The 55,418-nt window shown below is 56.7% G+C and carries 58 protein-coding genes (1 of these 58 cut by a window edge); 35 read left to right on the top strand and 23 right to left on the bottom strand.

Going from position 1 to position 55,418, the window contains the following annotated elements:
• Window positions 1-15: 15 nt before the first annotated feature.
• Window positions 16-1,905, bottom strand: coding sequence for a sigma-54-dependent Fis family transcriptional regulator (locus tag FHW04_RS04265; protein WP_089562228.1), 1,890 nt, complete (start codon window positions 1,903-1,905; stop codon window positions 16-18).
• Between the two features lie 274 nt (window positions 1,906-2,179).
• Here FHW04_RS04265 and ssuD point away from each other — a divergent pair, with 274 nt between their 5' ends.
• The 8 genes from ssuD (at window position 2,180) to FHW04_RS04225 (ending at window position 11,704) form a co-directional block, all read left to right on the top strand.
• The gene (gene ssuD / locus FHW04_RS04260; RefSeq protein ID WP_089562229.1) at window positions 2,180-3,352 is read left to right on the top strand and encodes an FMNH2-dependent alkanesulfonate monooxygenase; all 1,173 of its coding nucleotides are present in this window, start codon (window positions 2,180-2,182) and stop codon (window positions 3,350-3,352) included.
• An 18-nt stretch (window positions 3,353-3,370) separates the two neighbouring features.
• Window positions 3,371-4,783 carry an FAD/NAD(P)-binding protein gene (locus tag FHW04_RS04255; protein WP_031375189.1) on the top strand — a complete coding sequence of 471 codons (1,413 nt, stop codon included), beginning with the start codon at window positions 3,371-3,373 and terminating at the stop codon, window positions 4,781-4,783.
• Window positions 4,784-4,855: 72 nt separating this feature from the next.
• The gene (locus tag FHW04_RS04250; protein ID WP_031375188.1) at window positions 4,856-6,265 is read left to right on the top strand and encodes an LLM class flavin-dependent oxidoreductase; all 1,410 of its coding nucleotides are present in this window, start codon (window positions 4,856-4,858) and stop codon (window positions 6,263-6,265) included.
• Complete coding sequence (locus FHW04_RS04245; protein WP_046289533.1) at window positions 6,262-7,278, top strand: methionine ABC transporter ATP-binding protein; 1,017 nt, start codon at window positions 6,262-6,264, stop codon at window positions 7,276-7,278. The genes FHW04_RS04250 and FHW04_RS04245 overlap by 4 nt, the downstream gene beginning before the upstream one ends.
• Window positions 7,275-7,979: a methionine ABC transporter permease gene (locus FHW04_RS04240; RefSeq protein ID WP_089562230.1), complete on the top strand. Its 705-nt coding sequence runs from the start codon at window positions 7,275-7,277 to the stop codon at window positions 7,977-7,979. Before FHW04_RS04245 ends, FHW04_RS04240 begins: the two co-directional genes overlap by 4 nt.
• Window positions 7,976-8,851, top strand: coding sequence for a MetQ/NlpA family ABC transporter substrate-binding protein (locus FHW04_RS04235; RefSeq protein WP_089562231.1), 876 nt, complete (start codon window positions 7,976-7,978; stop codon window positions 8,849-8,851). The genes FHW04_RS04240 and FHW04_RS04235 overlap by 4 nt, the downstream gene beginning before the upstream one ends.
• 182 nt (window positions 8,852-9,033) lie before the next feature.
• Window positions 9,034-10,497 carry an MFS transporter gene (locus FHW04_RS04230; protein ID WP_089562232.1) on the top strand — a complete coding sequence of 488 codons (1,464 nt, stop codon included), beginning with the start codon at window positions 9,034-9,036 and terminating at the stop codon, window positions 10,495-10,497.
• Window positions 10,490-11,704 carry a monooxygenase gene (locus tag FHW04_RS04225; protein WP_089562233.1) on the top strand — a complete coding sequence of 405 codons (1,215 nt, stop codon included), beginning with the start codon at window positions 10,490-10,492 and terminating at the stop codon, window positions 11,702-11,704. Before FHW04_RS04230 ends, FHW04_RS04225 begins: the two co-directional genes overlap by 8 nt.
• 70 nt (window positions 11,705-11,774) lie before the next feature.
• Here FHW04_RS04225 and FHW04_RS04220 read toward each other — a convergent pair whose 3' ends face one another.
• Window positions 11,775-12,125 carry a DUF3147 family protein gene (locus FHW04_RS04220; RefSeq protein WP_089562234.1) on the bottom strand — a complete coding sequence of 117 codons (351 nt, stop codon included), beginning with the start codon at window positions 12,123-12,125 and terminating at the stop codon, window positions 11,775-11,777.
• 676 nt (window positions 12,126-12,801) lie between these two features.
• Between FHW04_RS04220 and FHW04_RS04215 the strand changes: the two genes are divergently transcribed.
• Window positions 12,802-14,091 carry an MFS transporter gene (locus FHW04_RS04215; protein WP_094106267.1) on the top strand — a complete coding sequence of 430 codons (1,290 nt, stop codon included), beginning with the start codon at window positions 12,802-12,804 and terminating at the stop codon, window positions 14,089-14,091.
• A 10-nt stretch (window positions 14,092-14,101) separates the two neighbouring features.
• The gene (locus FHW04_RS04210; protein ID WP_046289535.1) at window positions 14,102-15,100 is read left to right on the top strand and encodes a 4-hydroxythreonine-4-phosphate dehydrogenase PdxA; all 999 of its coding nucleotides are present in this window, start codon (window positions 14,102-14,104) and stop codon (window positions 15,098-15,100) included.
• 203 nt (window positions 15,101-15,303) lie between these two features.
• Here FHW04_RS04210 and arsC read toward each other — a convergent pair whose 3' ends face one another.
• The 4 genes from arsC to FHW04_RS04190 all read right to left on the bottom strand — a co-directional run bounded on the left by arsC (window position 15,304) and on the right by FHW04_RS04190 (window position 18,405).
• A complete protein-coding gene (gene arsC, locus FHW04_RS04205) occupies window positions 15,304-15,732 on the bottom strand; it encodes an arsenate reductase (glutaredoxin) (protein WP_089562235.1) in 429 nt (142 codons plus the stop codon).
• Between the two features lie 48 nt (window positions 15,733-15,780).
• Entirely contained in the window at window positions 15,781-17,064 is a 1,284-nt protein-coding gene (locus tag FHW04_RS04200) for an arsenic transporter (RefSeq protein ID WP_089562236.1), read from the bottom strand.
• 94 nt (window positions 17,065-17,158) lie between these two features.
• Window positions 17,159-17,512 carry a metalloregulator ArsR/SmtB family transcription factor gene (locus FHW04_RS04195; RefSeq protein ID WP_089562237.1) on the bottom strand — a complete coding sequence of 118 codons (354 nt, stop codon included), beginning with the start codon at window positions 17,510-17,512 and terminating at the stop codon, window positions 17,159-17,161.
• 269 nt (window positions 17,513-17,781) lie between these two features.
• Window positions 17,782-18,405, bottom strand: a complete 624-nt coding sequence (locus FHW04_RS04190) for a pyridoxamine 5'-phosphate oxidase family protein (protein WP_089562238.1) — start codon at window positions 18,403-18,405, stop codon at window positions 17,782-17,784.
• Window positions 18,406-18,628: 223 nt separating this feature from the next.
• On the opposite strand from FHW04_RS04190, the gene FHW04_RS04185 reads away from it, so the two are divergent.
• The 3 genes from FHW04_RS04185 (at window position 18,629) to FHW04_RS04175 (ending at window position 21,872) form a co-directional block, all read left to right on the top strand.
• Window positions 18,629-19,438 (top strand): helix-turn-helix transcriptional regulator, encoded by an 810-nt coding sequence (locus tag FHW04_RS04185; protein ID WP_089562239.1) that lies wholly within the window; start codon window positions 18,629-18,631, stop codon window positions 19,436-19,438.
• Window positions 19,439-19,537: 99 nt separating this feature from the next.
• Complete coding sequence (locus tag FHW04_RS04180) at window positions 19,538-20,953, top strand: NAD-dependent succinate-semialdehyde dehydrogenase (protein WP_031377717.1); 1,416 nt, start codon at window positions 19,538-19,540, stop codon at window positions 20,951-20,953.
• A gap of 166 nt (window positions 20,954-21,119) precedes the next feature.
• Window positions 21,120-21,872 (top strand): alpha/beta hydrolase, encoded by a 753-nt coding sequence (locus FHW04_RS04175; protein ID WP_031377716.1) that lies wholly within the window; start codon window positions 21,120-21,122, stop codon window positions 21,870-21,872.
• Window positions 21,873-21,993: 121 nt separating this feature from the next.
• Here the strand turns inward: FHW04_RS04175 and FHW04_RS04170 are convergent, their stop codons facing one another.
• On the bottom strand, window positions 21,994-23,436 hold the full coding sequence (locus FHW04_RS04170) for an amidase (RefSeq protein WP_089562240.1): 1,443 nt from the start codon (window positions 23,434-23,436) through the stop codon (window positions 21,994-21,996).
• 118 nt (window positions 23,437-23,554) lie between these two features.
• Here FHW04_RS04170 and FHW04_RS04165 point away from each other — a divergent pair, with 118 nt between their 5' ends.
• The 4 genes from FHW04_RS04165 (at window position 23,555) to FHW04_RS04150 (ending at window position 26,112) form a co-directional block, all read left to right on the top strand.
• Complete coding sequence (locus FHW04_RS04165) at window positions 23,555-24,130, top strand: TetR/AcrR family transcriptional regulator (protein ID WP_031377661.1); 576 nt, start codon at window positions 23,555-23,557, stop codon at window positions 24,128-24,130.
• A gap of 17 nt (window positions 24,131-24,147) precedes the next feature.
• Window positions 24,148-24,696, top strand: coding sequence for an NUDIX domain-containing protein (locus FHW04_RS04160; RefSeq protein ID WP_089562241.1), 549 nt, complete (start codon window positions 24,148-24,150; stop codon window positions 24,694-24,696).
• Window positions 24,697-25,535: 839 nt separating this feature from the next.
• A complete protein-coding gene (locus tag FHW04_RS04155; protein ID WP_072051044.1) occupies window positions 25,536-25,727 on the top strand; it encodes a general stress protein in 192 nt (63 codons plus the stop codon).
• 145 nt (window positions 25,728-25,872) lie between these two features.
• Window positions 25,873-26,112: a hypothetical protein gene (locus tag FHW04_RS04150; protein WP_084227913.1), complete on the top strand. Its 240-nt coding sequence runs from the start codon at window positions 25,873-25,875 to the stop codon at window positions 26,110-26,112.
• A 327-nt stretch (window positions 26,113-26,439) separates the two neighbouring features.
• Here FHW04_RS04150 and FHW04_RS04145 read toward each other — a convergent pair whose 3' ends face one another.
• The 4 genes from FHW04_RS04145 to FHW04_RS04130 form a co-directional block, all read right to left on the bottom strand.
• On the bottom strand, window positions 26,440-26,844 hold the full coding sequence (locus tag FHW04_RS04145) for a (R)-mandelonitrile lyase (RefSeq protein ID WP_031377662.1): 405 nt from the start codon (window positions 26,842-26,844) through the stop codon (window positions 26,440-26,442).
• Window positions 26,845-26,915: 71 nt separating this feature from the next.
• Window positions 26,916-27,680, bottom strand: coding sequence for an SDR family oxidoreductase (locus FHW04_RS04140; RefSeq protein ID WP_084227915.1), 765 nt, complete (start codon window positions 27,678-27,680; stop codon window positions 26,916-26,918).
• Window positions 27,681-27,704: 24 nt separating this feature from the next.
• Complete coding sequence (locus FHW04_RS04135) at window positions 27,705-27,935, bottom strand: Tautomerase PptA (protein WP_089562242.1); 231 nt, start codon at window positions 27,933-27,935, stop codon at window positions 27,705-27,707.
• Between the two features lie 296 nt (window positions 27,936-28,231).
• Complete coding sequence (locus FHW04_RS04130) at window positions 28,232-29,116, bottom strand: LysR family transcriptional regulator (protein ID WP_069729610.1); 885 nt, start codon at window positions 29,114-29,116, stop codon at window positions 28,232-28,234.
• Between the two features lie 372 nt (window positions 29,117-29,488).
• Here FHW04_RS04130 and FHW04_RS04125 point away from each other — a divergent pair, with 372 nt between their 5' ends.
• The 7 genes from FHW04_RS04125 to FHW04_RS04095 all read left to right on the top strand — a co-directional run bounded on the left by FHW04_RS04125 (window position 29,489) and on the right by FHW04_RS04095 (window position 37,248).
• Window positions 29,489-29,947, top strand: coding sequence for a (2Fe-2S)-binding protein (locus tag FHW04_RS04125; protein ID WP_031377666.1), 459 nt, complete (start codon window positions 29,489-29,491; stop codon window positions 29,945-29,947).
• On the top strand, window positions 29,944-32,181 hold the full coding sequence (locus FHW04_RS04120; RefSeq protein WP_089562243.1) for a xanthine dehydrogenase family protein molybdopterin-binding subunit: 2,238 nt from the start codon (window positions 29,944-29,946) through the stop codon (window positions 32,179-32,181). The genes FHW04_RS04125 and FHW04_RS04120 overlap by 4 nt, the downstream gene beginning before the upstream one ends.
• A gap of 24 nt (window positions 32,182-32,205) precedes the next feature.
• A complete protein-coding gene (locus FHW04_RS04115) occupies window positions 32,206-33,546 on the top strand; it encodes a c-type cytochrome (protein ID WP_069729613.1) in 1,341 nt (446 codons plus the stop codon).
• A 184-nt stretch (window positions 33,547-33,730) separates the two neighbouring features.
• Window positions 33,731-34,942: an MFS transporter gene (locus FHW04_RS04110; protein ID WP_094106266.1), complete on the top strand. Its 1,212-nt coding sequence runs from the start codon at window positions 33,731-33,733 to the stop codon at window positions 34,940-34,942.
• Complete coding sequence (locus tag FHW04_RS04105; protein ID WP_089562244.1) at window positions 34,935-35,957, top strand: XdhC family protein; 1,023 nt, start codon at window positions 34,935-34,937, stop codon at window positions 35,955-35,957. Before FHW04_RS04110 ends, FHW04_RS04105 begins: the two co-directional genes overlap by 8 nt.
• Before the next feature lie 48 nt (window positions 35,958-36,005).
• On the top strand, window positions 36,006-36,491 hold the full coding sequence (locus FHW04_RS04100) for a (R)-mandelonitrile lyase (protein WP_089562245.1): 486 nt from the start codon (window positions 36,006-36,008) through the stop codon (window positions 36,489-36,491).
• 7 nt (window positions 36,492-36,498) lie between these two features.
• Window positions 36,499-37,248: a carboxymuconolactone decarboxylase family protein gene (locus tag FHW04_RS04095; protein ID WP_094106306.1), complete on the top strand. Its 750-nt coding sequence runs from the start codon at window positions 36,499-36,501 to the stop codon at window positions 37,246-37,248.
• A 51-nt stretch (window positions 37,249-37,299) separates the two neighbouring features.
• On the opposite strand, the gene FHW04_RS04090 is transcribed toward FHW04_RS04095, so the two are convergent.
• The 4 genes from FHW04_RS04090 to FHW04_RS04075 form a co-directional block, all read right to left on the bottom strand.
• Window positions 37,300-37,815, bottom strand: a complete 516-nt coding sequence (locus FHW04_RS04090) for a cyclophilin-like fold protein (RefSeq protein WP_128088264.1) — start codon at window positions 37,813-37,815, stop codon at window positions 37,300-37,302.
• A 519-nt stretch (window positions 37,816-38,334) separates the two neighbouring features.
• Window positions 38,335-39,204 carry an ATP-grasp fold amidoligase family protein gene (locus FHW04_RS04085; RefSeq protein ID WP_089562247.1) on the bottom strand — a complete coding sequence of 290 codons (870 nt, stop codon included), beginning with the start codon at window positions 39,202-39,204 and terminating at the stop codon, window positions 38,335-38,337.
• A gap of 5 nt (window positions 39,205-39,209) precedes the next feature.
• A complete protein-coding gene (locus FHW04_RS04080; protein ID WP_089562248.1) occupies window positions 39,210-40,445 on the bottom strand; it encodes an oligosaccharide flippase family protein in 1,236 nt (411 codons plus the stop codon).
• A 691-nt stretch (window positions 40,446-41,136) separates the two neighbouring features.
• Window positions 41,137-41,571, bottom strand: a complete 435-nt coding sequence (locus tag FHW04_RS04075) for a hypothetical protein (RefSeq protein ID WP_069729618.1) — start codon at window positions 41,569-41,571, stop codon at window positions 41,137-41,139.
• A 430-nt stretch (window positions 41,572-42,001) separates the two neighbouring features.
• Here FHW04_RS04075 and FHW04_RS04070 point away from each other — a divergent pair, with 430 nt between their 5' ends.
• Window positions 42,002-43,123 (top strand): serine hydrolase domain-containing protein, encoded by a 1,122-nt coding sequence (locus FHW04_RS04070; protein ID WP_089562249.1) that lies wholly within the window; start codon window positions 42,002-42,004, stop codon window positions 43,121-43,123.
• Between the two features lie 120 nt (window positions 43,124-43,243).
• The gene (locus tag FHW04_RS04065; RefSeq protein WP_031375936.1) at window positions 43,244-43,822 is read left to right on the top strand and encodes a TetR/AcrR family transcriptional regulator; all 579 of its coding nucleotides are present in this window, start codon (window positions 43,244-43,246) and stop codon (window positions 43,820-43,822) included.
• On the opposite strand, the gene FHW04_RS04060 is transcribed toward FHW04_RS04065, so the two are convergent.
• Complete coding sequence (locus tag FHW04_RS04060) at window positions 43,809-44,690, bottom strand: LysR substrate-binding domain-containing protein (RefSeq protein WP_089562250.1); 882 nt, start codon at window positions 44,688-44,690, stop codon at window positions 43,809-43,811. The two genes, FHW04_RS04065 and FHW04_RS04060, sit on opposite strands and share 14 nt — an antisense overlap.
• A 97-nt stretch (window positions 44,691-44,787) precedes the next feature.
• On the opposite strand from FHW04_RS04060, the gene FHW04_RS04055 reads away from it, so the two are divergent.
• Genes FHW04_RS04055 through FHW04_RS04045 form a run of 3 tightly spaced genes read left to right on the top strand, consistent with a single transcriptional unit; the run spans window position 44,788 to window position 46,015 of the window.
• On the top strand, window positions 44,788-45,093 hold the full coding sequence (locus FHW04_RS04055; RefSeq protein WP_031375938.1) for a carboxymuconolactone decarboxylase family protein: 306 nt from the start codon (window positions 44,788-44,790) through the stop codon (window positions 45,091-45,093).
• Window positions 45,093-45,482: a tautomerase family protein gene (locus FHW04_RS04050; protein ID WP_031375939.1), complete on the top strand. Its 390-nt coding sequence runs from the start codon at window positions 45,093-45,095 to the stop codon at window positions 45,480-45,482. The genes FHW04_RS04055 and FHW04_RS04050 overlap by 1 nt, the downstream gene beginning before the upstream one ends.
• Window positions 45,479-46,015, top strand: coding sequence for a DUF4865 family protein (locus FHW04_RS04045; RefSeq protein ID WP_089562251.1), 537 nt, complete (start codon window positions 45,479-45,481; stop codon window positions 46,013-46,015). The genes FHW04_RS04050 and FHW04_RS04045 overlap by 4 nt, the downstream gene beginning before the upstream one ends.
• On the opposite strand, the gene FHW04_RS04040 is transcribed toward FHW04_RS04045, so the two are convergent.
• From FHW04_RS04040 to FHW04_RS04025, 4 genes are all read right to left on the bottom strand, one after another.
• Window positions 45,995-46,597 carry a LysE family translocator gene (locus FHW04_RS04040; protein WP_046289541.1) on the bottom strand — a complete coding sequence of 201 codons (603 nt, stop codon included), beginning with the start codon at window positions 46,595-46,597 and terminating at the stop codon, window positions 45,995-45,997. The two genes, FHW04_RS04045 and FHW04_RS04040, sit on opposite strands and share 21 nt — an antisense overlap.
• Before the next feature lie 32 nt (window positions 46,598-46,629).
• Window positions 46,630-47,007, bottom strand: a complete 378-nt coding sequence (locus FHW04_RS04035) for a RidA family protein (protein WP_089562252.1) — start codon at window positions 47,005-47,007, stop codon at window positions 46,630-46,632.
• A gap of 52 nt (window positions 47,008-47,059) precedes the next feature.
• Window positions 47,060-47,386, bottom strand: coding sequence for a hypothetical protein (locus FHW04_RS04030; RefSeq protein WP_031375941.1), 327 nt, complete (start codon window positions 47,384-47,386; stop codon window positions 47,060-47,062).
• Between the two features lie 117 nt (window positions 47,387-47,503).
• Window positions 47,504-48,199 carry a B3/B4 domain-containing protein gene (locus FHW04_RS04025; RefSeq protein ID WP_031375942.1) on the bottom strand — a complete coding sequence of 232 codons (696 nt, stop codon included), beginning with the start codon at window positions 48,197-48,199 and terminating at the stop codon, window positions 47,504-47,506.
• A 43-nt stretch (window positions 48,200-48,242) separates the two neighbouring features.
• Between FHW04_RS04025 and FHW04_RS04020 the strand changes: the two genes are divergently transcribed.
• Window positions 48,243-48,845 carry an XRE family transcriptional regulator gene (locus FHW04_RS04020; protein WP_069729622.1) on the top strand — a complete coding sequence of 201 codons (603 nt, stop codon included), beginning with the start codon at window positions 48,243-48,245 and terminating at the stop codon, window positions 48,843-48,845.
• On the opposite strand, the gene FHW04_RS04015 is transcribed toward FHW04_RS04020, so the two are convergent.
• Window positions 48,842-49,360 (bottom strand): MarR family winged helix-turn-helix transcriptional regulator, encoded by a 519-nt coding sequence (locus FHW04_RS04015; RefSeq protein ID WP_089562253.1) that lies wholly within the window; start codon window positions 49,358-49,360, stop codon window positions 48,842-48,844. The genes FHW04_RS04020 and FHW04_RS04015 overlap by 4 nt on opposite strands.
• Before the next feature lie 136 nt (window positions 49,361-49,496).
• On the opposite strand from FHW04_RS04015, the gene FHW04_RS04010 reads away from it, so the two are divergent.
• The 4 genes from FHW04_RS04010 (at window position 49,497) to FHW04_RS03995 (ending at window position 52,740) form a co-directional block, all read left to right on the top strand.
• A complete protein-coding gene (locus FHW04_RS04010) occupies window positions 49,497-50,651 on the top strand; it encodes an MFS transporter (protein ID WP_089562254.1) in 1,155 nt (384 codons plus the stop codon).
• Window positions 50,652-50,729: 78 nt separating this feature from the next.
• Complete coding sequence (locus FHW04_RS04005) at window positions 50,730-51,422, top strand: aspartate/glutamate racemase family protein (RefSeq protein WP_089562255.1); 693 nt, start codon at window positions 50,730-50,732, stop codon at window positions 51,420-51,422.
• Window positions 51,423-51,471: 49 nt separating this feature from the next.
• Entirely contained in the window at window positions 51,472-51,801 is a 330-nt protein-coding gene (locus FHW04_RS04000) for a DHCW motif cupin fold protein (RefSeq protein WP_031375945.1), read from the top strand.
• 207 nt (window positions 51,802-52,008) lie between these two features.
• Entirely contained in the window at window positions 52,009-52,740 is a 732-nt protein-coding gene (locus FHW04_RS03995) for a YoaK family protein (RefSeq protein ID WP_089562256.1), read from the top strand.
• 45 nt (window positions 52,741-52,785) lie between these two features.
• Here FHW04_RS03995 and FHW04_RS03990 read toward each other — a convergent pair whose 3' ends face one another.
• The gene (locus tag FHW04_RS03990; protein ID WP_089562257.1) at window positions 52,786-53,511 is read right to left on the bottom strand and encodes an SDR family oxidoreductase; all 726 of its coding nucleotides are present in this window, start codon (window positions 53,509-53,511) and stop codon (window positions 52,786-52,788) included.
• 99 nt (window positions 53,512-53,610) lie between these two features.
• On the opposite strand from FHW04_RS03990, the gene FHW04_RS03985 reads away from it, so the two are divergent.
• A complete protein-coding gene (locus tag FHW04_RS03985; protein ID WP_089562258.1) occupies window positions 53,611-54,495 on the top strand; it encodes a LysR family transcriptional regulator in 885 nt (294 codons plus the stop codon).
• Window positions 54,496-54,519: 24 nt separating this feature from the next.
• Here FHW04_RS03985 and FHW04_RS03980 read toward each other — a convergent pair whose 3' ends face one another.
• On the bottom strand, window positions 54,520-55,418 hold the 3' portion of the coding sequence (locus tag FHW04_RS03980) for a substrate-binding domain-containing protein (RefSeq protein WP_031375948.1). 118 nt of this gene lie beyond the right edge of the window; the window shows 899 of its 1,017 coding nt (coding positions 119-1,017); its start codon lies beyond the right edge, outside the window — the gene reads right to left on this strand; its stop codon occupies window positions 54,520-54,522.

The following is a 55,418-nucleotide window of genomic DNA, read 5'->3' as shown; positions in this document are numbered from 1 at the left end:
CTTAGCTAAAAAACGTTATTGCTGCCAGACGGTGTCGCGCACTTTTATCGCCCGATTAAACAGGCCGAGCGCATAGAAGCGGTCAGCAATGATCTGCTGCTCACGAATAATCGCCAGGTTCATCCGCTGGGTTTGATGACTGCGCCGCGCCAGCGCATGCTGCAGTGAGGCGGTCGGGATGCCCAGCTCGCCGGATAACAGTTCAGCCGCTTCGTGACGGTTTGCATCGATGTAACGCCCGGTCTGCTCCAGCGCGTCAAGCAGCCGTTGCAGCAGATCGGCCGAATGGGCAGCAAACCCGCGTTCAGCCAGGTAGAACTGATGATTGTTGACCCGCCCGACGCCATCGGCGATCACCCGTAATTGGCCCGATTTCTCCGCATCGCTGAGTAGCGGATCCCACATCATCCAGGCATCAACCGCGTTCAGATCGCTGGGCGTCAGTGGATATTTTGGCGGAGCATAAACGATGCGTACCTCATCCAGCGCCAGACCGGCTTCATCCAGAATCTGTAACAGCAGATAGTGAACGTTAGATCCCCGGTTGACTGCGATACGTTTTCCCCGCAGGTCCGCGATCTGCCGCACCGGGCTGTCATGGGTGACCAGCAACGCCACGCTCTGCGGCGCAGCGGGCTCCCAGGCGACATACACCATCGGACTGTTGCCGGCCTGCGCGAACAGCGGCGGTACCTCACCGGTGGTGCCGAAATCGATCTCATGGTTACTCAGCGCATGTAACAGCTGCGGTCCGGCCGGGAACTCGCTCCACAATACGCTCACGCCCTGGCCCGCCAGCTGTTTCTCCAGCGTCTGTCGCGCTTTCAGAATGCCAAGATTGCCAAATTTCTGATAACCAATACGCAGTTCCCGCTCCGGTCGGACCGGTTGCAGCAGCGACGGATCGCGCTGACGCATCAGGTTGCGGCGCGGCTTTATCACCCCAAGGTGCCCGAGCTGGGTGCGCAGGGTATGACGACTGATGCCGAGTAGCGACGCCGCCTGTACCTGATTGCCGTGGCTCAGCTCCAGTGCATTTTTCACCAGCGCGGCGATCACGCGCGGGTAGATCGGGCTGTCGCTCTCCTGCATCTGCTGGCGCAGAAAACGACTCAGTGCCTCTTCACCCTGCGGCACCTCGCTGCTGGCAACCGGCCCTAACCGCAACTGCTGCGGCGTGATCAGGGCGCCAGTACTCAGCAGCACGGCGTTATGCAGCGTATTTTCCAGTTCGCGGATATTGCCCGGCCACGGGTAGTCACGCAGCGTGTCGATGGCGTCCTCGCTAAGCCGCAACTGCGGACGTCCCAGACGCCGGGCATAAAGTTGCAGAAAGTGACCGGCCAGTAGCGGAATATCCTCACAGCGCTGGCGCAACGGCGGCAACGTCACACTGGCGACATTCAGCCGGTAGAACAGATCCTCGCGAAAACGCCGTTCGCGGATCGCCACCGCTAAATCGACATGGGTCGCGGCAATCACCCGGACGTTGACCTTGACCGCTTTTGACGATCCTACCCGGATGATTTCGCGCTCCTGCAACACCCGCAGCAGTTTGACCTGTAACGGCAGACTCAGTTCGCCTATCTCATCCAGCAGCAGCGTGCCGCCTTCTGCGGCTTCGAACCAGCCCAGATGCCGATCCTGGGCACCGGTAAAGGCCCCTTTTTCATGACCGAATAGCTCTGACTCGGCCAGACTTTCGGTCAGCGCGCCACAGTTGACCGCCAGGAAAGGATGCTGGCTGCGCGGGCTGTGATGATGCAGATAACGCGCCATCACCTCTTTGCCGGTGCCCGTTTCACCAATAATCAGAACCGTCGCATCGGTAGGTGCGAGCTGATCAAGCACGTTTTTAAACGCACGTGAGGCGGGATCAATTAGCTCCGGACCGGAAATCTGCATCTCATTCCCCTGCAAGAAAAGCCAGCCATGACGATAGCGTGACAGCAGGCCGGAAACGAGAGGCTGCCAACGGCAAAAAGTTGCCAATGCAGCAGCCTGTCACCGCAGTTGTTGCATTGGCAACAGAGGCTATTGATTATCGAAAAATATAAGCCGTTGAATTAAAAGTAATAATATAAACTGCGCGGTTGGCACGTTCTCTGCTAAACCACATATAACCAAATGAATGGCTGCTATGTATTAAATTCAAATATCGTTATAAAGGAATCTGCTAATGCGCGACGCAACACACGCAAACCTTAACCTGTTCTGGTTTTTGCCTACCCATGGTGACGGACGTTATCTTGGCACCACCGAGGGTGGAAGAGCGGTAGATCTACCCTATTTACAACAAGTTGCGTTAGCTGCGGATAACCTTGGCTACTACGGCGTATTAATCCCGACCGGCAAAAGCTGCGAGGATTCATGGCTGGTGGCCGCTGCGCTGGCACCAATGACGAAAAAATTGCGTTATCTGGTGGCGGTTCGTCCCGGCCTGCAGCCGCCCAGCCTGGCGGCGCGGATGGCGGCCACGCTCGATCGCCTGTCAGAGGGGCGCTTGCTGATCAATGTGGTGACCGGCGGTGATCCAGTGGAAAACAAAGGTGACGGCATTTTCCTCAGTCATGCTGAGCGTTATCAGGTTACCCGGGAATTTCTGACCGTCTATTCGCGACTCCTGAAGGGCGAAAAGGTCGATTTCAGCGGCGAGCACATTCGGGTTGAAGGGGCTGAAATTTTGTTTCCGCCGGTGCAGCAGGATGGTCCTCCGCTCTATTTTGGTGGATCGTCGGACGAGGCTATCGACGTTGCGGCTGAGCAGATCGATACTTATCTCACCTGGGGCGAGCCGGTCGGGCAGGTGGCTGAGAAGCTGGCCGTGGTGCGCCAGCGCGCCGCAGAAAAGGGGCGCACACTCTCTTACGGTATTCGTTTGCATGTCATTGTTCGTGAGACTGAAGAGGAAGCCTGGGCCGCCGCCGACCGCCTGATCGCTCACCTGGATGAAGAGACCATCGCAGCAGCGCAGAAAATTTTTGCCCGGATGGATTCAGCCGGCCAGGCGCGAATGAGTGCGCTGCATCAGGGCTCACGCGACAGCCTGCGCATCGGGCCGAACCTGTGGGCTGGGGTCGGGCTGGTGCGTGGCGGTGCCGGTACCGCGCTGGTGGGCAATCCACAACAGGTAGCCGATCGCATTCGTGAATATCAGGCGCTGGGCATCGGGAACTTTATCTTCTCCGGCTATCCGCACCTTGAGGAGGCCCATCGCTTCGCCGAACTGGTGATGCCGCTGCTGCCGCTGGCGGCGAACACCGATAAACAGCAGCGTCGGGTGAATACCGGGCCGTTTGGTGAAACCATCGGTGGCGACCGTCGTCCGGATAAACCAGCCAGCGCGCGTTAACAGAGGAAAAGGCCACGTATGTCACAACAGCACATCGTTATTATTGGTGGCGGATTTACCGGGACCGCGCTGGCGATTCATCTGGCGCGGCTGGGTCCGGCGGGATTACGGGTCACGCTGATTGAACCGCGCGAGCAGCCTGGTCAGGGTGTGGCGTACGGTACGGTCGATCCGGCCCACCGCATCAACGTACCCGCCGCCCGGATGCAGCTAGCCGGTGACCCGGACGGCGCTTTCGATCGCTGGTTCCGGGCCTCGACTGGCGTACAGGCCGATCCCGATGCGCTGTGGCCGGATGGCAATGTTTACCCGCAGCGCGGTCAGTTTGGCCGCTGGGTCAACCAGCAGTTTAACCAGGCGCGGGCGGACTCTGCGGTGCAGCTCAGCCACCTGTGTGATCGGGCCGTTACCCTGCGTGATGGCGTGGTGACGACCGCCTCCGGCCAGCAGCTAAAGGCCGACCACGTAGTGCTGGCGATCAGTCATCCGCCGCCCGCGTTGCCGGCATTGCTGCAACCTTTGCTGCATCATCCGGCCGTGATCGCGAATCCGTGGCAACGCGATGCGCTGGCACAGGTTGCGCCGGGCGATCGCGTGGCCATTATCGGCTCGGGTTTAACCATGTCCGATGTGGTGGCCTCACTGCATCGTCAGGGGCACCACGGCACCCTCACCGTTTTCTCACGGCGCGGACAACTGCCACGCCCGAACCTCAGCGGCAGTTATGACAACCTGACGCTGGACTACGCGCAGCCACAGCCGGCGACGGCGCGTGGCTGGCTGCACCGGATCCGTCAGGAGATCAGGCTAGCCGCCGTGCAGAACCTGCCGTGGCAGCTGGTGCTGGATGATATCCGCCGCAACGGACAGCGCATCTGGCAAAGCCTCTCGCTGGCGGAACAGCGGCGCTTTTTGCAGCATCTGCGGCCGTGGTGGGACGTACACCGCTACCGGATTGCGCCGCAGGTCAGCGCGGTACTCAGTCAGCAGCAGGCCAGCGGCCAGCTGACGGTACTGGCTGCCCGCCTGTTAGCCGCCGACGTCATCGAACAGCAGCTCAGCCTGACGCTGGGGCTGCGGGGCGGGGATGCCACTACGATTCGGGTCGATAAAGTGATTGTCACTACCGGACCGGCTCATGGCGCGCTGCTGAGCAGCAGCCCGTTACTGCATCAGTTGCAGGCTGACGGGGTGATCCAGCCCGATCCGCTGGCGTTGGGTATCCACGTAAACGCACTTTCGCAGACCCTGAACGCGCAGGGCGCGGCCAACCCGCAGCTCTATGTGGCCGGACCGGCGGCGCGCGGGCATTTTGGCGAGCTGATGGGACTGCCGCAGGTGGCCGAACACGCGGAATCCGTGGCGCAGCACCTGCTAGCGGGCACCCATTCTCCTCACCATGAGCGATGTCCCGGCTCACTCACGCACTAAAACTAACCTGTAAACCCAATCGATAATTAAACGTGGGCGGCAAGCAATTGCCGCATCCGCTCAGGAGTCGCTATGCCATCGCAACGTGAAATTCGCCTTAATGCTTTCGATATGAACTGTGTCGGTCACCAGTCACCCGGCTTGTGGGCCCATCCGCGCGACCGATCCTGGCAGTACAAAGATCTGGAATACTGGACCGATCTGGCGCGGCTGCTGGAGCGTGGCAAATTTGATGGGCTGTTTATTGCCGACGTGCTGGGCGTGTATGACGTGCTGAACGGCAACAATCAGGCGGCGATTCGTCAGGCCACGCAGGTGCCGGTAAATGATCCGCTGGCGTTAATCACTCCGATGGCGCTGGTCACCGAACATCTTGGTTTTGGCCTGACGGCGTCGCTGTCGTTTGAGCATCCTTATCCGTTTGCCCGTCGCCTCTCAACCCTTGATCATCTCACCAAAGGCCGGGTCGGCTGGAATATCGTCACCTCGTATCTGGAAAGTGGGGCGCGCAATATCGGTCACCAGACGCAAACCGATCATGATGCCCGCTACGACTATGCCGACGAATATCTGCAGGTGATCTACAAGCTGCTGGAGGGCAGCTGGGAGGAGGACGCGATTCTGCGCGATCGTGAACGCCGTATCTTCAGCGATCCGCATAAGATCCATCCGATTAATCATCAGGGCAAATTCTTCCAGGTGCCGGGTATTCATCTGTGCGAACCGTCGCCGCAGCGCACGCCGGTGCTGTATCAGGCCGGGGCCTCCAGCCGTGGTAAAGCCTTCGCAGCCGGCCATGCCGAGTGCGTTTTCGTCGCCGCGCCGTCGAAAGTGCTGCTGAAAAAGACCGTGGCGGATATCCGGCGACGGGCGGCCGAAGCGGGACGCGATCCGCGATCGATTCTGATCTTTAATCTGCAAACGGTGATTGTCGGCGAGACCGATCGGGCGGCGCAGGACAAATGGACCGAATACAAACGCTATGTCAGCTACGAAGGCGCACTGGCGCTGATTTCCGGCTGGACCGGTATCGATTTCGGCCAGTATCAGCCGGATCAGGTATTAAAACATCTGCACACCAACGCCATTCAGTCGGCGGTGGAGACCTTTTCAACCGCCGATCCCGATCGTCAGTGGACGGTGCAGGGACTGGCAGACTGGGTCGGGATTGGCGGTTTTGGTCCGCTGCTGGTGGGCAGTGCCGCCACGGTTGCCGATGAGTTGCAGAGCTGGGTAGAGGAGACGGACGTTGACGGCTTCAATCTCGCCTATGCCGTGACGCATGAAACTTTTACCGACGTGGTCGGGCTGCTGGTGCCGGAGTTGCAGCGGCGTGGCGTCTACAAACAGGATTATCAGCCGGGTACGCTGCGTGAAAAGCTGTTTGGTCAGGGGCCGCGGCTGGCGTTACCACATCCGGCTGCCGGTTATCGCTGGCCTGCTGCGGCAGAAGCACGGATTAAAAGCGCGGAGGCCTCATGATTGAGATCGAGGGTTTGTGCAAAAGCTACGCCGCGCCGAACAATCGCACCATTGAGGTGCTCAACGCGATTACCCTGAGCGTGCCCGCCGGTTCGATCACTGCTGTGGTCGGGCCGAGTGGTGCGGGCAAATCGACGCTGGCGAAATGCATCAGTCTGCTGGAGAAGCCAACCTCGGGCAGCATCCGGGTCAATGGTGAGGATCTGTCGCACTACAGCGGGGAAATGCTGCGCCGCAAACGCCGGGCGATTGGCACCGTCTTTCAGTCATCGGCTCTGCTGCAACGTAAAACCGCCTGGCAGAATGTTGCCCTGCCGCTGGAATGGCTCGGCGTGGTGCCGGGTGAGATCAAACGTCACGTCGGGACGCTGCTGGAGAGCGTCGGCCTGAGTGCGAAGGCGGACTTTTATCCGGCGCAGCTGTCAGGCGGCCAGCGTCAGCGTGTGGGGATCGCCCGTGCACTGGCGCTTAAACCGTCGGTGCTGCTGGCTGATGAAGCGACCTCCGGCCTCGATCCCGACGCCACCAGCGCGATTCTGACGTTACTCAAAACCCTGCGTGACCAGTTCGGCTTATCGATCATCTTTATTACGCATGAGATGGATGTGGTACGGCGCGCGGCTGACGCGGTGGCGCAGATCGCCGAGGGCCGGCTGGTGCATCAGGGTGCGTTACGCACCTTGCTCGCCAGCCCGGACTCCTCACTCGGACAACAGCTGTTCCCGCTACGGCCGCTCGCCGGCCATGGCGACCTGCTGCTGCAGCTCACCTACGGCGATCGTCCGATCGCTCCCGACTGGATCAGCCAGCTGACGCAGCGGTTTGGCGTGCAGGTCGATCTGCTGGCGGCGCACGTCGAGCAGGTGGGTGGCGCGCTGGCCGGGCGAATGCAGGTGGCGATCCGCTTTTCGCACAGCGCCGTCACGCCGACTCAGCTGATTGAACAGCTTGGGCTATTTGGCATTCATGCCGGGCTGCTCGATCAGCGTCCGCTCCTGCGGGAGGCCGTATGAAGCCCGCCGACGTCATCAGCCAGGATACGCCGTGGAGCCAGCTCCCTGCGCTGATGCTGCCCGCCTATGGTGAAACCTGGCTGATGGTCATCATCGTCATGCTGTTTGTGGTGACGTTCGGCGGCGTGCTGGGTGTGGTGTTGTTTAATAGCTCACGGCAGGGGCTGTTTCCGCAGCCGATGCTTCATCGCAGCCTGAGTGGCCTCGTTAACATCGGCCGGTCGCTGCCTTTTCTGGTGCTGATGGCAGCGATCATTCCTTTTACCTTCTGGCTGACCGGCACCACCATCGGTATTCCGGCCGCGGTAGTGCCGATGATCATTGCCGGCACGCCGTTTTTCGCCCGGCTGGTCGAAAACGCGTTACGGGAATTGCCCGCCGAGGTGACGGCTGTTGGGCTGGTGTCGGGCGGTTCAGTCTGGCAAATCATTACCCGCGCCCAGCTCAGTGAAGCATTGCCGGCTATCGTCGCTGCGGTGGTGCTGAATCTGATCTCAATGATCGAATATTCCGCTATCGCCGGCACCATCGGCGCGGGCGGTATTGGCTATCTGGCGGTGGTTTACGGTTATCAGCGCTTTGATCAACACATCATGATTGCCACCATCATCGTGCTGATTGTCACTATCCAGCTGGTTCAGTTTTTGGGTGACCGTGTTATTGCGGCACTGCAACCTCATCAGGGAAAACATCGGTTATGACACATCACGACTTTGAAATCAGACAAAAGAAAAAATGGCCGTGGGCAGTTGCCGCGATGGTGCTGGTGGTGATCGCCGGCATTGCCTGGTTTACCTTTGCTCACCAGAGCCGGGCGGTGACCTTTGGCAGCACGCTGAAGGTCCATTTTGAGCCGGCAATGGCCGGTGAGGCACGGCTAATCGAGTATGTGGCGCAACATATTGCGCCTGACTATGGCATTAAGCTGGAAGCAGCCGGTTTGCAGGATCCGGTGCAGGCCGATCGCGCCGTAGCCGAAGGGCAATACGCTGCCACGGTTTATCAGCATCAGTGGTGGCTTAAACAGGTTGTCGAGGCAAATAAGTTTGAGCTGACGGCAACCCAACCGCTGTTCCAGTGGGCTTTCGGCATTTACTCCGATCGTTACCGTTCCATCAGCGATCTGCCGCCAGGCGCGGTGATTGTAGTGCCAAACGATGGGGCTAATCAGGGGCAGGCGTTGTGGCTGTTGCAGCGCATCGGGTTACTGACACTCGATCCGTCGATAGAGCCACGGACCGCCAGACTGCGGGATATTAAAGATAATCCGCATCAGTGGGTATTTAAGGAACTGGATTTATTAACCATGCCTCGCGCGCTGAATTCAGTGGATGCCGCCATTGGTTATGTTTCGCAGTTTGATGCCGGAAAAGTACCGCGCGATAAAGGGATCTTATTTCCGCCCGCGCCACGAACCTTCGCCTCACAGTTGGTGATTGGCACCCGCTGGCTGTCGGACGACAATATTATCAGGCTGAAAAAAGCTTTTGCCGATCCGCGTTTGCAGCAGTGGTTAAAACAGACCCAGGATCCGCTGGTAAAAGGTGTGCTGGTGCCGGTTTCGGCTGAATAAAAAGATTCATGTTTTAAAAATACCGGGTGAATCGGACGATTCATCCGGGTTTTTTGCTGCCTGAAATTCATGTTTAAGTTATTGATATAAATGAAATAGTTATCTGTATTTGTTGTTTGTTTACCGTCCGGTTAATTCATATAAACACCGGGTCACCTGCTGAATACAATAACGAGGATATCATGAGTACACTGAATATTGACGACACCCTGAACGTCCCTCCACCACATTCGGCACCGGTGCGCTCGGTGAGTGATGTGGCGAAACTGATCAATAGCCGTGCCGAAAAAAACAGCTACGCGCGCTGGATTGTTTTTCTGGCGCTGGGCGGCGTGTTTCTCGATGCCTACGATCTGACCACGCTCTCTTACGGTATCGATGATGTGGTGAAGGAGTTTGGTCTGACGCCGACCCTCACCGGCCTGGTAACTTCATCGATTATGATCGGCACCATTGTGGGTAATCTGGTGGGGGGATGGCTGACCGATAAATATGGCCGCTATTCGGTGTTTATGGCGGACATGCTGTTCTTTGTGGTATCGGCTATTGCGGCGGGGCTGGCACCCAACGTGTGGGTGTTGATTGGTGCGCGATTTCTGATGGGCATTGGGGTGGGGATTGATCTGCCGGTGGCCATGGCCTATCTGGCGGAGTTTTCAAAATTCTCGGGCAAGGGAAATAAAGCCTCCCGTCTCGCGGCCTGGTGCCCGATGTGGTACGCGGCATCGTCAGCCTGTTTCTTTATTATTTTCGCCCTCTATTTCCTGCTGCCGGCTGAGCATATCGACTGGCTGTGGCGCGCCTCGCTGCTGTTCGGTGCGGTGCCGGCGCTATTGATTATCGCGGTGCGCAGCAAGTTTATGAACGAGTCGCCGCTGTGGGCGGCTAATCAGGGCGACTTAAGCGGCGCGGTGCGCATTCTGCGTGACTCGTACGGCATTATCGCCCATGAAGAAAAAGCCGCTGAACCGGTGATGAAACACGCGGCGGTGCCTGAGGTGAGTTTTCGGGTGCTGTTTCAGAAGCCCTACCTTGAGCGCACCCTGGTCACCGCAGTGATGAACATCTGTATTTCATTCGAATACACCGCCATCGCCTTTTTCCTGCCGTCGATCCTGGCGCAGTTCCTCGGTGCCGGCGTATTTGAAACCATTTCCGCCTCGCTGGGACTGAATGCGCTGTTTGCCTTTACCGGTGGGCTGCTGGGGATGCGGCTGGCGTGGAAATTTCCCTCACGGCATGTCGCGATTGCCGGTTTTGCACTGCAGTTTATCGCACTGGTCTCGCTGGCGTTAATTGGCCATCCGCAGGCAACGCTCGGGGTGGTGATTGCGGTACTGATGCTGGGCCTGTGGCTGTTTGCCGAAGGTTTTGGTCCCGGCGCGCAGATGATGATTTATCCGGCGCTCTCTTATCCCACCCATATCCGGGCCACCGGTGTTGGCTTTGGCCGTTCCCTGTCGGGGATTGGCAGTGCGTTGGCGCTGTTTATCCTGCCAATTTTGCAGGCGCGTTACGGCACCAATCTGTTCTGGATCGTCTCTCTCGCCGCCATTATTCCGATCGTTTTCCTGTTAGTTATCCGTTTTGAACCCACCCGACAGGACATTGATGCGCAACCTGAATCAGGAGAAAAGCATGTCTGAATTAAACCACAACGACTTCGTCGCACTGCAACACCGTTTCAGACCGGTTTTCGACCGCATTGCGGCAGGTGCCGCTGCGCGCGAAGCCGATCGGGTGCTGCTGGATGAGCCGATCCGCTGGCTGAAACAGGCGCGATTTGGCACGTTGCGCATTCCGGTGGCGGAGGGGGGATTCGGCGTCTCGCTGCCGCAGCTGTTCGAATTACTGACTGAGCTGGCCGCAGCGGATTCCAACCTGCCGCAGGCGCTGCGGGCGCACTTTGCCTTTGTGGAGGATCGGCTGAATCAGCCGGACAGTGACGACCGGCGTCGCTGGTTTAGTCGCTTTATTGATGGCGAACTGGTCGGCAGTGGCTGGAGTGAAATCGGTGCGGTTAAGCTGGGTGAGGTCAATACCAGGGTGACGCCAGCGGAGCAGGGCTGGCGGCTCAGCGGCGAGAAATTTTACAGCACCGGCACGCTGTATGCTGACTGGATTGATGTCTATGCGCGGCGCAGCGACAACGGCCGCGATGTTATCGCGCTGGTCAGCACCCATCAGACAGGCGTCGATCGCGACGATGACTGGGATGGTTTTGGCCAGCGCCTGACCGGCAGCGGGACGACGCGCTTTAATCAGGCGCGGGTAGAACAGCCACACGTCTATGACTTCAGCGAGCGTTTTCGCTATCAGACCGCCTTCTATCAGCATGTGTTGCTGGCCGCGCTGGCAGGCATTGGACGGGCGGTGGTACATGATGTGGCGCAGGGCGTGGCACAGCGTAAGCGAATCTACAGTCACGGTAATGCCGGCCAGGTTAAGCAGGATGTTCAGGTGCTGCAGGTGGTGGGTCAGATCAGCAGCTGGGCGTGGGCGACAGAGGCGGCGGTGGCGCGCGCAACCCACTCATTGCAGCAGGCGTTTGTGTTGCAGCAAGGTGATGCCGATGAGGTACAACGCCACGCGGCTAATGTGCTGGCGGAAGTCGAATCAGCCCAGGCGCAGGTCATTGCGGTTGATCTGATCACCCGCGCCGCCAGTGAGTTATTTAATGCGCTGGGTGCCTCTGACACCCGCGTCAGTCAGGCGCTGGACCGTCACTGGCGCAATGCCCGCACGCTGTCGTCACATAATCCGGTGATCTACAAAATGCGAAATGTCGGTGACTGGCAGGTTAACGGCAGCGATCCGACCTTTATCTGGCAGATCGGCAACGGAACCGCTTAGATCAGCCTGGCGATTGCGGGTCGCTAAACGGCAGCCCGCAATCGCCTTTCAGCCGCTACCTGGCGGAGCGTTACCAGAGCGCAATGCCGCAACGTTTTAACAGCATCGCCCAGAGCGCAAACAGCAGCAGCGTCAGGCCACAGCAGAGGGTCAGCGTCAGCCAGAAGCCATAACGCTGATGGAGAAACGGAAACAGGATAAACATCGGCAGGGTTGGCACCACATACCAGAAAGTGTACCAGGCGTGGGCAGAAATTTTCTCCGCCGTCTGGCCTTCCAGCTTCATCCACACCAGCACCAGCACGGTGACCAACGGCAGGGCGGCCAGCAGCCCGCCGAGCCGATCGCTGCGTTTGGCCGTTTCGGAAATCAGCACCACCATAAATGCGGTTATCGCATATTTTGACACCAGCCAGAGCATAGTTTTCCTCGTTAATCAGTGAGCTGCCAGCCGGATGCGGCAAACCCGCTCACCCGGTGCGTATCAGCAGGCGAAACACGCGGCGGCTATCCCGGACCTGTGCTGCGGTGGTGGTCAGCGCAGGCTGGTCAGGCAGGCAGTGCCATTAATCAAATATATCCTTTCCGCGAATAAAACAAACCGCTTACGGCCCGGAACACCTTTTACCGGGCCGCATCAGTTTGCCTGCGGCAGCCGCCGGTTGCCAGCCGCCAGCCGCCAAAAATACGACGTGCATCTGCACACATCGCGAACATAGAAACTAAAAAAGCCGCTGAGCTTTTGTTAGTGGCTTACCCTTTGATTGTTCATATGTTCATCCCTGGGCGGCTTTGCTGCGACAGACTTCACAACCCCAGCGATGAATTTTATAAAGCCGGATAATTGTGATTGTACTCACAATGAGCAGGCAAAAAATAGGCGATAAAATATAACAAATGAACAACATCCGTTCATATGAACGTAAGCAGTAACCTCTGCTGTTAACGCTAATAGAAAAAGGGACGACTATGCCAGCTCACACACTGCGCTTCGATGGTTGTAGCAGACCGCTTCCCCCTACGGGATAGATTGCCCGTTACGTTGCGCCGCCTGATAGCGACATTCAACCTCTGACCTGAACACACAAGGTTCCTCTATGAAAAACCGATACAGTACGAAAATACTGGCGCTTTTCTGCGCCCTGTCATTTCTGATGTATGTCGATCGCGTCAACCTGTCGACAGCTGCCGGGCTGATTAAGCAGGATTTAGGCCTTAACAACACCGATCTTGGACTTATTTTTTCCGCTTTTGCTTACACCTATTTAGTTTTCCAGATTGTTGGCGGCTGGTTTGTCGATCGCTACGGCGCCCGCAAAACCATCATTATCTGCGGCAGCATCTGGGTGGTGGCTACCGTTTGTACCGGCTTTGCTGGTGGCTTCGCCTCTCTGTTTCTGTCACGGATGTTGTTAGGCATTGGTGAAGGCGCCGCGCTGCCTTCCCAGGCACGGGCCATGACGTTCTGGTTCTCCAGTGAAAAACGTGGTTTCGTCCAGGGCATCACCCACTCCTTCTCCCGCTTCGGTAATGCGGTGACACCGTCACTGGTGGCGCTGCTGGTGATGCTGCACTCCTGGCGTTTCTCCTTTATTGCCTTAGGGGTCATCACTGCGGTGTGGCTGGCATTCTGGATTGCCGGCTTCCGCGACAACCCACATCTGATTGCCGACATGAGTGAGGAGGAGCGCAAAATCCTGCCAAAACCGGATGCCAGCCTGACGGTTAAAGCGCCAACGCCGTGGAAGGCACTGCTGAAACGCATTGGCCCGACCATGGGCGTCTATTTCTGCTACGGCTGGACCGGCTGGCTGTTTTTTACCTGGCTGCCCACTTTCTTTATGAACGGTCGTGGCATGGATCTCAAATCGTCAGCGCTGTTTACCTCGGCAGTCTTTCTCTCCGGCGTGGTCGGCAACACGGTCGGCGGGGTGGTTAGCGACCGGATCCTGAAACGCACCGGCAACGTGGTCGCTGCGCGTCGTAACGTGATTATCTTCAGCTTTCTTTCCGCCGGGTTACTGCTGATACCGGTGATCGGTTCCACCGATATGACCGTGATTACGGTCTGCCTCGGTCTGGCCTTTTTCTGCCTCGAACTGACGATTGGTCCGATCTGGGCGGTACCGATGGAGATCACCCCTAAATATGTCGGTGTCGCCAGTGGGCTGGTGAACGCCGGTTCGGCGGTGGCAGGCATCATCTCGCCCATTCTGTTTGGCATCATCATCGACAAAACCGGTAACTGGAGCCTGCCGTTTTACGGCTCGGTGGTTCTGCTGATGGTGGGCATCGTACTGACCTTCTTTATGCGTCCAGATATTCCCTTGTCTGAAGATGCTCCTTCTCGCGGCGCGGTTGAGCCGGTTAAAAATGCGTATCACTGAGGAACCCCTGATGAAAAAACCTTCTGTTGCACTGGTGCTGGGCGATCCAGCAGGTATTGGTCCGGAGCTGGTGGCGAAAGTGCTGTCACAGCCGGCGCTGCGCGCGCTGGCTAACGTGATTATCATCGCGGACCGCCATGAGCTGGAAAAAGGCATGGCCATTGCCGGTCAGCGTTTCGACTATGACGAAATCACCGATACCACAGCAATTGCGTTCACCGCCGACCGGCCGCTGCTGCTCAATCACGACTGGTCCCGACGTACGCCGTTCCACTATGGCAGCGCCAGCGAACAAAGCGGCGTCTATATCCTGGAGACGCTGGCCCGTGCCGTCGAATTAACCCAGCAGGGTATTACCCAGGGGATCTGCTTCGCGCCGCTGAATAAGCAGGCGATGCACATGGGCGGACTGAAGCATCGCGATGAGCTGCACTGGTTTGCTGAGCTGCTGAAGTTTGACGACTTCTGCTGTGAGGTTAACGTGGTAGATGATCTCTGGGCGGGACGCGCGACGTCGCACATTCCGTTCCGCGATATCGTGAAAAATCTCAGCGTTAACGGTGTGGTGGAGACGATTTCACTGATGGATCGTACGCTGCGTCAGGCTGGCATCGCCGCGCCCAAAATTGCCGTGCAGGCGCTTAACCCGCACGGCGGCGAGAATGGCCTGTTTGGCGATGAGGAGCAGACGATTATCCAGCCGGCGATGTCGCAGGCCAGAGCACTGGGGATTGACGTTTACGGGCCTTACCCGGCGGATACCACCTATAAAGCGGTGGAGACCGGTAAGCTGGATGCGGTGGTATCGATGTACCACGACCAGTTCGCCACGGCGCTAAAAATGCTGGGCTTTGAGCGCGGCGTAACGGTTCAGGGTGGGTTGCCGGTCCCGATTGCCACCGCCAACCACGGCACCGCCTACAACCTGTATGGGCAAAATCTTGCCACGCCCTCGGCGTTTGAGAATGCCTTCCGCCTGCTGGTAAAAATGGCGGGCAGCGCTGGTTAAGATGGCACAGTGATCCCGGCTGACTGCCGGGATCAGCCGGTTTAACGGGGCGGATCGTCGCGCACCCCACCAGCCCCCCTTCGCCTGAACGCGCCGCGCCGGTAAACCTCTGCAACAGCTAACGCGATGACGGTGGTGCGGCAGATTCCCGGTTATTCTCTGCCGCGCCGTTGCCTGAACATCGTTAACTTCGCAGAATGTGGTTAATCACCGATGCGGTTACCCTGCTGATCAATGACGGCTTCTCCGTCCTCTTTGCTGAACGCACCTTGCTGCCGATCCGGCAGAATATCCAGCACCTGCTCAGAAGGACGGCAGAGCCGGGTGCCGAGCGGCGTCACCACGATTGGGCGGTTAATCAGCAGCGGATAAGCCAGCATCGCGTCCAGCAACGTATCATCACTCAGCTGCTGATCCGCCAGCCCCAGCTGCTGGTAGGGCTCGGTATTCTGCCGCAGCAGGGCGCGCACGCTGATGCCCATCTCTGCGATCAGTTTTTTAAGTGTTTCGCGGGTTGGCGGCGTCTCCAGATAGAGCACGATTGCCGGCTCGACCCCACTGTTGCGGATCAGGGCCAGGGTATTACGCGAAGTGCCGCATTCCGGGTTGTGATAAATAGTGATGTCTCGCATAAAGCATTCTCCGTTACGGAACGGCACTGGCACGTTCCGCTTGTCAGGTCAGAAAGAGAGTCGCAGCGCCAGCGCCGTCAGCGTAACCAGCAGCACCGGCAGCGTCATAACTATCCCCACGCGGCAGTAATATCCCCAGCTGATGGTGATGTTTCTCTGCGCCAGAACGTGCAGCCACAGCAGAGTCGCCAGGCTACCGATCGGGGTGATCTTCGGCCCCAGATCGCAGCCGATAATATTGGCGTAGACCATCGCCTCTCTGACTACGCCCTGCGCGCTGCTGCCGTCGATGGAGAGCGCGCCCACCAGCACCGTCGGCATATTGTTCATCACTGAAGAGAGCAGGGCGGTGAGCAAACCGGTTCCCAGCGTGGTACCCCAGAGGCCATGTTCAGCGAAGCGGTTCAGCACGGCAGAAAGGTAGTCGGTCAGGCCGGCATTTTGCAGGCCATACACCACCAGATACATGCCAAGCGAGAAGATAACGATCTGCCAGGGCGCGCCTTTCAGCACCTTGCCGGTATCAATCACCCGACCACGACGGGCCACGGCCAGCAGGATAGCTGCCGCCACCGCCGCCACCAGGCTGACCGGCACTCCCAGCGGTTCCAGGCCGAAGAAACCGACCAGCAGCAGAATCAAAACCAGCCAGCCAGCGTTAAAGGTGCGGCGATCCCGAATCGCCTCGCCGGGTGACTTCAGCTTGCTCAGGTCATAGCTGTGCGGGATATCCCGACGGAAAAACAGCAGCAGCATAACCAGGGTGGCAGCAACCGAGGCGAGGTTAACCGGCACCATCACCGCAGCATAGTCACTGAATCCGAGCCGGAAGTAGTCCGCCGTGACGATATTCACCAGGTTTGAGACGATCAGCGGCAGGCTGGCGGTATCGGCAATAAAGCCTGCCGCCATCACAAAGGCCAGCGTTGCGGCGGGGCTGAAACCCAGCGCCAGCAGCATGGCAATCACAATCGGAGTCAGGATCAATGCCGCCCCGTCATTGGCAAACAGCGCAGCGACTGCCGCCCCCAGCAGCACAATCGCTGCGAACAGCCGACGGCCTCTGCCGCCGCCCCAGCGTGAAACGTGCAGCGCGGCCCATTCAAAAAAGCCGGACTCATCCAGCAGCAAACTGATGATGATCACCGCGATGAAGGTGGCGGTGGCGTTCCAGACGATGTGCCAGACCACAGGGATATCGGCTATCTGCACCACACCACTCAGCAACGCCAGGCCGGCACCGAGCGTGGCACTCCAGCCAATGCTTAATCCTTTAGGTTGCCAGATAACCAGCACCAGGGTGAGGACGAAAATCGCGCTCGCCAGAAACATAGCTTCTCCTGTTGAATAACGTCACCCGGCCAGCCGGGCTGTAGATACTGAATCGAAACATATCCGCTATTTCGAATATGTAAGGACAAAATTTTTAGATGCAGACCGGCTTGCCGTTGGTGGTGGCATTGTCGCGCTCGGCCTGCTGGTGAATCAGTCGGATCTCATCCTGCTGGCTGAGATAAGCCTGCTCGATAATCATGGCGGCCCAGGCAGGCATATGGGGAGACAAACGATAGTGGATCCATTTGCCGTCGCGCCGGTCGATAAGCAGCCCGTGTTGCCGTAATAAAGCCAGGTGACGGGATATTTTCGGCTGGGGCTGTTGCAGCGTCGACGCCAGCTCACAGACGCACAGCTCGCCTTTTTCACGCAGTAATAACACCAGATAAAGTCGGGTTTCGTCAGAAAGGTTTTTGAACAGTTGAAGCGGGGTGATTTGCGACATGATAGCATCCTGTGACCGTAGCGATGCAGTGTCAGGCTTTCGCCACGCCGGGTCAATAACATATTCACTTTTTCGAATTTGTTTTTTTGATGGCTGGCAGCATGCAGCGGCGGAGGTAATCAGCAGCGCCGTGCTGAAACAGCATATCGACAGTGCTGCTGGCGTGACAACGCCGGTTACCGCACTCTCCACAACATTAACCGGGCAGCAAGGCGTGGCGCGTCGGCCATCGCTGGCCAGCGGTTGACTGTGTCAGCATGCTGAAACACTCAGTACAGCGTGTTTTTCAACCGCTCCGGCAGGGCTTTATCATACGCCTCGCCATCAATCGCGTTACCGGCGATCTGGTTCAGGATACTGCCGGTGCTGGGCAGTTGCTGACGCTCAATCTGGACCGCCGGGTCCCATAATCTGGCGCGGATAATGGCGCGACTGCACTGGAAAAAGACGCTCTCTACCGCAATGCGCAAGACGGTTTTAGGGAATTGATGATTGACGGCGAAGTGGGCCAACAGCGCAGCATCGGTGCTGATTGTCGCCTTGCCGTTGACCCGCAAGGTCTCGCCAATCCCCGGGATGAGAAACAGCAGCGCCACCCGGTTGTCGTGCAGAATATTGCGCAGGCTATCGATGCGGTTATTGCCTCGCCGGTCGGGCAACAGCAGCGTGCGGTCATCCTGGATTTCAATGAAGCCCGCCGGATCGCCGCGCGGTGATACGTCCAGTCCGTCCGGACCGGAGGTCGCCAGCGCCACAAACGAGGAGGCTTCGATAAAGGGACGATAAGCCGGATGAATATGGTCAGTCACCTTGGCCAGTGAAGGTGTAGCCACCGCGCCGTAAATCCGCTCCAGTTCTGCCAGCTCAGTAATCGAGGTTTTCTCTTCAGTCATCTTATCCACTTCCGTTTTAATCGGGGATGTCCGCTACAGATTATGGCTAACGTCGCCTTGTTGCCATATCTCACGCCGGCGCACTGCCGTCACCCGGCGGGGGGCGAAAGAGTGTAAGTAAGCGTGAGCGAAGGCTTTAATAAAAACACCGTATTGATATAAAAACAGCGGGACGTGTCAGTTGTTCGCAGAACCACAATAAAAATGTTAAAGGGGATGCCAGATGGTAAAAAAAACCACACCAGAGCAACGGCGTGAATTAGGGGCTTTTTTGATTAGCCGGCGGGCGAGGTTAAATCCGCAGGAATATGGGCTGCCGAAAGGCGCGCGCCGGACGCCCGGCCTACGCCGCGAAGAGGTGGCGATTCTGGCTGGCGTCAGCGTCAGCTGGTATACCTGGCTGGAGCAGGGCCGCGAAATTAAGCCCTCTGCCGACGCGCTGCAGCGAATCGCCAGCGTGCTTAAACTCAACCGGGTCGAATCATCTCACCTTTTTGCGCTCTCTCCCAGGGAACAACCGGTGCCGCGTCAGGCCGATTCGGGGGTGACGGAAGGTCTCGATATGCTGGTCAGGGCCATCGATCCTATTCCGGCTTACGTGCGCAATGCCCGGCTGGATATCCTCGCCTGGAATGACGCCATTGCCGACCTGTTCATCGACTACGGCTCGCTCAAGCCGCACGAACGCAATACGCTGCGGCTGCTTTTTCTCTATCAGCCCTATCGCACCCTGATCCTCGACTGGGAACAGATGGCGCGCGGCATGATCTCGGTTTTTCGCGCCTCCCGGGCGCATGCTCAGAACAAAGCCCCGTTTGATGCGCTGATCAAAGAGCTGTCAGACAACGCACCGGAGTTCCACGAATGGTGGCAGGACACCGACGTGCAGGGCATGAGCGAAGGAAGTAAGCGCCTGATGCACCCGGTTTCCGGACACATCGAATTCACCTACGTGGCGTTAACTCCTGAGGGCAGACCCGACCTGTCTCTGGTCACCTATATCCCCCGACACGTAGCCAGTGACTGCCAGTAATAGGATAACAACACGCCTTCCTGGGCTGAAATGAGATGCCTAAGATGGATTTAACGCAGCACAACCGCGCTGCATTTCATCTTTCAGGAGGCAGTCAATATGTCATCTCAATCAGCCCGACCCGATTCAGTTTCCGCTCCGCTGGCGGTATCACGTAATCCCGCAACCGATGAGCTGATCGCGACCTATGCCGGCCAGACGGCGCAACAGATAGAGCAGTTGCTGGAGCAGAATGCAGCAGCATTTCGCATCTGGCGGGCCACTCCGCTGCGTGAGCGGGTGGCGGCTTACCGTCGCCTCGCAGTGGTGCTACGTCAGCGTTCTGACAACCTGTCGGCCTTGATCAGCGCAGAAATGGGCAAAACCCTGAAGGCTGCCCGGGCAGAAGTAGAGAAGTGCGCCGTCACCCTTGAATGGCTGGCGGAAAATGGTCCGGCGGTGCTGGCCGACGAACCGGTGGCTGTTGATAACGACGATCGGGTGTATGTCTCCTGGTTGCCGATTGGCACCGTACTGGCGGTGATGCCGTGGAACTTCCCGTTATGGCAGGTTATTCGCGCTTCAGGTCCGATTATGCTCTCCGGCAATGGCTTCATCCTGAAGCACGCCCCGAACGTTATCGGCTCTGCTTATGCCCTGCAGGACGCTTATGAAGCCGCCGGTTTCCCGGTGGGGTTGTTCACTAATCTGATTGCTGACAATGACACCGTTGCGCGGGTCATCGAAGACGATCGTGTGGCGGCGGTCACCTTAACCGGCAGCCTGCGCGCCGGTTCAGCGGTGGCGGCCATCGCCGGTAAGGCACTGAAAAAAAGTCTGCTTGAGCTGGGCGGTTCGGATGCCTTTATTGTGCTGGCCGATGCCAATATCGACCTGGCGGTGAAGGCAGCCGTTGAGGCCCGTTTCCAGAACGCCGGGCAGGTCTGTCTGGCCGCTAAGCGGTTCATTCTGGAAGCCCCGATTGCCAGCGAATTTACCCAAAAGTTTGTTAAAGCGGTCAGCGCGTTGAAAGTGGGCGATCCGCTCGACCCGCAGACCGATATCGGGCCGATGGCCAGAAAAGATCTGCGCGATGAACTGCATCATCAGGTTGAACGCACCCTGTCAGCCGGTGCCACGCTGCTGCTGGGCGGAACAAAGCTGGCGGGAAGCGGCAATTTTTATGCTCCGACGGTGCTGGGGAATGTGGTGCCGGGTATGGCGGCCTTTGATGAAGAGACCTTTGGTCCGGTCGCCGCCATCAGCGTGGCGGAAAATGCTGAGCACGCCATTGAACTGGCGAACCAGAGTGATTACGGGCTGGGCGGCAATCTCTGGACCGGTGACGTGACGCGTGGACAGCGGCTGGCGCGCCGGATGGAAACCGGCGGCGTATTCATCAATGGTTTCTCCGCCACCAATGCCCGCATTCCGGTCGGTGGGGTGAAAAAGAGTGGCTACGGTCGCGAACTCTCCCATTTCGGCCTGCGGGAATTTACCAATGCGCAGGCAGTCTGGGCTAAACAGCCGGTGTGATCCGGGACGCGTCGGTTACGGCAGCTAACGGTCTGCTAGCCGTTAATGCCGTCCGATCCGACGCGCGGTACAGATTATTCAGCTTAAACAATACGCTGGCGATGACCCGCTCCGGCAGGACGCGTTACGCCGCAGAATCGCATTCAAAACTGATAAGGTGAATCACATGTTTAAAAAATCAATGGTTTCAATCGCGTTAGGTCTGGTTATGTCGGTGTATGCAGCGTCCTCACTGGCGGAGCCGGTAAAAAATATTGTGCTGGTCCACGGGGCTTTCGTTGATGGTTCTGGCTGGAATCCGATCGCTAAAATACTGGGCAAAGCGGGATACAAGGTTTCGATTGTGCAGGAACCGCAAACCTCACTGGCGGATGACGTCGCTGCGACCCAGCGCGTGCTGAAAATGCAGAGCGGAAAAACCCTGCTGGTGGGCCACAGCTACGGCGGGATGATTATCAGCGAGGCGGGTAACGATCCTTCGGTGGCGGGGCTGGTGTATATCGCGGCGATGGAACCGGATGAAGGTGACTCGTTACTGAGCCTGGCGAAAAAATATCCGCCTGCTGCGCACTCTATCGCGGAAACCGACGATCACTTTCTCTATCTGAAACCTGAATCGTTCCACGCTGACTTTGCCGCGGATTTACCGGTAAAAGAAACCGATCTGCTGGCGCGTTCCCAGGTTATGCCAGCCGTCGCGGCGTTTAATGCACCTGCAGGCAAACCGGCATGGAAAACCAAACCAAGCTGGGCGGTGGTCGCCAGCACCGATCGGGCGATCAATCCTGAACTGGAGCGCTTCATGGCTAAGCGGGCTAACAGCAAGGTGACCGAACTGAAAGGAAACCACGCGATTTACGCGTCACAGCCGCAAAAAATCGCCGCCATCATCGAAGGCGCAGCAAAATCATTAAACTAACCTGCCATTACCAGCAGAAGCAGCGATCAGGCTGCTTCTGCTGTGCAGTTATCCGCGTCGTTCTCTGACCTTACCCGCTGTTGCCTGACACCGCCGCTGTTGCCAGCAGAGAGCTAACGGCTTATCCCGCGCAGTCGTTCCCGGCCCAGATAGCGGGTTTTCGGTGATGCCAGGGAAACGCGCGCTCCAGCTGACCTGCCAGTTTCAGTAACACCGCCTCCTGATTAAAACCGGCTATAAATTGCATGCCAACAGGCAGCTGATTTGCCGGACTGAATCCCAGCGGGACCGACATGGCCGGCGTGCCACACACGTTAGCCAGCGCGGTAAACGGCGAGTGATCAAACACGTGATGCATCCAGCCGCGCCCATCCAGCTGATGCTGATGCTGATTGTACTCACCCAGTCGCGTCGGTAACGTTGGCAGTACCGGCGTCAGCAGCAGGTCGTACTGCTGATAAAACTGCGCCATCTTCTGCGTGACGCTGTTACGCATCTGCATCGCCTCGATGAAATCCGTTGCCGTCAGGCTATGGCCCAGTTGCCACAGCGCCAGATTGGCTGGCTCCAGCGTTTCGTGGTTGACCGGTCTGTTCATCGCGGCCGCCAGTGTATCTATCCAGGCGGCGGTATTTGCCGCCCAGAAGCGGCTGTTCATTTCAACAAACGCCCCCCAGCTGCCGATTTCCAGCGAAACCTCTTCAACCTGATGGCCCAGCGAAACAAGCTGTGCGACGGTCTTTTCCAGTGCGCCAGCGACTTCCGGCGCAGTGCGGGCGCCATTCAGCGGATGCATCATGACACCGATTTTTAGCCGGCCGGGATCCTGAGTGACGCAGGCGCGCAGGCTTTGCGCGGAGGCGGGAATGGTGAAGGGATCGCCGGCCTGGTTGCCCTGAAGCGCATCCAGTAACGCCGCGTTATCTCTCACCGTGCGGCTGAGAAAGCCATGCACTGCAAGCCCGGACCAGACTTCATCAACATCCGGTCCCATGCTGATGCGGCCACGGCTCGGTTTTAAGCCAAACAATCCGTTTGCTGAAGCCGGAACCCGAATCGATCCTCCGCCGTCGGTTGCATGCGCTGCCGGCACCATACCGGCCGCCACTGCCGCCGCCGAGCCGCCGCTTGAGCCGCCCGCACTGTAGGCCGGATTCCAGGGCGTCGCGGTTTTACCCTGAAAACGCGATTCGGTGGTGGTGCTGGTGGCAAGTTCAGGGGTGGTGGTACGTCCCAGTAACAGCAGACCGGCCTGGCGCATGCGGTGCGCGAGGTTGGAATCGTGAGACGAAACGTGACCGGCCGCCAGACGGCTGCCCAGTTCGTTACGGCGACCTTTAACGGAAATACCCAGATCCTTGACCAGCATCGGCACTCCCTGAAACAGACCGTGCGGCTGGCTCTCTTCCTGCTGCCAGATTTCAATCACGGCATTGACCTCAGCGTTAACCTTATTGATGACGTTAATCGCGGCGGCTTTGACTTCTGCGGGCGTGACGTCGCCCTGGTTAATCAGCTCAGCGAGGCCGGTAGCATCGCAGGCGGTGTATTCTGAAAGTTTCATAAGGGTCCGGTTAGTGGCTGACAAGACGAACAGCGACTGTGCGTGTATACTGTTTAGTATCGAGTGATACCGATCGGTATCGTAGTATACTAATTAGTATCGTTGCAAGGAGTGAATAGTGACGAGAGAGATCCAACCGCGATTGCCGCCGCGAGAACGCATTCTTCAGGCTGCTGAAAAGCTTTTCTATCAGGAAGGCATTAACCGTGTGACGGTAGATGCGATAGCAGAAGAGGCAGAATCGACCAAGATGACGCTCTATCGCCACTTTGCCTCTAAAGAAGTGCTGGTTCTGACGTGGATAGGGCGATTGATTGAAGATTACAGTCAGATCTTTGATCGGCTTGCTGAGCAGTTTCCTGACAATCCGGCCGCCCGGATTAGGGGATTTGGCGAGTTTATCGCCGCCAACCTCAGCGGGACGCTGAAGCGTGGCTGTCCGTTTACTAACACCCTGGCGGAAACAACCGGGCATTATGCTGAGGTCAGGGCGCTGATATTTGCCCATAAGCAGCGGCAATTTCACCGGCTGGTGGCGCTTTGTCGCGAAGCCGGTGCCAGTCAACCGGAAACAGCGGCCAAAGAGATCACCCTGATGCTTGAGGGACTGCAGGTGGTGGCTCAGAATGCAGGATTCGACGGCGCGGCTGAGTTTGTGCTTGAGAAGTTAAACGCGATGGTAAAAGCATTCTGATAATCAAGGAGACAGTGATGCGTGCAGCAATAACCACAGTCAAATCGACAGAAATTTATCGAAACCGCTGGATGACGCTCAGAGAAGATCAAATTCTGCGGGCTGACGGCAGCCAGGGCATCTATTCGGTGATTGAGAAAGACGATTTTGTCGTCATCGTTGCGGTGCAGGATGATGAAATCTATCTGGTCGAACAGTACCGTTATCCGCTGGGGAAGCGCACGCTGGAGTTGCCCCAGGGAAGCTGGGAGCACGCGCCAGATGCCGCCCCGGCGTCAATTGCTGCTGGCGAATTGCGTGAAGAGACCGGTCTGGTGGCGGGAAAGCTGGACTATGTCGGCTACCAGAAACTGGCACAGGGGTACTCTTCTCAGGGTTACCATATTTTTCTGGCGACAGAACTCAAGTTTGAGGGGCAACAGCTCGAACAGGAAGAGCAGGATCTGCAGGTAAAAAGCATCAAAATAGCCGCATTCAGGCAAATGATACTCGAGGGAGAGATTTCTGACGCTACCTCGGTGACCGCCTTTCTGTTGACCTCGGCAAAAAACCTGCTCAGCGATTAGCCAGACCGCAGGCAGGCGGGCAGAACAGACCCTTTCGCCGCCTGCTGAAGACAATGCTAAGGCCTCTTCACCTGAGTCAGATTAGGGGTTGTCAGCGACAAAATATTCCCGGTAGCCTCTGGTGATTAATGGCGCATTAACGGTTGTTGCGGTGGGTTAATACCACGCAGCGGCAGCCCGGTAGTCTGACATCTCTGCTGAGCGAAGAAAGCAGCAACTGTAAGGTGTCAGCACCTCCTTAACCGAATGCCGGCTTCACGGGCTGGCGTAGTTTCCCGACCGGCAGGCCCCAGTGAGTTACCCTTCAGGTCATTAAGCGTAGTACCATATTAAAGTGCATGACGCCTTGCTATCCTATTGAATAGTCAGGCTAGCGGTTTTTTATTCATATTTAATGCTGGGCTTACCAGCGAATCCTCTAACGGTTGGCTTATAATTAATCATCTTACATGCGGCCACATTTATTTTTTTATATCGCTTCGCTTAATTTCTGAATAATATTCAGGCGATGGCTTTTTATTCGCCAGAATTCGTTGTTAAACGAAAGTTAAATAAAATTATTCCTGATTATTCAATTTGGTTAAAATGTGATTCTGATCACATATTTCACATTTCAGAAGTTTATACCTTTTGTGAAATTACTGTACAGTTTTATAAATTAAATAATTGAAATGTAATTAAATTTAATTTTGCTATGACAGTTTTAGTCAAAAAGCCAAACGGCAAAATGACTTTATTTGATTAAGTATTTTTCTTGAAAATAATCACTTCAGTTTTAATATTTAAATTGTTCTGGTGGGGTATTTGTTTATTTGTGTACATTCAGTTGAGGTGAAATTATGCAACAACAAAAACGGCGTGGTGGATCGGGTAATTTTGCCGAAAATCCGGAGCGGGCGCGCGAGGCGGGACGCAAAGGCGGACAGATAAGTAGCGGAAACTTCAAGAATAATCCGGAGCGTGCGGTTGAGGCGGGTCGACTAGGGGGTAAAGTGAGCCGCAGGCCGCCTGCGGAAAAAGCCGCCGGATAAAGTCTCAGATCGAAAATCCTGATGCTGTAAGTTTAAGCGTTAATTTAACGAGATTAAGATAAACCATGCCCGGAAATTCTGGGTCAGGCTTTCCTTATACCTGGCAAGAGAGCAGTGGCAATTATTTTATCGTGCTGGGGCCGGTATGCGAGATAATAATAGCGAACTGCTGGAACACTTTCTGAATAGAATGAACCTTAACGACGAGGATGCCGCGCACGCGCTGGTGGTGGGGGTGCTTGTTTGTGAGTTGATGCGCTCGGGTGAAGCCATTAACCGGAAGACCCTGTGTTGTAAATTAGTCAGACAGCTTGAGCTCTGTCAGTCAATGGAGGAAGAACGCACCTATTACCGGACACTTCGCCTGCTTTTTGGCCGGCAGTAACGTTAGCGGCCCAGGAGAACTGTTTTCAGATAATGATCTTATTTCCTGAAAAGGGAGTCAGGAAAGATCCACGCTTCTTTTGGTGGAAGAAATCGTGATGTGATTTTTACGCAATTGTTAGCGTTCAGCCCGTATTTACGGGCTTTTTTTATTCCACCTGCTGCCAGATCGACCGTCCGGCGATTATTTACCGTTTCGGATGATGAAGGCTGGCGATTCTCAGGTGATGTTCAGCTTACTGTTCAGCGTGAAGTCTGAAAGCGGGTCAGATAACGGCTACGCAGGCATCCGGATGATCCGAATGCCTGCCCGCAGGGTGAGAGGGCGTTAACGGATTTTGCCGTATTGTTCGTCAGTGACATGTTCCAGCCACTCGACGACTTTTCCTTCTTCATTTTCCTGGATAGCGATATGCGTCATGGCCGTGGTTGCACTCGCGCCATGCCAGTGTTTTTCAAACGGGGGGATCCAGACCACATCACCGGGCTTAATTTCCCGTGCGGTTTCGCCCCAGGTCTGAACATAGCCGGAACCTGCCGTGACGATCAGTGTCTGACCGCGCGGATGGGTGTGCCAGGCCGTCCGTGCACCGGGCTCAAAGGTTACGGCACCGCCACTGGCGCGGGCAAATTCGTTGGCCGGAAACAGCGGATCGATACGCACGGTACCGGTAAACCACTCTTCCGGACCGACCATTGAAGGCTGAGAGCCACATTTGAAAATATCAGTCATTTTATTGTTCCTTACTGATTCAGGGTGAGTAATGTTTGTTGTACCGGCTGCTGCATCAGGGGGCAGCGGATTTACTGCACGGTATAGCCACCGTCAACGGCCAGTGCATGGCCGACCACAAAGCTGGCACCCGGACTGCACAGCCACAGCACGGCTGCTGCCACTTCCTCCGGCAGGCCGAGACGACCAATCGGTTGTAGCTTCAGCAATTCATCCATCGCTTCGGGCTCTTTTTCCAGCATCGTCCCGACCATTGGCGTGCTGATGATGCCCGGACAGACCGCGTTAATCGTAATGCCGCGCGCGGCGTATTCCAGTGCCGCACTTTTGGTCAGACCCAGCACACCATGTTTGGAAGCGTGATACACACCGCGGCCGGCAATACCGACCAGTCCGCCGAGAGAGGAACAGTTAACGATGGCACCCGATTCCTGAATGCGCATCTGCTGAAGTTCATATTTCATACAGTTCCAGATACCACGCAGATTCACCGCATTAACCCGATCGAACTCCTCTCCACTGGCATCGGCTGTTTCAGCCACCGGGCTTTGAATTCCGGCATTGTTATAAGCCGCATCGAGTCGGCCAAAAGCCGTCACCGCCTGGTCGACCACATTTTTAACCTGTGCCTCATCGGTCACGTCGCACACTACTTCAAGCAGGGTATAACCTTTATCGCGTAGCGACTCTGCCGCCTGTGATAAGGCCTGCGGATTAAAATCAGCCATCACCACTGCCGCACCCGCTTCACAGAAAGCGCGGGCGGTGGCAAAACCCATTCCGGAGGCTGCGCCGGTTACCAGCGCAACTTTTCCGCGATAGTCATAATTAATCATCTTAGTCCCGGATAGTGATCAGAATCAGAGTGAGTAGCCTGGTTTTTTATAGAGCCTCGCCAGGCTGGGCAAAATAATCGGATCGTAAACTTCTGCTTTCCAGTTAGCCGCACTGACGCGGGTGAGCGCCAGGGAGATCGCGGCCTCATCGATATTCAAATGACGTATCAGTACCGCACACAGATCTTCAGCCATGGCGTCAATTTCTGTGTCCGTCATTTCCTGCGAATTAAACGTCAGGCTTAAATGCGGCATCGCTGATCCTTAATGGTTTTGTTAAACAGGGGAACAGTGACGCCTGTTCCGGTAAAAGAGTCTGGGCTGAGAACGCTGCGCTGTGAAGCGCGCTGTCGGAAATAAGCTTATGAGTGCCATTCATGAATAACGGCAAAGGCATGGGCGGCAGGTGTATTATCGGCGTGGCGGGGTGGCGTAATCACCCCGGTCAGCTGAGGCAGTCCGTCCGGCCGGCGCTGGATAGCGCTATTGAGAATGACAACCGGCGGCCAGGGCGGCGACTAATCTGCGGAAACAACTCTGCGGAAACAACCTCAGGCTTTGCCGCGGTATCTGACCGCATCGACAAAGGCCACGAAGGCAGAGGAGGTATGGCGGCGGTTGGGATAGTAGAGATGAAAACCTTCAAAGGTCGGGCTCCAGTCAGCCAGCACTTCAATCAGCGTGCCGTTTTCGATGTGCGGTTTGGCCATCGCTTCCGGCACATAGGCCAGACCAATGCCATCCAGCGCGCCATTCAGCACGTGTATGATGCTATTAGAAAGCAACGGTCCGTTTACCCGGATATTCAGTTTGCGTCCCGCTTTTTCAAACTCCCAGGCATAAACACTGCCAGCAGGAGAATGGCGAATATTAATGCAACGATGCTGGGCCAGATCCTGTGGAATAACCGGTAATGGATGAGTGTTAAAATAGCCGGGCGTCCCCACGACCGAAAGGCGCCAGTCTGGCCCCATGCGAACTGCGATCATATCTTTACTGATCGATTCGCCCAGCCTGATACCGGCATCAAACCGTTCTGACACGATATTAGTGAAGCCATAATCAATCGAGATTTCTACGCTGATATCGGGATATTTCTCCAGAAACGCCGGCAGCATCGGACGTAATAACCCTTCGGCGGCATCGTCTGAACAGGTAATACGAATATTGCCGGCTGGCGTATTACGTAATTCACCGATGCGCTCAATTTCATGATTGATCTGCTCAAATAGCGGGGCGACAGATTTCAGTAAGCGTTCTCCGGCCTCGGTAGGCGCGACGTTACGCGTGGTGCGTGCCAGCAGGCGAACCCCGACCCGCTCTTCCAGATTACGGATGGTGTGGCTTAAAGCCGACGGGCTGACGCCCAGACCCGCCGCCGCTTTGGTAAAACTCTTTTCGCGCGCAACAGCAATAAATGCCTGTATATCATTCATCGGTTCAGTCCTTTATTTGTGAGTTATATTCACAAGCAGATGCAGATTATCCGATCTAATCAGCCACCACCATCGCCTTTATGATTAACCCGACGGTAGCGATGGCGAATTAACAGCGGGCTATCCATACCTATGTCGGCAGAGCGCGGGAATAAGCGCCACCAGGCCGCGCTATTTGTGAATTGAATTCATCAGGGCATTCAGACCAGCGCTATTAATCATGCGCTTAATTTTTGTCAGGATAATCTGCCCGTTTAATCATGTTATTCATCCACTTTCTCTGCTGCCGTCTTTTGTTGCGCGTTGAGCAAAATGCGCCTAAGCGATTAATTGACTTCCGGGCAATGTCACCCCCTCTGGAGCGGAAAACCTATGGAACTGCACATTAATAATCAAACCTATCAAACCGATGCCGAGGCGGATACGCCGCTGTTGTGGGTGATTCGTGACGATTTGGGGATGACCGGCACCAAATATGGCTGCGGCCTGGCGCAATGCGGCGCCTGTTCGGTATTGGTTGATGGCCAGATCGTCCGATCCTGCGTGACGCCGGTAGAGAAGGTCGCCGGTAAACAGATCACCACCATTGAAGCCATTGAAGACGATGAAGTGGGCCGGCGGGTGGTGGACGCCTGGGTCAATCTTCAGGTCCCCCAGTGCGGCTACTGCCAGTCGGGGCAGGTGATGGCGGCAACGGCACTGTTAAAACAGACCCGCCAGCCAACGGATGAGCAGATTGCTGCAGCGATGATCAACCTGTGCCGCTGCGGCACTTATAACGCGATCAATGCTGCCGTCCATCGACTGGCCGGTGAAGGAGAGAAAGCATGAGCCGCCGCACGCCTGATACCAGGACGTTTGGCGAACAGCCGGTCAATCTCTCCCGGCGTCGTTTTCTGATTTCGGGCAGCGGTCTGGCGGGCGCGCTGGTGCTGGGCGTCGGGTTGCCGGTCGGACAGAGCCGCGCACAGTCCACCGCGGCCGCAATGCCAGCCGGTACCCGGGTGCCAGCCTTTCTGGAAATACGCGCGGACAGCTCAGTGAAATTTCTGTCGCCCTTTATTGAAGGCGGGCAGGGGATTTTCACCGCCATGGCGCAGATTGTCGGTGAAGAACTGGACGCCGATCCGGCATCCTTCATGGTGGAGAACGCGCCGCCTGGTTCGCAATATCAGGTAATGGATAACGGGATGCGCATCACCGGCGGAAGCCAGTCGGTGCGGACCAGCTATACCACCATGCGACGGCTCGGCGCGCTGGCACGACAGATGCTGATCGAGGCCGCTGCCGCTGAACTGGCGGTGCCGGTTACCAGCCTGCACACTGAGCCGGGACGGGTGATCCATGGCGAATCAGGGCGCTCATTACGCTATGGCGAACTGGCTGCGCGGGCGCGTGAGCTGCCGGTACCCTCAGTCTATTCGGTCAGCCTGAAAGATCCCGCTCACTTTCGCTGGATTGGTAAGCCGGTTCAGCGACTGGATATGCATGAAAAATCGACCGGCAAGGCGATTTACACCATCGACTGCCGGGTGGATAACATGCTGCACGCGGCCGTACAGCACGCGCCGCGACTCGGTCTGACGGTGGGTACGCTGCGCAATGCCGCACAGGTCAGCGCGATGAAAGGCGTGCATTCGGTTCATCAACTGCCTGGCGCCGTCGCGGTGGTGGCCGAACGCTGGTGGCAGGCGAAACGTGCGGTTGAAACGCTGCAGGTTGAGTGGCTGGAGCCAGAGAAGCCAGACGGCAGCTATATGCCCGCTGACTTCTCCTCTGATGCGTTCGCCGCCGTGCTGGCGCAGCAGCCTGGCGACGGGGAAAACGCTGAGGTTCGTGGCGACCTTCAGCACGGACTGGCTGAGGCGAAGAGCACCTTTAGCGTCCACTACCAGAGCCAGTATCTTAACCACGCCCAGCTTGAGCCGCCGTCCGCGCTGGCACGTTTTAATTCCGACGGCTCGCTGGAGTTGTGGATCCCCAATCAGGCACCGGAAATGTTCCAGGCCGACGTGGCTAAGCGTACCGGCCTCAGCCCGGATAAGATCATTATCCATTCCCCGCTGCTGGGCGGATTTTTTGGCCGTCACTTCCTCTATGAGTCCGCGATGGTCTGGCCACAAGCCGTCCAGCTGGCCAGGGCGGTTGGGCGGCCAGTCAAACTGATCTGGAGTCGTGAAGAGGAGTTCCTGCGCGATACCCATCGCCCGATGGCCGCCGTGCGGTTTCGTGCCGGACTGGATGCCGACGGCTACCCGCTGGCGCTGGAGGCGGTCAGCATCTGTGAAGGGCCGACCGAGGGGCTGGCCGGTCAGCACGGCGACACGCTGGATCCTACCGCGGTGGAAGGGTTATCGGGCAAAGCCTACGCCATTCCGCACGTTCGTATAGCGCAGATTTATCATAAAGGCCCGGTGCGGCTGGGTTACTGGCGATCGGTCGGCAATTCGATGAATGACTTTTTCTATGAATGCTTCCTCGATGAAATTGCCGAGCGGGGCAGGCTCGATCCGATGGCGCTCAGGCTGCATCTGCTGCAGGGCAATCCGCGTCTGACCACGCTGTTGCAGACGGTGGCCGATCTTTCCGGCGGCTGGCAACCCGGCCCGTATACCGCCGCGGACGGCAGCCGTCGGGCGCGAGGCGTGGCGATGGCGTCACCGTTCGGAACCGAGGCCGCCGCAATCGCCGAGGTCTCTATCGAAAACGGTGAAGTCAGAGTGCACCAGATTTGGCAAGCAATCGATCCGGGTAGCATCGTGAATCCGGCGATCGTCGAGGCGCAGGTCAACGGGGCCGTGGCGCTCGGGCTCTCTCAGGTGCTGATCGAAGAGAGCGTTTATCAGCACGGGCAACCGGTGGCGCGTAACTTTGATATGTACCCGATTTTGCCTCCGTCGCGTATGGCGAAGGTGCAGGTCCGCATTGTCGAGAGCGGGGCAAAAATGGGCGGAATCGGTGAGCCGCCGCTGCCGGCGGTTCCGCCTGCCGTCGCCAATGCGGTCTCACGTCTGACCGGTGAGCGGGTGCGTAGCATGCCGCTGTCCCGGATTACCTTCAGCTGAGCTACATCGTAAAGGGAATGCATTATGAAACATAAAAAGCTCAGCCTGACACTGCTGGCGGCCGTGGTGGTCGCCGGCGCGGCTGCCCTCTGGCTGTTTAACACTCCGGATTCGCCGTTTGACCGCGTCAGTTCAGCGGCATCAGCATCATCGGCCGACCTGATCCAGCGCGGTGAATATGTCGCCCGGCTCAGCGACTGTGTTGCCTGTCACAGTACGGCAGGCAGCGCCCCGTTCAGCGGCGGTCTGGCGATGGCCACGCCGGTCGGCAAAATCTATACCACCAACATTACGCCAGACGATGACAGCGGCATCGGACGCTATTCGCTGGCCGATTTTGATCGTGCGGTGCGTCACGGCGTGGCGCGCGACGGCCATCGTCTCTATCCGGCCATGCCGTTTCCCTCCTATCAGAAACTCTCCGATCAGGATATTGCTGCGCTCTATGCCTTCATGATGCACGGAGTAAAGCCCGCGTCCCGATCCAATACGCCGTCCGAGATTCCCTGGCCACTCAATATGCGCTGGCCGCTGGCGTTATGGCGCGCGGCTTTCGCGGCGGGTGAGCCATGGCGGGAGAACGATGAGCAGAATGCGGCCTGGAATCGCGGCGCTTATCTGGTAGAGGGGCCGGGCCACTGCGGCAGTTGCCACACCCCGCGCGGGCTGGCGTTTAATGAAAAAGCGCTGGATGCCAGCAGCCCGGACTATCTTGCCGGTGCCTTACTGGATGGCTGGTATGCGCCCAGCCTGCGCAATGATGCCAACAGCGGATTCAGTCGCTGGAGCGAAGAAGATGTGGTGACCTTCCTGAAGACCGGCCGCAATCAGCATGGCGTGGTCTTCGGTTCGATGACCGACGCATTCAACAACTCAACCCAGTTTATGCACGATAGCGACCTGCGGGCGATTGCGCACTATCTCAAGTCTCTGCCGCCAGGCAGTAACAACGCCGGCCCGCGCTGGCAATACCCGACACAGACCAGCCAGCCACAGCTCAGCGATCATCCCGGCAGCCAGATCTACACCGCGCGTTGCAGCAGTTGCCACGGAGCGGATGGTCGCGGCCAGGCACCGTGGATCCCGCCACTGGCGGGCGCGACCTCACTGCAGGTCGATCCCGCTTCGGCGATTAACGTGGTGCTCAACGGTTCGGCGCGGGTAGTGTCGCAGGGGATACCGGATGCCTACCGGATGCCGCCTTATCGTAAACAGCTCAGCGATCGGCAGACTGCGGATGTGCTGAATTTCATTCGCAGTGCGTGGGGCAATCAGGGTGAAAAAACGGACGCCGGGGCGGTGAAGGCGATGCGTGAGAAAACCGATCCCGCCAGCAGCGAGGTGATTATTTTACAGATGCGCTAAGCCGGCAGGTTGCGGTTGCGGTTGCGGTTGCGGTTGCCGGGTTGCTGTTACCGATCGGGCAACCGCGATCGCCTGGTCGGCGTATTGATGAATTTAACTCACAATTTCATCCCGTTTACCGCTATTAATTAAACTATTCCTTCCGGGATAAGATCGCGGCATTGTCTGATTAGCAGGAATGAAAATGTCTTCAGTAAACCTTAATGCGCCGGGTGCGCAGTCACATCATGCTGCCTGGGGCGCGGTGTTCTCAATGGCGCTGGGCGTGGTGGTTTTGATCGCCTCAGAATTTATGCCGGTCAGCCTGCTGACCCCGATCGCCAGCGATCTCAGCATCAGTCAGGGGCAGGCGGGACAGGCGATCTCGATCAGCGGTTTCTTTGCGGTGCTCACCAGCCTGCTCAACACGCCACTCACCGGGCAGCTGGATCGTAAAAAGGTGCTGGTGACCTTTACGCTGCTGCTGACCCTCTCCGGTCTGGTGGTGACGTTTGTGGTTAACGGCATCATGTTTATGCTGGGACGCGCGCTGCTGGGCATTGCCATCGGCGGATTCTGGTCAATGTCTACCGCCACGGTGATGCGGCTGGTGCCACGTCACGCGGTGGCAAAAGGGCTGGCGCTGATCAACGGCGGTAATGCGCTGGCGGCCACGGTTGCGGCACCGCTCGGCAGTTTTCTCGGCCAGTATATTGGCTGGCGCGGGGTCTTCTTTATGGTGGTTCCGCTCGCTATCCTGGCGTTCATCTGGCAATGGCGCAGCATTCCTTCACTCTCCGGCTCCGCGACTAAAAATAGCGCCTCGCCGCTGCGGTTACTGAAACATCCGCATGTGGCACTGGGGATGACCGGGATTATGTTCCTGTTTATGGGCCAGTTCAGCATCTTTACCTATCTTCGTCCCTTCATGGAATCGGTAACCGGTGCCAGCGTCGACGCCCTCTCTTTTATCCTGCTGCTGCTGGGTGCTGCCGGTCTGGTCGGGACCTGGCTGATTGGCCGGTTACTGGCACATCGGTTGTTTATCTGGCTGGTGCTGATCCCGCTAGCGATGGCGCTGATCGGCGGGCTGCTGATTGTTGAAGGCGGCTCACTATGGGGCACCGGTCTGCTGCTGGCGCTGTGGGGACTGATTGCCACGCCTGCGCCTGTCGCCTGGGGATTGTGGCTCAGCCGGGCGCTGCCGGAAGAGGCTGAAGCGGGCGGCGGCTTAATGGTGGCTGTGATTCAGATGGCCATTACGCTGGGCGCCAGCGTCGGAGGCGAGCTGTTCGACGCTGCCGGCTGGTGGAGTCCGTTTGCCTTTGGCGTGGTGGTTCTGCTCTGTTCGGCACTGTTTGCGCTACTGGCCGCCCGCTATGGCCTGGTGAGTCAGGCGCAGGAGCAACATGCGTAGCCCTGATCTTCAGATACTGCAGACGGCCCGGCGCTGGGCCGAAACCTCACCGATCTGGCTGTGCACCGTGTTGCGCACCTACGGTTCATCGCCTCGTCCGCCGGGCGCAATGATGGTGATTGCCACAGATGGCCGTTATTGCGGATCGCTGTCGGGCGGCTGCATTGAAGAAAACTTCATTGCCCGCATCCGTGACGGGGATTTTTCTGCGGCGAGCCAGCGGGTGCGGTATGGCGAAGGCGGCTATGCCCCCGACAGGGCGCTGCCCTGCGGAGGCGTGCTGGATATTCTGGTTGAAAAATGCCAGCCGGGAAGCGAGACCCTCGCTTATCTGTCGAAGATGATCGAAGCACTGAACAGCGCCAGTGCGCTGACCAAAAAAGTGACGCTGCCTGCCGCGTGCCATTCACTTGAACCCGCCCCGTATACCCGGCGCACCCGGGTGACGCTTGACCTCCAGCAGATCGAACTGACCCTGTGCGCGCCTGCGCGGGTGATCATTGCCGGTCTTTCCAGCGTGGCGGTTTACTGCGCTAATTTTGCTGTGGCGCTGGGCTTTGAAACCTTTGTTTGTGAGCATCGGGATGAGGTGATGAACAGCCTGGCGGCGGAGGTGAATGACGGGGTGGAATGGATTAATCAGTTTCCGGCGGCCTGGCTGGAACGCGAAGGCTGTCATCCCGGCACCGCCATTCTGTCATTAACTCACGATCCGCGCATCGACGATCTCACCATGATGGAAGCCGTTAACCTGCCAGCCTTCTACATCGGCGTGATGGGATCTCAGCGCAACAGCGTTAATCGTAAAGCGCGGCTGGCACGGCTGGCAGAGATGAGTTCCGAACAGCTTGACCGTATCCACGCGCCGGTGGGGCTGGAAATTGGCAGTAAAACGACAGCCGAAATTGCCCTGTCGATCATGGCCGATGTGGTTCGTTACAAAAATGGCGCAGCAGCCGGGCAGGCGTTCTGCCCGGCATCGCTTAACGCCGACGACCCGCGGCAGATCATTTAGTCATTGTCATTATCATCAACCTCTGTCCCTCAACTCGTAAGGAGCCCTATGAAGAAACTTACCCTTGTTGCGCTGGCACTGGCACTGACCGCCTCCGCCGTCTCTGCTCAGGAAACGGCTGCAAAGATCGCCTTATCTCACAGTGGTGATCAACCTTCCGTTAAGGGGCCAGCAGACTATTTCACCGGTGCAGTGCGTATTGATGCGCCTTTTCAGGCTACAGCACCGGCACGGACCGGTGGCGCGACGGTGACGTTTGAGCCGTCTGCCCGCACCGCATGGCATACCCATCCGCTCGGTCAGACATTAATTGTCACGGCAGGCGTGGGTCGGGTGCAGGAATGGGGAGGACCGGTGCGTGAGATCCGACCGGGCGATATTATCTGGATCCCGGCCGGCGTTAAACACTGGCACGGTGCCGCTGCGCAAAACAGCCTGTCGCATATCGCTATCGCAGAAGCGCTGGACGGCAAGGTAGTTGACTGGATGGAAAAGGTCAGCGATCGGCAATATGCCGCGGCTGAAAAATCGTAAGGACCGAATGATGAAAACGTTAAATGCCGCATTGATGCTCTGCATGGCACTGGCCCCGTCCGTGGCGCTGGCAGATGCCATGCCCGATACAGAACGCAAAAAAATAGAGGCTCAAATGCAGAAACAAACTCAGCCACTGTCGTTACAGCAGAAAAACATTGCCAGTATTGCCGCCTATGCGGCCGTCGGTGATTTAACCGGACTGAACGCGGCGCTCAATCGCGGTCTGGACGCCGGCCTGACCCTGAGCGACTGTCGCGAAATTCTGGTCCAGCTCTATGCCTATGCCGGCTTTCCACGCAGTCTGAATGCGCTGGGCGAGTTGATGAAAGTGACCGAAAGCCGACGGCTGGCGGGAAAACAGGATCAGCCGGGGCAGCAGCCTGGCCCGCTTCCTGCGCCAGAAACGATGATGGCCGCCGGTAAACGCAACCAGACCGCACTGGTCGGCAGCCCGGTGAAAGGACCGCTGTTCGATTTCGCGCCGGTGATGAATGATTATCTGCAGTCTCATCTGTTCGGTGACATTTTTGAACGGGACAATTTCAGCTGGAAAAATCGTGAGCTGGCGACGGTCGGCGCACTGGCCGCGATGGAAGGGGTAGAACCGCAGTTGAAATCTCACCTTGGCATCAGCATCAATATCGGCCTGACTGCCGATCAGCTGAGCGAACTGGTGCCGTTTTTCAGTGAACAGCAACAGCCGGGCTGGGCCGATCGGCTGAAGGCCGCGCTCAATTCAGTAGCGCAACAGTAGCGAAAAAGCGCCATGCCGTGTCTGGCGCTTATCACGTGGTAAAGGCCATCCTCACTGTGGTGACAACGTCACGCTGATCGTTTCTGCTTTCATGCTGTCATGATTCTCTAACGCTTCCGGCGCGTCTATCCGGCCAATCCGGGTATAGCGGTAGGCGGTATGAAAGCTTTTATAAAACAGCACCAGCGTGTTGTTGCCATACAGCATCACATCGCCGGCATGAATGGTGCCGGTGACTACCGGCCCGACCGGCAGTGAAAAAGCCAGATCGACATATTTTTCATTGCCGTTCAGTTCATGCATTTCCACGCTGAGCGGCAATTTGTTTATCAGGGCACGGGAGGCGGCGTTTTCGGCCGGAATAAGGGTGAACGACTGGTGATCGATTTGCATGTTGATCATTCTGGTCTCACTGGTGGCTGGTGCATCCGGGCTGGCAGCTGATGTTACAGCGGCGGATGCAGCGCCAGGGCTGCTGGTGGCCGTAATCAGTACCGCTACTGTAATGCTGAAGATGTACTGACGCCTGGCGGTGCCGGGGGTCAGAATGGGTAACCTGTCTTTCATGATAAAGACCTTAATACAAAATAGTAGCCTTAAAAGGATATAGGTCAGTCTGACGTTCAGGCAATATTTTAGTTTTACGCGTTGCTGTGGCATCGCACCGGACAACGGTTCAGACCTTGCGTGCAAGCTGACCGGCGAATGCGTCCTCATAGATGACTGCTCTCAGATGAAAGCCAGGTCAGCGGATCACCGCCCGGGCAGATTGCGGCAGCGTGACCTGAAACCGGCAGAACGGCTGACTAACCTGCGTTGATAAAACGCGCTACCCATGTCTGGCCGGGATATCGGCTAAGCAGTATGCGCAGGCAGGAATCCAGGGTGGAGCAGGGGGAAGAACCTGTCCTGACCAATCCAGCCGTGAGTCAGTGGCGACCAGACATCCACAGCGCGCTTTTCAGCGCCGGGTAACCGCTGCTATTGGCAAATAAGGACAGGATAAATAGTTATCTGTAAGGGCGGAGCAGGCGGGATAAACGGAGTAACCTGCTCCGGGAGACAGTAAATCTATTGCTGTTAAGACTAAAGTCTTAACTGGCTGCCTAAAATAACATCGGCCTCCTGCAATGTGACATCAAGTCCCGCAGAGGGGGTGAAGGTCAATTCGCCAAAAATAACGCTTCCATTGAGCAGGTAGAAATCGGCGCGGACAAACTTAAAGTCTGAGGCGAGTTTAACCGCATAATCTCTCATTTTTTTGAAACCCTCAGGCATTGCTGGGTAATCATTTTTATTTATTAGTTCAACCGTGTCTTCAAAGGGAAGTGGGGTCCAGTCCATATCAAAATAGTAGAATTTAGGCGTTCCCTTCTCACGCCCCGTACAAACCATAACCGCGTAGGGTTTGCCATTAAAACAGTAGAATTTGTAGTCATCAGGAAATCCGCCGCGATCATTTTCAATGTATTTTTCGCATAAGATTTTTCTTTCTATTCTCTTATACTGTGGCTCTATAAAGTGGGCTGAAAAATCCTGTCTCATCCATTTGTCCAGTTGTCTGCTGGTTTTCGTAATGTCCAGTGAGGCTTTGTTATGGCATATTATATTGTAGCCCGCACCATGGTTACATTTAAGTGCAAACTTATCGGGCAACAGCCTGTAGTCAATCTCCCGAGAGTCGTCGTACACGCCGTATAATTCGTTAAGGATTTCGCCACATCCTTTCGATCTGATGTACTCTCTGACCTTATACTTGTCAGCGCAAAGGGTATAAATATCATCATGAAACTCGTTGAACTTAAGCCACTGAATTTTTTCATTGAAGTTGGTAGGGTTTGTTAAGTTCAGTTTTTTTCTGAACTTAATGTAGTAGTGAGTTTTAGCGCAAAGTTCAGGGTACAGGTGAGCGCTAAATTTTAATGCTGATTTGACTGTGTGTTTTATCATTTTCATTAAAATTATCTCAGTTTGAAAATATTAAGATGCATTTTGATGATGGTTTTATTTTTAAAGAAGTAATTGAGTAGGGTACAGGATGAAATCTCGACGATTAAAAAACAGTATGCAGCGCCATTAATCCCGAAAGCTCTTATCATTAGCCAGGATAACGGTATGGTTAAGATGCAACATAGCAACATTTTTCTGGCCAGGTAATTGTACCCGGACTCTTTTATCATATAGCGGTAGCAAATTGTCCCTAACGACGAGAACATTGTACCAATGATAATGATGGGGATGATCTTTACCGAATCCATATACTTTTCGCCATAGAGTAAATGTATGACAAAATCACCAAATATATAGAATCCGCCAAGCGCGATGAGAGAGAACATAATGACAAGTCGATTGATTTTAATCAGTAATGCTTCAACAGTTGGTTGATCTTTCTCGCTGTATATTCTTGAAAAGAAACTGGTTATTAAGGCCATAACAATAAATGACCATGCACCTCCTAAGGTTAACGCGACGCTATAAACGCCCAGGTTTGAATAAGAGAGCATCTTAGCTAAAAAAATGCTCGATATCTGCGTGTATATGTCAGCAGACAGGCTTGATAAAACCAGCGCACCCCCGGCGAATAACATGTGCCGGTTATAGGCAGCAATTCCCTTACTGCTTTCGTCTATTTCAGTTGTGTGGTTAAAATAAATAAGGCGCAGGATGTAAGGTATCAGCGGGATAATGATGATAGGGATTGTGAAGTAGTAAACTGGCAGTTTGAAATGTGCCACACAGAATCGGATCAACAGGGCGATGGATAAACCAATAATATTGGTTATTGTGTTTATTTTTGATTTTAGCTGAGTGTTGTTGTAGATGGCGAAAAAATCCATCACAATAAAGTATGTGGCAATGCAGTTGGCTACACCAAATAAAAAAACAATAAAATCAGTGAAAATATAGAGGTAAATTAAAACTGCTGCTGATGATAAGAGGAAGAAAAGACGCCGTTGATTTTGAGTATGCATCGCCAGGGCAATTCCGGACTTCGTCTTTTCACTCATCCGTTTAAATATAATATTCTGACCGCCAAACCACGAGAGCGTCTGGACAAATATGAACAGGGACGTAGTGATGTTTATCTTACCAAAATTTTCCGGGCCAACGTATTTTGCCATCAGTGCATTAATATAGATTAAGCCGATAATGTTAACTGACTTCTCAAGCATGATCCATATTGAATTGGAGTACATTTCATATCTCTCATGAACAATTTTTCAATGCTGTAGTGTGTGATTTATGAAGCAACCCTAAAACAGGCTGGCCGTTTATCTTCTGCGTTAAGATTTGTCCCTGTCAGTCGTTTTTCATCGGGTCAGATAATGTCTCAGTATCATGTTGTTTAGTTTTTGTTAAATTTATTTGGTTGACAGTGTGGCTGCTCAAATAAAATTAGTGAAGAGTTTTTTTAATTAATCAGAAAAGTGACAGTTATTTGCAAATAATGAGTCCATTGTTTATTGGTGTTATGTAGTTTGATGAGGTGATAACGGGAGGTGCGATCATTGAGGTGATGTTTAGTGATGCCGGCATGTACGATTTGTGGGTGACGGATAAGATGCCGAACAACGGGCCGACGCAGTCCTGCTCCGGCCTTTAATGAATAAATATAAGCGAGTTAATCGCAGGCGGCTTTTTGATATCTTGTTTAGCTGTAATCTCTATTTCTGATTGGCTGCTTCGCGGTTGGCCTCAGGGGACGAGATCCAACCGGTGTTAATTTTCGTCCAGAATGATTTTGCCCGTTGCTTTCGCTGTTAACCTCGCTTTTCCATCCCTCACTGTAGACAACGCCTGGCGACCTGAGTCCAGACAGGTCAGGTATTTTGCCTGCTGACAGGCAACAGGCTCTGCGTTGAATCACCAAAGCGGGATACCGGCCAGCTAATCCGCTCTGCTGCCTGACTCTTTTTTTAGCGTGAGTGAGGCGTGTCCGGCCTGCTTCAGGGAGACCGCGGTGATAAGGTTATCGGCGACGGTTAGCGTCAGAACACGATCATCGTGATACCAGCGACCGGCATTGGCTTTCCAGCCGTCAGCAATCAGCTGACCGGAGGCGACATCAATCGATTTGCCGATCAGCTGATCCAGCTTCAGGCTGGAGGCGGGGGCGTTAACGCTGTTTGCCTGATTCTGCGCTCTGGTTTTTTTGATGTCGCAGGTACCGTCGGCGTCGGTCATCTGGCTACACCCGCTGCGCTCAAGCTGGGCGCGATAGGCGCGGCTGATCGCCTGCGCGGGCGTCGCAATGCAGCTCAGTGCCGTTATGACCAGCATCGCCGTTAAAATGCGGGAACCCGCAGGACCTGTGATGTTCATGGTATTTCCTCGTTTATGATTGCTTTGCTGGCGCATCGATGTTTTTCAGCCGCAGTAATTAAGCCCCGATCATTAAGCCCCGACATTAAGCCCCGACATTAAGCCCCGACATTAAGCATAGTGCCGATGGCATTGCTGGTCAGAGCCGCTGGCGGATAATGATCGGCAGCGCCGCCTGTCTCAAACTTAGCCATGACCGGCGCCAGGCTGACCGCGCGAATCTACCTGTGCAGCGCACAACGTGAGTTGATCGCGGTCAACGTCGAATTCCGTTTAACGACCTGCGCCAGCCGCCGCATTTACAGACGGCGTTTTGCAAACCCCGGCAATCGGCTTAGAGTACAGCGTCGGCCGGGGTGGCCGGAGAGAACGGTTGCAGCGTCAGCCGTGCTGCGTTGCATGCTTAACAGGCTAACCGTGAGGAACAGCAATGACCGCCAGTGCCGATCAGCTCAGCAAACTGCTGGATGAAAAGACCCGCAAAGATTTTCCGGCGATATCCGTTGCCATCGGCAGAGCAGACCGTCTGATCTGGCAGTATGCGGCGGGTTATGCTGACCTCAGCAACCGCCTGACAAATTCAGCCGATACCGCGTTTGGCATTGGCAGTATCACCAAAGTATTTGTCGCCGTTATCCTGCTGCAGCTTAGCGAAGAGGGGCAGATAACGCTTGACGATCCGCTCTCTGCCTGGCTGGAACCGGCACAGCTTGCTGGCATCGCTAATGCCCGGGTGGTGACGATCAGACAGCTGTTATCACATTACGCCGGGATCCCCAGTTGGGAAGATCAGCCCGGCTGGATTCATGTTGCGCGCGGTAAAGATAGCGTTGCAGATAAGGTCTGGCGACCGGACGAAGCGCTGGAATATATTCACAGCAAACCGGCACTGGCTCTGCCTGATGAAAAATTTTATTACTCAAACAGCTCCTTCACCCTGCTGGGGATGCTGATTGAGCGGGTCACCGGCAACACGCTGGAGCAGGCGTTAAACCAGCGGATCTTCAGGCCGCTCTCGCTTAAACAGACCCGGCTGGAGGGCTATCTGCTATCCGATCGGCACAACGACGCCACGCGATATCATCGGGCGGACGCACATTTCATCCAGCACGCCGGCATCGCCGGATGTTTTACGCCTGAGCGCGCGGCGATGATCAATGTTTCTGCTGCCAGCCTCTCAGTGGAATGGGCCGCCGGCGGGATGATTTCTACCGCCGGGGAGTTGATGCGCTTTTGTCTGGCGCTGAAAAACGGGGCGTTAGTTAACCCGCAAAGTCTGCGTGAGATGCAACGCTGGCGGCCGGCCGGTGAGGCGCAAATTGGCTTAAGCCTGTTCAGAACAGATTCTGCTTTTGGCCCGGCTATCGGTCACGGCGGCAACGTGCTGGGTTACAGCGCCTGTGCCTGGTGGTTCAGAGAAACCGACTGCGCGCTGGTGATATTAACCAATCTCGGCTCGATGCATGCGGCGGCAGAAGCTGACTGTGCCAGCCGGTTATTCAGCAACCCAGCGATCGTCAGACTGGCGCATGAAATTTGCGAGGGCGGCTAAAAAGCCGGAAACCGCACATTGCTGCCCATGCATCGCCCGATAAGGTAAACTGCCGGCCATAAGTTAATGCAAATTATTTGCTTTAACCCGCCAGATTGCAGCTGAGAGCAGGAGGAACAGATGGCAAAGGAGATGATTCGTCAGGGCGGACGCAGTGCGCGGATCCAGCAGGAAGTCCACCGGGCCGTGAATCAGTTACTCAAAACGACCGATCGCGCGGCGATAACCCTGCCGATGATCGCCGAACGGGCCGGGGTTACCCCGTCCACCCTCTATCGACGCTGGGGAGATCTGTCACAGTTACTGGCCGATGTTGCCGTGGCGCGGATGCGGCCGATTGCTGAACCGGAGGATACCGGTGAAATGATCGGCGATCTGACGGCTTTTATCGTGCAGTATGCCGAAGAGATGTCATCAAAAGTCGGGCGTGAAATGCTGACCGACGTAATCGGCAGCTACAGCGGAGACGCCAGCCAGAAATGCTGTGGCTATACCTTGCAGCATCTTGAAACGCTGAACAGCCGGGCGCTGGCGCGCGGTGAGCCGGGCTTTGACGTCAGGCAGGTGATTGATGGGGTGGTGGCACCGGTGATGTACCACATCCTGTTTAACGATCGGGAAGTGTCCGCCGGCTACTGCCAGTCACTGATCCAGCGGCTATTTGGTGGCGCCGCCGACCGGCACCTTATCGCTGAGTAAAGGGTAAGGCGGCGTCGATGATCAGCTGTTGCAGCAGCGCCTGCGCCGGGTCATCCGTGGTCTCTGGCGTCACCAGCGCAATGCCGATATGACCGGGCGCCGGCAGCCGTTCGGATGCGATCGTCAGCTTATCCGGCATACCGGCGCGGGTGCGCAGCGTCAGGCCTAAACCTGCCTGCAGCGCCGCCCAGATACCGCTCAGGCTGTGGCTGGTAAACACGATCCGCCACGGGATCCCCGCCGCATCCAGCACGGCAGTTGCCCGCGAGCGCATCACGCACGGCGCATCGAACACCACCAGCGGCAGCGGGTCGCCGCGCTGCAACCGATCGGCCAGAGTGAAATCAGGATGATGTATCCAGACTAACGGACACTGGCCAGGCAACTGACCCGCAGCGTGCGGATCGGCCTGCCACACCAGCGCAAGGTCGAGCTGATGCTGCGCCATCGCGCTCAGCAGCGGCTGATTGCGGTCAACCCGCGCGGTAATCGTGACGCCAGGATGCTGACGGCTGAACGCACCGAGAATCGCCGGCATTAACGACTCACCAAAATCTTCCTGCATACCAATGCGGATTTCACCCTTCAGCCCGTCACCTTTTACTGCCCGCAACGTCTCATCATTCAGCAGCAGCAGCCGTCTGGCGTAGCTCATCAGCAGTTCGCCGCTTCGCGTCAGTTGCAGATGCCGTCCCTTTTTCATCACCAGCGCCGTGCCGCATTGCTGCTCGAGCTTTTTAAGCTGCGCACTCACCGCCGAGGTTGAGCGACACAGTTGCCGGGCCGCCAGCGCGAAGCTACCCGCCTCTATGCCGGTGACAAAGCTTCGCAGTGCATCCATATCCAGTGAATCAGGCACTCTGTTCATAATCATCCTGTAATGGTGGATGGTTGATGCCGATTAATTTGATTTTCAGGAGTATAACGCTGCGCGACACTCTGTCTATCAACACGGGAGAGAAAAAATGAAAGAGACACTGAATCGCGAAACATTGATGCAGCGCGCACCGAAGCTGGCTGAACTGACCCAACAGGTGCTGTTTGATGATATCTGGCAGCGCGGCGTGCTGTCAGCACGTGAACGCAGTCTGCTGACGCTGGCGACGCTCACCGCGCTGGGCCGGGTCGCGCAGTTGCCCTGGCATATTGATTTCGCGCGTAAAAACGGGCTGACGCAGGAGGAGCTGATCGAGAGCTTTACCCATCTGGCTTTTTACGCCGGCTGGCCCGCCGCAGTGACTGCGCTCAGTTACCTTGAGGAGAACAGCTGATGCCGATAACCCGTATCACCCTCGGCCAGGGTTATAGTGAGGCCCGGTTACAGCAAATCTCCGCGCTGTTGCATCAGACGCTGGTGGCTGAGTTTGCGGTGCCGGTTGATGATTGTTTTCAGTTGATCGAGTTGCTGCCAGCCAGTCAGCGAATTTACAACCGTTACTACCTGAGCGAAGGGCGCAGTGAGGATTTCATCCTGTTCCAGATTACCGCCGGTCGGCCACGCAGCCGGCAGCAGAAGCAGCGCTTTTATCAACAGCTGTGTGCCTCATTGCACAGCACGCTGGGGATCGATCCGGATGACGTAATGGTGATCATCCAGTTCAACAGCAGCGAAGAGTGGAGCTTCAGCGGCGGCAGAATGTTAGCGGAGGTGATGTCATGATCGTGATGCATTACCGCTTTACGTTGCCGGCAGATTACCCGATGGCGACGATTGAGCAGCGTATCCGGCTGAACGGCGCGCGGCTGGATGGGCTTCCAGGTCTGATTGCCAAAGCTTATCTCTACGCCCGGCTGGATGATGACCAACTGGCAGTGGCAGAGAACCGCTATGCGCCGCTCTATTTCTGGCAGCATGCGTCAGCCATGCAGCGATTCCTGCAAAGCGCGGGCTTTCAGCGCTTAGTGGATGATTTTGGCTGGCCGGTGATAGAGAGCTGGCTGGCGCTGAACGGCGATACGCTGCCAGCCTCGCTCGAGCAGGCGCGCTTTATCACGCTGCGCCGCTGGCCGATCGTCCCGCACAGCAACCTTGCCGATCTGGCGCAGCATACCGGCTTCAGCGCCTGGGATGTGAGCCGCTGGCAGGGGCTTAGCGTGACGGCTTCAGCGGTGCCGTCCGCAGATGAACCGGAAGTGTATCGCATCGGTTATCTGGCTCGCGGTGCGGTGGCGTCAGGGGATCAGCGCGGATAAGGCGATAGCCAGCAGCACGGTTCCACCGAGCGTGTTGATATATTTACGCAGCGTGGCGGTGCTGATGGTGCGGGTCGAGGTCATCAGCAACTGGCTGGCACCGCTGAGCCAGCTGGCCATGATCACAATATGCAGCGTGGCCAGCAGCAGGAAATCGGATAAGTTGCCGCTCTGGCTGGTAAAGCGCGATACCACGGTCAGGTAGAGCAAAACGGCTTTCGGATTGAGCAGGTTAGCAAAGAATGCCTGTGACAGTGTCACCGGTTGCGGATCGAGGCTGACATCCTGCTGGCGGGCCCGCAGCCCACTGATAATTAACTGGCTAGCCAGCCACAGCAGATAAACGGTACCGGCGATTTGCAGAAGATGAAACAGCGAGGGGAAAGCCATCAGCATTGACGAAACGCCTAATCCCACCAGCAAGGCGTGGCAGTAGATCCCCAGCGCGGTGCCCACAATGATGGTCGCGACGCCGCGCCAACCTTCGGCCAGCGCGCTGTTAATAGCAAGGGTAAAACTGGCGCCCGGCGACAGCGCTATCGGTAAGATGGCAACAAGGAAACCACTATAATCGATCTGCATCGGAACGGGTTACGCTCTCCAGGGTGAGAGATTCACAGGGCGAAAATCGCCTCAATCTCAATGCGTAAATCAGCCGAAAACAGGCCACTGACCTGCACCAGGGAACTGGCGGGCAGATGGCTGCCGTAGTGACGGAACAGCACCGCGCGCAGCGCCGCAATGTCGGTGAAGGCGGTGATAAAAATGGTCACCTTCAACAGAGCGGCCAGCGACGTCTGCTCAGCGTCGGCGATCAGTTTAAGCTGTGAAAAGATCGCCTCCGCCTGTTCAGCGATGTCACCCTGCTGTGCCGGCGTGCCAAAGGCGGTCAGGCCGGAAACGTAGAGGGTATCGCCATGTTTCACCGCATGCACATAAGGCGCTTTCACCTCGCCGAACTGCGGATAATTGATGCGTTCAGGTTGCGGCATACTGTTTCCTTGCGGGTTTTAGCCGGGGCGGCGCAGCATCTCTTTAGCCGTTTCAGCGTTTCAGTAACTGTTGGCAGGTGAGGTTATCGGTTGCTGCCTGGCGTTGCTCATCGGCGCTCAGCTGTTGCCAGTGGTCGATCACCTGACGGCCCAGTGCCGGTTTGAAAGTGATTTTCTGCAGCGCATAGTCAGAATTGCTGCCTTCGATGATCTGCTGCATCTGCGGCAGCAACCGTTGGGTATCATGATGATCGATGCCGCAGAATACCGCAACGTAGTACGCTTTATCCTCGCTGCTGAAATGCGGAATCAACCACCAGCCCGCCAGCGCCAGCACCGCCAGCAGCGGTATCAACCACTTGAGTTTACCCTTAACCAACACTACCCCCGTTATCTGCAGAAGAGGTCCGCCAGAGAATCGCCGGACACAGGGCGCGTATCCTGCCATATATCCGGTTCGCCGTTAACCCATGCTGTCAGGCGGTTGAGGTCAGGTTTACGCGTCAGAGGCGTCTATCAGGCGTGCGTCGATGGTGGCGTCTGGCATCATCTGTTGCAGACCGGCGATCAGATCGTCACTGGCCTGTTGCAGCGCCGCCAGCGGCATTGCCGGCAGGCTTTCAAGGATAAACCACATCTGTCGCGCCTGCGCATCCAGCCGGGTGCGCACACCCTGACGCCAGTTCCAGCGGCGGCAGGTTACGCCCCGATCGTCGCGCCAGATTACTTCTCCCGGCTCCGGCGACTCATATACCACTTCGCCTTCTTTGACCGTATCGAATGACTCACTGCCATCGGCGATCACCAGCCGCGGCGCACCAACGTAGGCGGCAATGTTTTCACCGCCGACCGGCAGCGCATACTGAATGCTGATGGCGTTATACAGATCCACCACCGGATCGATAGCCGGCATTACGCCATCGCGCAGTACCCGTTTGCGCAGCGCGTCAGCCGAGCAGGGAGTCCGTTTCGCCTTCGCGCCAAACGCTTTGAACACCTCCGCCCACGCCGCGAGATGGGCGTCGGCCCACGCCACATCCTGCTCCAGCACCTGGCGGCAGGCCCGTTTCAGCGCCTGCCCGGCAACCTCAGGGCAGGTGACTGGCGCGGCCTCCACCACAATGCTCATGGCGCGAAAGCCGGGTGCCAGTGCAAATACGGCCGGGTCGATTGACGGATCAACAGATAACATTGGATAATCTCTCAGTGACTAATTTATTTCATAGTAATGACCGATGACCAAAAAAGTCAATATATCGACCGACGCAGGCGCTGACGTGTCGAGTGTCAATCAGGCTGTCTCTGACAGCATTAAAAACTGGCGTAAAAGCCAGAAACTGTCGCTGGATGCGCTATCCCGCCGGGCCGGAGTCAGCAAAGGGATGCTGGTGGAAATTGAGAAGGGCGAAGCCAATCCCAGCATTGCGATTTTATGCAAAATTGCCGCCGCGCTGGGCGTGTCGGTGGCGGATATCGTCAATGTGACCCATACGCCTGCCGCCTGGCTGATTGATCACAGTGCGATTCCGACCTTGTGGCAGGGCGAACAGGGTGGTCGCGCGCAGCTGCTGGCCGGTACCCGCGGGCCTGACATGATTGAGCTGTGGCGCTGGCAGATGTTTGCCGGTGAAACATTCCGCTCCGAAGGCCATCCGGCCGGTACGCTGGAGTTGCTGCACGTTGAGCAGGGCAGCCTGGCGTTAACCGTTGGCGATCAGACGCTGGTGGTCGGGCCGGGCTGCGCGGCAGTCGCGCGAACCGATATGCCGCACGCCTATGCCAGCGCCGATCAACAGCCGGTGATCTTCACCATGACGGTTGCTGAACTGCACCGTTAATCTTTTTCTGCCGCTGCGGTAACCGCTTCACCGGGAAACGGCAGCAACAGCGTTTTCAGCATTCCTTCCAGCGCGTTGCGTTCTGTCAGCGAAAGCGGTGCCAGTACGGCATTCTGGGTGGCAGTATGCACCGCTAACGCCTGCTCAATACAGCGCTGACCCTGCGCGGTCAGTCCCACCAGCATACTGCGCTTATCATCGGGTGACTCCACGCGCGCGATCAGACCTCGCTGTTCCAGCCGCTTGAGACGATGGGTCATCGCGCCGGAGGTGACAAGCAGCGAGGTATACAGCTGGGTCGGTGACAGACAGTACGGCGTCCCGGCCCGGCGCAATGTCGCCAGCACGTCAAATTCCCCGTCATGGAAGTCAAACTGCTCCAGCGCCTGACTGCGTGCTTTTGCCAGATGTTTCATCAGGCGCAGCATCCTGCCGACGATGCGCATTGAGGAGGCATCCAGATCTGGCATGGCGCTGTCCCACTGACTGACTACAAAATCGATATGGTCCTGCATCATTCACCTGTTAACTGTGTGGCTAATTTGTCGGGTTGTGCTCAGCCCCTTAACGGCGGCCGGAATATATCTTAACGTTAAGATAAACAGTGACAGCCTGGTGCTGTCAGCGTTGTTCCTGTCCACGGAGTCGGCTATGAAAAACACCCGCTTATTACCCGCTATCTTCGCACCGATCGCCTTTCTTGTCGGGCTCAATCTGCGCCCGCTACTGGCGATTATCGGCCCGCTGTTTCCGGCATTGCAACAGCAGGCCGGTTTGTCGGCGACGACGTTTAGCCTGCTGACCACGTTGCCGGTCGCCATGATGGGGCTTGCCGCACTGGCTGGCCCGTGGCTGCTTAAGCGTAGCGGTGCGGCGCGCGGCATTGCGGCAGGGCTGATCTGTCTGGCGATCGCCTCGCTGTGGCGTGGCTTTTCGCTCTCGCCGCTGTCGTTGATGCTGACGGCGCTGGCAGGCGGCGCGGGGATCGGGGTGATACAGGCACTGATGCCGGCGCTGATCCGGCAGCGCTATCTCCACGCCGCCCCGACGCTGATGGCGTTATTCAGCACCGGGATTATGGCGGGTGCGGCGCTGATGGCTGCGGGTGCGGATCCGCTGTTTTCGCTGCTCGGTTTACCCGCGGCGCTGGCCACGGCGGGCGGGCTGGCACTGATCACCCTGCTGGTCTGGCGGTCAGCGAATCCGGATAGTCCGGCGGATCTCGCACCGTCCGTTGGGGTAGCTGCGCTGTCCGCGTCGCGCACTTTGTTACTGTTACTGTTTTTTGGTATTGGAACCGGCGCCTATACCCTGGTGCTGGCCTGGCTGCCGCCGTTTTATATCCAGGCTGGCTGGAGCGCCCGCAACAGCGGCTTCCTGCTCGCCGGGCTGACGCTGACAGAAGTGGTTGCCGGACTGGTGATCTCTGCCGTTCAGCAGCGTTTTCCCAATCGCCGCCGGTTACTGCTGCTGGTGCTGACGCTGCTGCTGGCCGGACTGATCGCGCTGATTGTCGCGCCGGGTACCATGCCGCTGCTGTCGACGCTGCTACTCGGCCTTGGGATCGGGGCGCTGTTTCCGCTGTCGCTGATCGTCACGCTCGATCATGCCCGAAATGCCACCGAGGCCGCCGTGCTGTTATCGCGGGTGCAGGGCGGAGGCTATCTCATCGCGTCCATTATGCCATTGGTGGCTGGCTGGGTGCGTGACAGCGGGGCATCGCTGACCAGCGCCTGGCTGATGATGAGCGTCGGGGTGGTGGGGCTGATGGCGATTGCCTGGCAGTTCAGACCGCAGGCAAACTAAATCACAAGTCTCAACAAACCATTGCTGATATCGCGCGATCTGGCATGCTGCTGATGGGTCACATATTCAGGAGCCGCAATGAAAGTCATCGGTCTGTTAGGGGGAATGTCATGGGAGTCGACCGCGCTCTACTATCGCATCCTCAATCAGCAGGTTAAACAGCGACTGGGTGGATTGCACTCGGCGCAGCTGGTGCTTTACAGCGTCGATTTCCAGCCGATCGAGCAGTTGCAGGCGGCGGGTGAATGGCAGCAGGCGGGCGAAATGCTGGCCGCGGCGGCGCAGAATCTGGAGCGTGCCGGCGCGCAGTTTATCGTGCTGTGTACCAATACCATGCATAAAGTAGCCCCGCAGATCAGCGCAGCGGTCTCCGTGCCGCTGTTGCACATCGCTGATGCCACCGGGCGACGGATTCAGCAGGCGGGATTGCGCAAGGTGGGGTTGCTGGCGACCCGCTTCACCATGGAACAGGCGTTTTATCGCGGGCGGCTGGAGCAACAGTTCAATCTGCAGGTTATCGTCCCAGCGGAAGAGGACCGCGCGTTGGTTCATCAGGTGATTTATCACGAGCTGTGCCTCGGCACAATTAATCCGGCTTCGCGTCAGCGCTACCGGCAGATTATGCAGCAGCTGGTGGATCAGGGAGCAGAAGCGATCATTCTGGGATGTACCGAAATCACCCTGCTGGTGGATGACAGCGATGCCAGCGTCCCGTTATTTGATACCACGCTGATTCACGCGGAAGAAGCGGTAAACCAGGCGCTGGCATAGCATTTTTCAACATGGCAGCAGACTGGCTGCTATTTACCCGGGAGCACGCATGAAAATTGATAATTTGCCGTTTGGACTGACGCAATGGGAGCAGGTGGAAGAAACGGTTCATCCCGGCGATCAGGGCCAGGCGATTTGGCGAACCCTACAGTTCAACGATATTCGCGTCAGGATGGTCGATTATTCACCCGGTTATCTCGCCGATCACTGGTGCGTTAAAGGCCACATACTGCTGTGTCTTGCCGGGGAACTGCATACCGAACTGGCCGATGGCCGCCGCTTTGTGCTGACGCCTGGCATCAGTTACCAGGTGGCAGACAACGCAGAACCGCATCGTTCTTCAACGCCGGTTGGCGCGCGACTGTTCATTGTTGATTAACGCTCTGCCAACCGCTGGCGTGCTGCGGTCTGTCGCAAACGAGTCAGGTTGACACTTATAGAGATAAACTGAAACTGCTTTATAAAAATCAGCAAAATTAATGGCTTATTTCATCGGAGTAATCTGTTTCTGACAGGATTATTTCTTATCAGGTTGTATGCTTGAAGCGGTTAAACCCGTTTGCATCCACCTGTTTTGGGGAATCCTGTGCTTATAAAAAAGAAGAAAGTCAGATCGCATACTGAAGATCGCCTGCTGGCACTGGTGCTGGCCACCACCGCGGGCATCCTTAACGCCATGGCGCTGGGCGCGTTCGGTTTTTTTCCGTCGCACATGACCGGTAACACCTCACAGATATCCACCGAAGTCACCACCAGCGACCTGCACACTCTGTTGTTTTTGCTGGCGCTGATTACCGCCTTTGTTATGGGCTGCACCGTTGCCCGACTGGTGGTGATCGTCGGTCAGAAACATCGGCTGCGCACCATTTTCTGTCTGATTATTCTGGCTGAAGGCGTCGCGCTGACGGCAGCATCCATCTTTGAAACCATGTTCTATACCCCGCGCTTTAACGGCGAAGTGCTGGTGATGCTGGGTTTCCTGATGGGGATTCATAACGCTACCTCCACCCAGCTGTCGAACGGTCGCGTCAGATCAACCCATATTACCGGCACCTTAACCGATGCCGGCATTGCGTTGGGATCGTGGTTGTCGTCGCATGTTTCGCACGATGAAAGCGCCGACCGCCGTTTCTTCCAGAAGGTGCTGCATACCCACCTGACCACGGTGTTCTCATTCCTGATCGGTTGTATTGCCGGTCTGCTGTTGTTCAAAACCTATGGCTTCAACGCCATGATCGGTTTAGGGCTATTTCTGATGCTGGTGGCGCTGACCGCAATTGCCATCACCGTGCAGCGTAGCCGCAGAAGCTTCTACTGATCGCGTTTACCGCGGCCCGATGCCAGCACGGCATCGGGCCAGGGCTTAGTGCTGGGTGCGGGTTGGCCGCACCACAATTTCATTCACGTCTACCTCCTCCGGCTGTTCAATCGCGTAGCGTACCGCCCGGCCAATAGCATCCGGCTGCAGCGCGATGGCCCGATACTGCTGCATCGCCTGCGCCGCGGTCGGGTCAGTAATGGTCGCCGCCAGTTCACTTTCAACCACACCAGGGTGCACACAGGTGACCCGAAGCTGACTATTCTCCTGACGTAACCCGTCGGAAATCGCCCGTACCGCAAACTTGGTGGCGCAATAGACCGCCGCAGTCGGTGATACCGCCAGTGCGCCAATCGAGGCGATGTTGATGATATGACCGGATTGCCGGGCCAGCATCGGCGGCAACACGGCGGCAATGCCGTACAGCACCCCTTTGATGTTGACATCGATCATCTGGTCCCACTCTTCGACCCGCAGCGATGCCAGTGGTGAGAGCGGCATAATACCGGCGTTATTGATCATCACATCGACCCGGCCCCATTGCGCCAGCGCAAACCCGACAAAATCGGTCAACTGACCACGCTGGGTGACGTCCAGCGCTTTAACGGCCACCTCAGCGCCATTAAACCGCAGTTCTTCGGCCAGCGCATTCAGCCGCTCTTCGCGCCTGGCACCCAGCAGCAAGGTAGCGCCGGTTTTCGCCAGTTCACGGGCGATGCCCGCGCCAATGCCGCTGGAGGCACCGGTAATTAAGATCACTTTCTGCGTCATAAATCTTCTCCTGTTCTGATATCGCTGGTGATCTTACGATGGCTCGACTATAAAGATAATCCGCCCACTGCTTCATAGACTGGTAACTGTAACTAACCAATGATGGCTGATAAAAATGCGCTGGAAGTGTTTGTCATCGTGGCGCAGACGCGTAATTTTCGTCTGGCGGCCGAGCAGCTGGGGGTTACCCGCCCGGCAATCAGTCAGACGCTGCGGCGACTGGAAGACCTGCTCAACCTGTCACTGATGCAACGCACCACCCGCACCATTCAACTGACCGAGGCGGGGCAACGGCTGTATGCCGAGGTGGCACCGGCGATTAATCAGCTGAACCGGGCCATTAGCGATATCGCTGAGCTGGCCGCTGAGCCGCGCGGGCAGCTGCGGCTGGCGATCTCCTCCATCGCTGAACGGATGCTTGGCGGGGAGCTGCTGGCGAGCTTTATGGCCGCCTATCCGCAGATCGAGCTGGATATCACCGTCACCGATGAAGAGTTTGATATTGTCGATCAGGGTTATGATGCGGGCGTGCGGCTGGGGGAAGTGATCGCCCAGGATATGATTGCGGTGCCGGTCTCCGCCGCGCAGCGTCAGGTTGCCGTGGCCTCACCAGATTACCTCGCGCGACATGGAACGCCGCAGCATCCGCAGCAGCTGATTGAGCATCGCTGTATAGGCTGGCGTAAAGGACCGGGTCTGTCACCGTATCGCTGGGAGTTCGCTGACCAGGGGCGTGAATTCGATGTGGCAGTCAATCCGCAGCTCACCACCAATGACATGGGCGTAATGATTCGCACCGCCTGCGCCGGTGGTGGGATCAGCTTCGGCATGGAAGAGACGTTTCAGCCTTACATTGCGCGTGGAGAGCTGGTGACGTTGCTGGACGCATGGTTGCCGAGCTTTGCGGGATTTTATCTCTACTTTCCCAGCCGCAAAAACCTCGCACCCAAGCTCCGTGCGCTGATCGATCACGTGAAGCTGTAATACCTGACGGTGTCGGCGGCAGGCTCAGGTGGTCATGTTATAGCGGGTAATAATGTTGATTTTTGAGTAAGGGGCGAGTGGCTCCGATGCGGGCAGAAAGCCGTGAAATTCCAGCAGCGTCCTGAAGGCATGTTGAGCATCAAGTTGTAAATTATGCTCGATCAGCGCATCAATTTTGCCTGCCTGCATCAGCGCTCGATTTTCCCGATCCAGATCGTGACCGATAAAGGCGTTAATCGGCCTCTTTTGCTCGTCAAAAGCGCGCAGGATGCCTGGATTACCGCCACCCACCGTGTAGACCGCATCCGTTTCCGGGTGGGCCTGTAAAAATTGCTTAAGCGACTGATACATCAACGGATCGATACCGTATCCTCCTGCCACTACGCTGACCCGATGCTGTGGCGCAAACTGCTGCATCGCCCGTTCAAAACCTTCAATGCGCTCCTGCTCACCGATAAAGTCTTTACTGCCGGTAATCGCCACAATGTGCGACTGCTCCGATCGCAGCCATTTTGTCATTAAGAAGGCGGCGAGTTTGCCGGCATCAAAGTTATCCATACCGATGTAGCGCAGGCGCGCACTGGTCGGCAGATCGCTCATCACCGTCACGACCGGTATCCGCTGCTTAAGCAGGGTGTCGATAGTGGGATTCAGCAACTCAGAGTGGGCCGCTTTGAGAATGATGCCGTGGCTGTGCAGCGCGCTTTTGCTTAACAGCGCGTTGATCTCCCCGGCGGTTAACGTCTCGCTGAAGTGAAAGCGCAGCTGGAGCTTAAAGCTGGCGAAGCTGGCTATCTGACTGCTGAACGCCTCGCGCACCAGTTCCCGAAAGCGATCGGGCGTGTGCATAATGACATCAAAGTAGAGGGTTCTGCCTTTTGCCAGCGCCGTTTTTTGCAGCAGTTCAAGGTCAGCAATCGCCT

Source organism: Pantoea sp. AN62 (assembly GCF_050432985.1).
Classification (GTDB): Bacteria; Pseudomonadota; Gammaproteobacteria; order Enterobacterales; family Enterobacteriaceae; genus Pantoea; species Pantoea brenneri.
This window is presented reverse-complemented; position numbering and strand designations above follow the sequence as displayed.

Excerpts from the sequence above, each read along its gene's own strand:
- FHW04_RS04145 (WP_031377662.1), bottom strand. The coding sequence starts at position 26,844 with ATGACTGATATTTTCAAATGTGGCTCTCAGCCTTCAATGGTCGGTCCG.
- FHW04_RS04185 (WP_089562239.1), top strand. The coding sequence starts at position 18,629 with ATGGTAAAAAAAACCACACCAGAGCAACGGCGTGAATTAGGGGCTTTT.
- FHW04_RS04245 (WP_046289533.1), top strand. The coding sequence starts at position 6,262 with ATGATTGAGATCGAGGGTTTGTGCAAAAGCTACGCCGCGCCGAACAAT.
- arsC (WP_089562235.1), bottom strand. The coding sequence starts at position 15,732 with ATGCGAGACATCACTATTTATCACAACCCGGAATGCGGCACTTCGCGT.
- FHW04_RS04125 (WP_031377666.1), top strand. The coding sequence starts at position 29,489 with ATGGAACTGCACATTAATAATCAAACCTATCAAACCGATGCCGAGGCG.
- FHW04_RS04095 (WP_094106306.1), top strand. The coding sequence starts at position 36,499 with ATGATGAAAACGTTAAATGCCGCATTGATGCTCTGCATGGCACTGGCC.
- FHW04_RS04055 (WP_031375938.1), top strand. The coding sequence starts at position 44,788 with ATGAAAGAGACACTGAATCGCGAAACATTGATGCAGCGCGCACCGAAG.
- FHW04_RS04130 (WP_069729610.1), bottom strand. The coding sequence starts at position 29,116 with ATGAATGATATACAGGCATTTATTGCTGTTGCGCGCGAAAAGAGTTTT.
- FHW04_RS04195 (WP_089562237.1), bottom strand. The coding sequence starts at position 17,512 with ATGTCGCAAATCACCCCGCTTCAACTGTTCAAAAACCTTTCTGACGAA.
- FHW04_RS04015 (WP_089562253.1), bottom strand. The coding sequence starts at position 49,360 with ATGCAGGACCATATCGATTTTGTAGTCAGTCAGTGGGACAGCGCCATG.
- FHW04_RS04170 (WP_089562240.1), bottom strand. The coding sequence starts at position 23,436 with ATGAAACTTTCAGAATACACCGCCTGCGATGCTACCGGCCTCGCTGAG.
- FHW04_RS04240 (WP_089562230.1), top strand. The coding sequence starts at position 7,275 with ATGAAGCCCGCCGACGTCATCAGCCAGGATACGCCGTGGAGCCAGCTC.
- FHW04_RS04135 (WP_089562242.1), bottom strand. The coding sequence starts at position 27,935 with ATGCCGCATTTAAGCCTGACGTTTAATTCGCAGGAAATGACGGACACA.
- FHW04_RS03985 (WP_089562258.1), top strand. The coding sequence starts at position 53,611 with ATGATGGCTGATAAAAATGCGCTGGAAGTGTTTGTCATCGTGGCGCAG.
- FHW04_RS04005 (WP_089562255.1), top strand. The coding sequence starts at position 50,730 with ATGAAAGTCATCGGTCTGTTAGGGGGAATGTCATGGGAGTCGACCGCG.
- FHW04_RS04020 (WP_069729622.1), top strand. The coding sequence starts at position 48,243 with ATGACCAAAAAAGTCAATATATCGACCGACGCAGGCGCTGACGTGTCG.
- FHW04_RS04160 (WP_089562241.1), top strand. The coding sequence starts at position 24,148 with ATGCGTGCAGCAATAACCACAGTCAAATCGACAGAAATTTATCGAAAC.
- FHW04_RS04235 (WP_089562231.1), top strand. The coding sequence starts at position 7,976 with ATGACACATCACGACTTTGAAATCAGACAAAAGAAAAAATGGCCGTGG.
- FHW04_RS04150 (WP_084227913.1), top strand. The coding sequence starts at position 25,873 with ATGCGAGATAATAATAGCGAACTGCTGGAACACTTTCTGAATAGAATG.
- FHW04_RS04255 (WP_031375189.1), top strand. The coding sequence starts at position 3,371 with ATGTCACAACAGCACATCGTTATTATTGGTGGCGGATTTACCGGGACC.
- FHW04_RS04000 (WP_031375945.1), top strand. The coding sequence starts at position 51,472 with ATGAAAATTGATAATTTGCCGTTTGGACTGACGCAATGGGAGCAGGTG.
- FHW04_RS04025 (WP_031375942.1), bottom strand. The coding sequence starts at position 48,199 with ATGTTATCTGTTGATCCGTCAATCGACCCGGCCGTATTTGCACTGGCA.
- FHW04_RS04155 (WP_072051044.1), top strand. The coding sequence starts at position 25,536 with ATGCAACAACAAAAACGGCGTGGTGGATCGGGTAATTTTGCCGAAAAT.
- FHW04_RS04140 (WP_084227915.1), bottom strand. The coding sequence starts at position 27,680 with ATGATTAATTATGACTATCGCGGAAAAGTTGCGCTGGTAACCGGCGCA.
- FHW04_RS04250 (WP_031375188.1), top strand. The coding sequence starts at position 4,856 with ATGCCATCGCAACGTGAAATTCGCCTTAATGCTTTCGATATGAACTGT.
- FHW04_RS04070 (WP_089562249.1), top strand. The coding sequence starts at position 42,002 with ATGACCGCCAGTGCCGATCAGCTCAGCAAACTGCTGGATGAAAAGACC.
- FHW04_RS04220 (WP_089562234.1), bottom strand. The coding sequence starts at position 12,125 with ATGCTCTGGCTGGTGTCAAAATATGCGATAACCGCATTTATGGTGGTG.
- FHW04_RS04265 (WP_089562228.1), bottom strand. The coding sequence starts at position 1,905 with ATGCAGATTTCCGGTCCGGAGCTAATTGATCCCGCCTCACGTGCGTTT.
- FHW04_RS04085 (WP_089562247.1), bottom strand. The coding sequence starts at position 39,204 with ATGAAAATGATAAAACACACAGTCAAATCAGCATTAAAATTTAGCGCT.
- FHW04_RS04035 (WP_089562252.1), bottom strand. The coding sequence starts at position 47,007 with ATGCCGCAACCTGAACGCATCAATTATCCGCAGTTCGGCGAGGTGAAA.
- ssuD (WP_089562229.1), top strand. The coding sequence starts at position 2,180 with ATGCGCGACGCAACACACGCAAACCTTAACCTGTTCTGGTTTTTGCCT.
- FHW04_RS04120 (WP_089562243.1), top strand. The coding sequence starts at position 29,944 with ATGAGCCGCCGCACGCCTGATACCAGGACGTTTGGCGAACAGCCGGTC.
- FHW04_RS04045 (WP_089562251.1), top strand. The coding sequence starts at position 45,479 with ATGATCGTGATGCATTACCGCTTTACGTTGCCGGCAGATTACCCGATG.
- FHW04_RS04175 (WP_031377716.1), top strand. The coding sequence starts at position 21,120 with ATGTTTAAAAAATCAATGGTTTCAATCGCGTTAGGTCTGGTTATGTCG.
- FHW04_RS03990 (WP_089562257.1), bottom strand. The coding sequence starts at position 53,511 with ATGACGCAGAAAGTGATCTTAATTACCGGTGCCTCCAGCGGCATTGGC.
- FHW04_RS04210 (WP_046289535.1), top strand. The coding sequence starts at position 14,102 with ATGAAAAAACCTTCTGTTGCACTGGTGCTGGGCGATCCAGCAGGTATT.
- FHW04_RS04110 (WP_094106266.1), top strand. The coding sequence starts at position 33,731 with ATGTCTTCAGTAAACCTTAATGCGCCGGGTGCGCAGTCACATCATGCT.
- FHW04_RS04090 (WP_128088264.1), bottom strand. The coding sequence starts at position 37,815 with ATGAAAGACAGGTTACCCATTCTGACCCCCGGCACCGCCAGGCGTCAG.
- FHW04_RS04010 (WP_089562254.1), top strand. The coding sequence starts at position 49,497 with ATGAAAAACACCCGCTTATTACCCGCTATCTTCGCACCGATCGCCTTT.
- FHW04_RS04115 (WP_069729613.1), top strand. The coding sequence starts at position 32,206 with ATGAAACATAAAAAGCTCAGCCTGACACTGCTGGCGGCCGTGGTGGTC.
- FHW04_RS04225 (WP_089562233.1), top strand. The coding sequence starts at position 10,490 with ATGTCTGAATTAAACCACAACGACTTCGTCGCACTGCAACACCGTTTC.
- FHW04_RS04190 (WP_089562238.1), bottom strand. The coding sequence starts at position 18,405 with ATGACTGAAGAGAAAACCTCGATTACTGAGCTGGCAGAACTGGAGCGG.
- FHW04_RS04215 (WP_094106267.1), top strand. The coding sequence starts at position 12,802 with ATGAAAAACCGATACAGTACGAAAATACTGGCGCTTTTCTGCGCCCTG.
- FHW04_RS04105 (WP_089562244.1), top strand. The coding sequence starts at position 34,935 with ATGCGTAGCCCTGATCTTCAGATACTGCAGACGGCCCGGCGCTGGGCC.
- FHW04_RS04200 (WP_089562236.1), bottom strand. The coding sequence starts at position 17,064 with ATGTTTCTGGCGAGCGCGATTTTCGTCCTCACCCTGGTGCTGGTTATC.
- FHW04_RS04075 (WP_069729618.1), bottom strand. The coding sequence starts at position 41,571 with ATGAACATCACAGGTCCTGCGGGTTCCCGCATTTTAACGGCGATGCTG.
- FHW04_RS04050 (WP_031375939.1), top strand. The coding sequence starts at position 45,093 with ATGCCGATAACCCGTATCACCCTCGGCCAGGGTTATAGTGAGGCCCGG.
- FHW04_RS04065 (WP_031375936.1), top strand. The coding sequence starts at position 43,244 with ATGGCAAAGGAGATGATTCGTCAGGGCGGACGCAGTGCGCGGATCCAG.
- FHW04_RS04100 (WP_089562245.1), top strand. The coding sequence starts at position 36,006 with ATGAAGAAACTTACCCTTGTTGCGCTGGCACTGGCACTGACCGCCTCC.
- FHW04_RS04060 (WP_089562250.1), bottom strand. The coding sequence starts at position 44,690 with ATGAACAGAGTGCCTGATTCACTGGATATGGATGCACTGCGAAGCTTT.
- FHW04_RS04230 (WP_089562232.1), top strand. The coding sequence starts at position 9,034 with ATGAGTACACTGAATATTGACGACACCCTGAACGTCCCTCCACCACAT.
- FHW04_RS04080 (WP_089562248.1), bottom strand. The coding sequence starts at position 40,445 with ATGTACTCCAATTCAATATGGATCATGCTTGAGAAGTCAGTTAACATT.
- FHW04_RS04180 (WP_031377717.1), top strand. The coding sequence starts at position 19,538 with ATGTCATCTCAATCAGCCCGACCCGATTCAGTTTCCGCTCCGCTGGCG.
- FHW04_RS04040 (WP_046289541.1), bottom strand. The coding sequence starts at position 46,597 with ATGCAGATCGATTATAGTGGTTTCCTTGTTGCCATCTTACCGATAGCG.